General features: G+C 65.5%; 54 protein-coding genes and 3 pseudogenes (2 of these 57 only partly in view). 23 read left to right on the top strand and 34 right to left on the bottom strand.

Annotation, left to right across the window (positions count from 1 at the left end; genetic code table 11):
- The 6 genes in view from AYJ57_RS22880 to AYJ57_RS22855 are tightly spaced (at most 57 nt apart) and all read right to left on the bottom strand, a layout consistent with a single transcriptional unit that may run on beyond the window.
- Positions 1-1,712, bottom strand: the 5' portion of a protein-coding gene (locus tag AYJ57_RS22880; RefSeq protein WP_066111416.1) for a sensor histidine kinase. The gene continues 232 nt to the left of window position 1, outside the view; 1,712 of the gene's 1,944 nt are visible here — the first part of the coding sequence; the start codon lies at positions 1,710-1,712; its stop codon lies beyond the left edge, outside the window.
- Between the two features lie 57 nt (positions 1,713-1,769).
- Complete coding sequence (locus AYJ57_RS22875; protein WP_066111413.1) at positions 1,770-2,270, bottom strand: DUF6505 family protein; 501 nt, start codon at positions 2,268-2,270, stop codon at positions 1,770-1,772.
- Positions 2,271-2,280: 10 nt separating this feature from the next.
- Positions 2,281-2,991, bottom strand: a complete 711-nt coding sequence (locus tag AYJ57_RS22870; protein ID WP_066111411.1) for a biotin/lipoate--protein ligase family protein — start codon at positions 2,989-2,991, stop codon at positions 2,281-2,283.
- Complete coding sequence (apbC, locus tag AYJ57_RS22865) at positions 2,988-4,052, bottom strand: iron-sulfur cluster carrier protein ApbC (protein ID WP_066111409.1); 1,065 nt, start codon at positions 4,050-4,052, stop codon at positions 2,988-2,990. Before apbC ends, AYJ57_RS22870 begins: the two co-directional genes overlap by 4 nt.
- A gap of 3 nt (positions 4,053-4,055) precedes the next feature.
- On the bottom strand, positions 4,056-4,247 hold the full coding sequence (locus tag AYJ57_RS22860; protein ID WP_066111407.1) for a DUF6494 family protein: 192 nt from the start codon (positions 4,245-4,247) through the stop codon (positions 4,056-4,058).
- A 23-nt stretch (positions 4,248-4,270) separates the two neighbouring features.
- Positions 4,271-6,214 (bottom strand): 4Fe-4S binding protein, encoded by a 1,944-nt coding sequence (locus tag AYJ57_RS22855; protein WP_066111405.1) that lies wholly within the window; start codon positions 6,212-6,214, stop codon positions 4,271-4,273.
- A 372-nt stretch (positions 6,215-6,586) separates the two neighbouring features.
- On the opposite strand from AYJ57_RS22855, the gene AYJ57_RS22850 reads away from it, so the two are divergent.
- The 11 genes from AYJ57_RS22850 to AYJ57_RS22805 all read left to right on the top strand — a co-directional run bounded on the left by AYJ57_RS22850 (position 6,587) and on the right by AYJ57_RS22805 (position 17,824).
- The gene (locus AYJ57_RS22850) at positions 6,587-7,120 is read left to right on the top strand and encodes a DUF3305 domain-containing protein (RefSeq protein ID WP_066111508.1); all 534 of its coding nucleotides are present in this window, start codon (positions 6,587-6,589) and stop codon (positions 7,118-7,120) included.
- Positions 7,117-7,791, top strand: a complete 675-nt coding sequence (locus AYJ57_RS22845; RefSeq protein WP_066111403.1) for a DUF3306 domain-containing protein — start codon at positions 7,117-7,119, stop codon at positions 7,789-7,791. The genes AYJ57_RS22850 and AYJ57_RS22845 overlap by 4 nt, the downstream gene beginning before the upstream one ends.
- A 20-nt stretch (positions 7,792-7,811) precedes the next feature.
- Positions 7,812-8,417 carry a TorD/DmsD family molecular chaperone gene (locus AYJ57_RS22840; RefSeq protein WP_083191486.1) on the top strand — a complete coding sequence of 202 codons (606 nt, stop codon included), beginning with the start codon at positions 7,812-7,814 and terminating at the stop codon, positions 8,415-8,417.
- A 50-nt stretch (positions 8,418-8,467) separates the two neighbouring features.
- A complete protein-coding gene (locus tag AYJ57_RS22835; RefSeq protein WP_066111398.1) occupies positions 8,468-8,662 on the top strand; it encodes a twin-arginine translocation signal domain-containing protein in 195 nt (64 codons plus the stop codon).
- Between the two features lie 122 nt (positions 8,663-8,784).
- Entirely contained in the window at positions 8,785-11,763 is a 2,979-nt protein-coding gene (locus AYJ57_RS22830; RefSeq protein ID WP_066111396.1) for a formate dehydrogenase subunit alpha, read from the top strand.
- Between the two features lie 12 nt (positions 11,764-11,775).
- The gene (gene fdh3B, locus AYJ57_RS22825; RefSeq protein ID WP_066111394.1) at positions 11,776-12,369 is read left to right on the top strand and encodes a formate dehydrogenase FDH3 subunit beta; all 594 of its coding nucleotides are present in this window, start codon (positions 11,776-11,778) and stop codon (positions 12,367-12,369) included.
- Positions 12,370-12,477: 108 nt separating this feature from the next.
- A complete protein-coding gene (locus AYJ57_RS22820) occupies positions 12,478-13,701 on the top strand; it encodes a formate dehydrogenase subunit gamma (protein WP_066111392.1) in 1,224 nt (407 codons plus the stop codon).
- Positions 13,702-13,705: 4 nt separating this feature from the next.
- Positions 13,706-15,007 carry a c-type cytochrome gene (locus AYJ57_RS22815; RefSeq protein WP_066111390.1) on the top strand — a complete coding sequence of 434 codons (1,302 nt, stop codon included), beginning with the start codon at positions 13,706-13,708 and terminating at the stop codon, positions 15,005-15,007.
- Between the two features lie 6 nt (positions 15,008-15,013).
- The gene (locus tag AYJ57_RS26585; protein ID WP_257784706.1) at positions 15,014-15,145 is read left to right on the top strand and encodes a hypothetical protein; all 132 of its coding nucleotides are present in this window, start codon (positions 15,014-15,016) and stop codon (positions 15,143-15,145) included.
- Between the two features lie 7 nt (positions 15,146-15,152).
- Positions 15,153-16,529: a sigma-54-dependent transcriptional regulator gene (locus tag AYJ57_RS22810; RefSeq protein WP_066111388.1), complete on the top strand. Its 1,377-nt coding sequence runs from the start codon at positions 15,153-15,155 to the stop codon at positions 16,527-16,529.
- Positions 16,530-16,558: 29 nt separating this feature from the next.
- The gene (locus tag AYJ57_RS22805; protein WP_083191484.1) at positions 16,559-17,824 is read left to right on the top strand and encodes a lytic murein transglycosylase; all 1,266 of its coding nucleotides are present in this window, start codon (positions 16,559-16,561) and stop codon (positions 17,822-17,824) included.
- Here the strand turns inward: AYJ57_RS22805 and AYJ57_RS22800 are convergent.
- The 5 genes from AYJ57_RS22800 to pobA all read right to left on the bottom strand — a co-directional run bounded on the left by AYJ57_RS22800 (position 17,821) and on the right by pobA (position 22,455).
- Positions 17,821-18,708 carry a helix-turn-helix transcriptional regulator gene (locus AYJ57_RS22800; protein ID WP_066111386.1) on the bottom strand — a complete coding sequence of 296 codons (888 nt, stop codon included), beginning with the start codon at positions 18,706-18,708 and terminating at the stop codon, positions 17,821-17,823. The two genes, AYJ57_RS22805 and AYJ57_RS22800, sit on opposite strands and share 4 nt — an antisense overlap.
- Positions 18,709-18,755: 47 nt before the next feature.
- Entirely contained in the window at positions 18,756-19,577 is an 822-nt protein-coding gene (locus AYJ57_RS22795; RefSeq protein WP_066111384.1) for a substrate-binding domain-containing protein, read from the bottom strand.
- A 54-nt stretch (positions 19,578-19,631) separates the two neighbouring features.
- Positions 19,632-20,399, bottom strand: a complete 768-nt coding sequence (locus tag AYJ57_RS22790) for an ATP-binding cassette domain-containing protein (protein ID WP_066111382.1) — start codon at positions 20,397-20,399, stop codon at positions 19,632-19,634.
- A gap of 8 nt (positions 20,400-20,407) precedes the next feature.
- Positions 20,408-21,115 (bottom strand): ABC transporter permease, encoded by a 708-nt coding sequence (locus AYJ57_RS22785; RefSeq protein ID WP_066111380.1) that lies wholly within the window; start codon positions 21,113-21,115, stop codon positions 20,408-20,410.
- A gap of 170 nt (positions 21,116-21,285) precedes the next feature.
- The gene (gene pobA / locus AYJ57_RS22780) at positions 21,286-22,455 is read right to left on the bottom strand and encodes a 4-hydroxybenzoate 3-monooxygenase (protein ID WP_066111378.1); all 1,170 of its coding nucleotides are present in this window, start codon (positions 22,453-22,455) and stop codon (positions 21,286-21,288) included.
- Positions 22,456-22,545: 90 nt separating this feature from the next.
- Here pobA and AYJ57_RS22775 point away from each other — a divergent pair, with 90 nt between their 5' ends.
- The 9 genes from AYJ57_RS22775 (at position 22,546) to AYJ57_RS22735 (ending at position 31,736) form a co-directional block, all read left to right on the top strand.
- The gene (locus AYJ57_RS22775; protein WP_066111376.1) at positions 22,546-23,391 is read left to right on the top strand and encodes a helix-turn-helix domain-containing protein; all 846 of its coding nucleotides are present in this window, start codon (positions 22,546-22,548) and stop codon (positions 23,389-23,391) included.
- Positions 23,392-23,647: 256 nt separating this feature from the next.
- The gene (locus AYJ57_RS22770; RefSeq protein ID WP_066111374.1) at positions 23,648-24,631 is read left to right on the top strand and encodes a type I glyceraldehyde-3-phosphate dehydrogenase; all 984 of its coding nucleotides are present in this window, start codon (positions 23,648-23,650) and stop codon (positions 24,629-24,631) included.
- Positions 24,632-24,728: 97 nt separating this feature from the next.
- Positions 24,729-25,082, top strand: coding sequence for a hydroxyisourate hydrolase (uraH, locus tag AYJ57_RS22765; RefSeq protein ID WP_066111372.1), 354 nt, complete (start codon positions 24,729-24,731; stop codon positions 25,080-25,082).
- A gap of 168 nt (positions 25,083-25,250) precedes the next feature.
- A complete protein-coding gene (locus tag AYJ57_RS22760) occupies positions 25,251-26,339 on the top strand; it encodes an ABC transporter ATP-binding protein (protein ID WP_066111370.1) in 1,089 nt (362 codons plus the stop codon).
- Between the two features lie 25 nt (positions 26,340-26,364).
- The gene (locus tag AYJ57_RS22755; RefSeq protein WP_066111368.1) at positions 26,365-27,333 is read left to right on the top strand and encodes an ABC transporter substrate-binding protein; all 969 of its coding nucleotides are present in this window, start codon (positions 26,365-26,367) and stop codon (positions 27,331-27,333) included.
- Positions 27,334-27,397: 64 nt separating this feature from the next.
- Complete coding sequence (locus AYJ57_RS22750; RefSeq protein WP_066111366.1) at positions 27,398-29,074, top strand: ABC transporter permease; 1,677 nt, start codon at positions 27,398-27,400, stop codon at positions 29,072-29,074.
- Positions 29,062-30,087, top strand: coding sequence for an MBL fold metallo-hydrolase (locus AYJ57_RS22745; protein ID WP_066111364.1), 1,026 nt, complete (start codon positions 29,062-29,064; stop codon positions 30,085-30,087). The genes AYJ57_RS22750 and AYJ57_RS22745 overlap by 13 nt, the downstream gene beginning before the upstream one ends.
- A gap of 3 nt (positions 30,088-30,090) precedes the next feature.
- Positions 30,091-30,672, top strand: a complete 582-nt coding sequence (locus tag AYJ57_RS22740; RefSeq protein WP_066111362.1) for a protein phosphatase — start codon at positions 30,091-30,093, stop codon at positions 30,670-30,672.
- Positions 30,669-31,736, top strand: coding sequence for a LacI family DNA-binding transcriptional regulator (locus AYJ57_RS22735; RefSeq protein WP_066111361.1), 1,068 nt, complete (start codon positions 30,669-30,671; stop codon positions 31,734-31,736). Before AYJ57_RS22740 ends, AYJ57_RS22735 begins: the two co-directional genes overlap by 4 nt.
- Here the strand turns inward: AYJ57_RS22735 and AYJ57_RS22730 are convergent.
- The 16 genes from AYJ57_RS22730 to flgB form a co-directional block, all read right to left on the bottom strand.
- Entirely contained in the window at positions 31,703-32,809 is a 1,107-nt protein-coding gene (locus tag AYJ57_RS22730; RefSeq protein ID WP_237220280.1) for a c-type cytochrome, read from the bottom strand. The two genes, AYJ57_RS22735 and AYJ57_RS22730, sit on opposite strands and share 34 nt — an antisense overlap.
- Positions 32,806-33,384 carry a cytochrome c oxidase assembly protein gene (locus tag AYJ57_RS22725; RefSeq protein ID WP_066111359.1) on the bottom strand — a complete coding sequence of 193 codons (579 nt, stop codon included), beginning with the start codon at positions 33,382-33,384 and terminating at the stop codon, positions 32,806-32,808. The genes AYJ57_RS22730 and AYJ57_RS22725 overlap by 4 nt, the downstream gene beginning before the upstream one ends.
- Positions 33,378-33,815, bottom strand: coding sequence for a hypothetical protein (locus AYJ57_RS22720; protein ID WP_066111357.1), 438 nt, complete (start codon positions 33,813-33,815; stop codon positions 33,378-33,380). The genes AYJ57_RS22725 and AYJ57_RS22720 overlap by 7 nt, the downstream gene beginning before the upstream one ends.
- Complete coding sequence (ctaD, locus tag AYJ57_RS22715; protein WP_066111356.1) at positions 33,815-36,370, bottom strand: cytochrome c oxidase subunit I; 2,556 nt, start codon at positions 36,368-36,370, stop codon at positions 33,815-33,817. The genes AYJ57_RS22720 and ctaD overlap by 1 nt, the downstream gene beginning before the upstream one ends.
- Before the next feature lie 7 nt (positions 36,371-36,377).
- Positions 36,378-37,337, bottom strand: a complete 960-nt coding sequence (coxB, locus tag AYJ57_RS22710) for a cytochrome c oxidase subunit II (protein ID WP_066111354.1) — start codon at positions 37,335-37,337, stop codon at positions 36,378-36,380.
- Between the two features lie 107 nt (positions 37,338-37,444).
- Entirely contained in the window at positions 37,445-37,846 is a 402-nt protein-coding gene (locus tag AYJ57_RS22705; RefSeq protein ID WP_066111352.1) for a PIN domain-containing protein, read from the bottom strand.
- 1 nt (position 37,847) lies between these two features.
- Positions 37,848-38,075, bottom strand: a complete 228-nt coding sequence (locus AYJ57_RS22700; protein WP_066111502.1) for an AbrB/MazE/SpoVT family DNA-binding domain-containing protein — start codon at positions 38,073-38,075, stop codon at positions 37,848-37,850.
- A 736-nt stretch (positions 38,076-38,811) separates the two neighbouring features.
- Positions 38,812-41,016 (bottom strand): NADP-dependent isocitrate dehydrogenase, encoded by a 2,205-nt coding sequence (locus AYJ57_RS22695; protein ID WP_066111350.1) that lies wholly within the window; start codon positions 41,014-41,016, stop codon positions 38,812-38,814.
- 202 nt (positions 41,017-41,218) lie between these two features.
- The gene (gene flhB / locus AYJ57_RS22690; RefSeq protein ID WP_066111349.1) at positions 41,219-42,343 is read right to left on the bottom strand and encodes a flagellar biosynthesis protein FlhB; all 1,125 of its coding nucleotides are present in this window, start codon (positions 42,341-42,343) and stop codon (positions 41,219-41,221) included.
- Positions 42,344-42,356: 13 nt separating this feature from the next.
- The gene (locus AYJ57_RS22685; protein WP_066111347.1) at positions 42,357-43,112 is read right to left on the bottom strand and encodes a flagellar biosynthetic protein FliR; all 756 of its coding nucleotides are present in this window, start codon (positions 43,110-43,112) and stop codon (positions 42,357-42,359) included.
- Complete coding sequence (flhA, locus tag AYJ57_RS22680) at positions 43,113-45,215, bottom strand: flagellar biosynthesis protein FlhA (RefSeq protein WP_066111345.1); 2,103 nt, start codon at positions 45,213-45,215, stop codon at positions 43,113-43,115.
- Entirely contained in the window at positions 45,215-46,027 is an 813-nt protein-coding gene (locus tag AYJ57_RS22675) for a lytic transglycosylase domain-containing protein (protein WP_083191483.1), read from the bottom strand. Before AYJ57_RS22675 ends, flhA begins: the two co-directional genes overlap by 1 nt.
- Entirely contained in the window at positions 46,027-46,296 is a 270-nt protein-coding gene (locus AYJ57_RS22670) for a flagellar biosynthetic protein FliQ (protein ID WP_066111343.1), read from the bottom strand. The genes AYJ57_RS22675 and AYJ57_RS22670 overlap by 1 nt, the downstream gene beginning before the upstream one ends.
- A gap of 18 nt (positions 46,297-46,314) precedes the next feature.
- On the bottom strand, positions 46,315-46,644 hold the full coding sequence (locus AYJ57_RS22665) for a flagellar hook-basal body complex protein FliE (protein ID WP_066111341.1): 330 nt from the start codon (positions 46,642-46,644) through the stop codon (positions 46,315-46,317).
- Between the two features lie 11 nt (positions 46,645-46,655).
- Positions 46,656-47,066, bottom strand: a complete 411-nt coding sequence (flgC, locus tag AYJ57_RS22660; RefSeq protein ID WP_066111339.1) for a flagellar basal body rod protein FlgC — start codon at positions 47,064-47,066, stop codon at positions 46,656-46,658.
- A gap of 11 nt (positions 47,067-47,077) precedes the next feature.
- Entirely contained in the window at positions 47,078-47,479 is a 402-nt protein-coding gene (flgB, locus tag AYJ57_RS22655) for a flagellar basal body rod protein FlgB (RefSeq protein ID WP_066111337.1), read from the bottom strand.
- 67 nt (positions 47,480-47,546) lie between these two features.
- Here flgB and fliI point away from each other — a divergent pair, with 67 nt between their 5' ends.
- Entirely contained in the window at positions 47,547-48,887 is a 1,341-nt protein-coding gene (fliI, locus tag AYJ57_RS22650; RefSeq protein ID WP_066111335.1) for a flagellar protein export ATPase FliI, read from the top strand.
- A 9-nt stretch (positions 48,888-48,896) separates the two neighbouring features.
- On the opposite strand, the gene AYJ57_RS22645 is transcribed toward fliI, so the two are convergent.
- The 4 genes and pseudogenes from AYJ57_RS22645 to AYJ57_RS22630 all read right to left on the bottom strand — a co-directional run.
- Positions 48,897-49,802 carry a glycosyltransferase family 2 protein gene (locus tag AYJ57_RS22645; protein ID WP_066111333.1) on the bottom strand — a complete coding sequence of 302 codons (906 nt, stop codon included), beginning with the start codon at positions 49,800-49,802 and terminating at the stop codon, positions 48,897-48,899.
- A gap of 67 nt (positions 49,803-49,869) precedes the next feature.
- On the bottom strand, positions 49,870-50,544 hold the full coding sequence (locus AYJ57_RS22640; protein WP_335740021.1) for a sugar transferase: 675 nt from the start codon (positions 50,542-50,544) through the stop codon (positions 49,870-49,872).
- A 592-nt stretch (positions 50,545-51,136) separates the two neighbouring features.
- A complete protein-coding gene (istB, locus tag AYJ57_RS22635; RefSeq protein ID WP_066111331.1) occupies positions 51,137-51,901 on the bottom strand; it encodes an IS21-like element helper ATPase IstB in 765 nt (254 codons plus the stop codon).
- Positions 51,898-52,212: pseudogene (locus AYJ57_RS22630) on the bottom strand (IS21 family transposase); the annotation flags it as partial. The pseudogene AYJ57_RS22630 and the gene istB, both read right to left, overlap by 4 nt.
- A 42-nt stretch (positions 52,213-52,254) precedes the next feature.
- Between AYJ57_RS22630 and AYJ57_RS22620 the strand changes: the two are divergent.
- Both AYJ57_RS22620 and AYJ57_RS25725 read left to right on the top strand, forming a co-directional pair.
- Positions 52,255-53,381 (top strand): IS3 family transposase gene (locus AYJ57_RS22620; RefSeq protein ID WP_157374376.1). Its coding sequence is split into 2 segments (ribosomal slippage): positions 52,255-52,519 and positions 52,519-53,381, totalling 1,128 coding nucleotides; the frame shifts between segments, so codons are not numbered across the junction.
- Positions 53,382-53,410: 29 nt separating this feature from the next.
- Positions 53,411-53,871 (top strand): annotated as a pseudogene (locus AYJ57_RS25725) (DDE-type integrase/transposase/recombinase); the annotation flags it as partial.
- A 68-nt stretch (positions 53,872-53,939) separates the two neighbouring features.
- On the opposite strand, the gene AYJ57_RS25720 reads toward AYJ57_RS25725, so the two are convergent.
- The 3 genes and pseudogenes from AYJ57_RS25720 to AYJ57_RS22615 all read right to left on the bottom strand — a co-directional run.
- Positions 53,940-54,713, bottom strand: a complete 774-nt coding sequence (locus AYJ57_RS25720; protein WP_083191482.1) for a sulfotransferase family protein — start codon at positions 54,711-54,713, stop codon at positions 53,940-53,942.
- Between the two features lie 85 nt (positions 54,714-54,798).
- A pseudogene (locus AYJ57_RS26430) lies at positions 54,799-55,102 on the bottom strand (transposase).
- Positions 55,103-55,193: 91 nt separating this feature from the next.
- On the bottom strand, positions 55,194-55,544 hold the 3' portion of the coding sequence (locus tag AYJ57_RS22615; protein ID WP_083191480.1) for a GumC family protein. It continues 1,872 nt past the right edge of the window; 351 of the gene's 2,223 nt are visible here — the last part of the coding sequence; its start codon lies off the right edge, out of view; it ends in the stop codon at positions 55,194-55,196.

Raw genomic sequence — 55,544 nt, 5'->3', positions numbered from 1 at the left:
CGCATCTCTTCGCGTAGGGCCAGCGAGAGCTGCCCTTCGCTGCCCATGGCCTGCGCGGCGTTGAGGATGAGGTTGATCACCACCTGCTGCATCTCGCCCGCATCGATGGCCACCAGCGGCAGCGAGGGCAGATCGCTTGCCACTTCGATCGCGCCCTTGCCAAGCGCGTGATCCGCCAGCAGCAGCGAGTCCTCGACCACCGGGCGCAGGTCCACGCCCTCGCCGCAGTCCGAGAATTCACTGGGTCGGGCGAACTTCAGCAGCTTGCCGACGATGGCCTGCATGCGCATCACCTGCCGCTCGATCAGCGTCAGCTCGGTCTCGACCGGCGCGGCGGCCTCTGCAAGCTCCATGCGGATCACCTCGACGTTGCCCTGGATCACCGCCATAGGATTGTTGATCTCATGGGCGACGCCCGCGGTGATCTCGCCGATGGAGGCCAGTTTCTCGCTCATCACCAGCTGACGATAGGTGTCTTCGAGCTTGGCATTGGCGTCGCGCAATTCGGCGGTGCGGCGGTCGACCCGGTCTTCCAGTTCCTCGGCCCATGCGCGCAGCTTGAGGTCGCGGTCCTGCACCTGATCCAGAAGCCCGTCGAGATGCGCCGCCACCTGCCCGATCTCGTCGCGGCCCACTGGCCCGATGCGCGCCGCGAGGTTGCCGCGTGCCACCCTGCGCATGGTGGCGGTCATCTTTTCGAGCGGCGCGAAAATGCCCTTGGCCATCCATAGAAACACCGGCGCCGATAGCAGCAGCACCCCGGCAAAGGCGGCCATCATCCACAGATAAGCCTTGCGCTTCGCCTCGGCGAAGGGCGCCTCAAGGAAGCCGACGTAGAGCATCCCCACCCGGTTCCCGAAGCTGTCGCTGAGCGGCAGATAGCCCGAGATGTACCAATCGTTGACCACGAAGGCGCGCGCCAGCCACGTCTGCCCCTCGTCCAGCACCGCGTTGCGCACCACCGCCGAGACCCGCGTGCCAAGCGCGCGCACGTCCTCGAAGAGGCGCACGTTGGTCGAGATGCGCACATCGTCGAGGAACAGCGTCGCGGTGCCCTGCCGCGTGCCGCCGGTCAGCGGATTGCGGTAGACCAGCGCGTTGATCGCGTCGATGAAGCCAAGGTTGCTGTTGAGCAAAATGCCCCCCACCAGCACCCCCTCGTGCCCCGGCAGGCGCACCGGGCTGGCCGAATGCACCACCATGCCCCGATCCTCGACCAGCCGGTCGGTGGGCACGGCGGCCTCGGTCTCGATCAGATCGATGCGGGCGCGTGCGTCGAGGTTGCGCGGCAGCGCGGCCAGGTCCTCGGGCGGGAAAATGTCGATGGCGGTGCGGCTGCGGCCCCGCTGCGCCTCGGCGATCACCGGCCAGCGCGCGGAGGCCTGTGCCACCGCGCCCATTGGCAAATAGTAGAGGAAATCGAGCCGCAGTTCCGCGCGTTTGGCCAGCAGGAACTCGCGGTTCGGGCCGCCGTCTTCGAAAGCCTCGGCGAAGGCGACGGACCCCGCCACGCCGCCAAGCTCCTCGCCGGTGCGGGTCATCAGCTGCGACAGATACTGCTCGGCGATGCGCAGGTCGCTCTGCACGTTGGCGGCCAGCAGATCGTCGTAATCGCCCGTCCAGCGGGTCATGCCGAGCAGCAAGAGCAACGGCATGAGAACCACCAGCGGCGCAAGCGCAAGGATCAGCAGGCGCAGACGGACGGAAATCATCGGGCGGGTCAGAGGTCTCATGCTGGCGCCGAGCCTAGCACGGGCGCGCGGGCGCGGTCAGTGCTGATGCGGCTCATGCGGATCGTCGAGCGATCCGTGGATGGCGAATTGCTCCAGTCCCGCATCGCTGGCCTCGATCACCCGGTAGCTCTCGCGCACTCCGGAGTCGGTCAACTCGCGCGCCACGGTGAGCAGCGTGTTGGGCGCGTGGTCGTCGCAGAGCTCGATCATCTGCGCCAGTTCCTCGGCGGCCACGGGGCGCGCGGCCTCGGCCGAAGGCGCGCCGTAGTAGGTGACGAAATGCTCGGCCAGACGGTCGGTCAGCACCTCAAGCTCGCCCGGCTCCAGCGCGGTGACGGCCACGAAGGTCACGCGGCCAAAGGTCTCGAGCCCGAGCCAGCCGTTGGAAAAGGCCTGCCGGGCCTTGCCGGTGAGGTCGCCCTCGGTCCAGTTGGAGAACTCGAACCCGCCCGACAGGCACCATTCGCCGGTGCGCGCAGGGCTGGCGAAGACGCGGCTGTCGCTCTCGTCGAAATGGATGGCGCGGGCGAGTTTCATGCGAAAACCTTCATGGTGCGGGTTCGAGAAGCGTGGTGAGCGGGATCACATGGGTCGTCTCGGCGTCGCGCAGCAGCATGCCGAAATCCTCGTCGACGCCAAGGAAGGTGCCGGAAAGCCCGTTTTGCGTGACCTCCTCGCCCATGTCCTGCGCCAGTGCGCGCCATTCGGAATGCAGCGCGCGGTTGCCCTCGTCTTCCCAGCGGTTGACCCAATTGAGCGTATGCCGTGCCCACGCCTCAAGCAGCGCGGGCGGCTGCACTTCGGCGCAGCCCTCGGCGTAAAGCGAGGTCTGGTCGGGCGTGTCGCCGGGGCGATCGCTGGCGGGGATCAGCGGCAGGGTGAAGCCGATGACCAGCCAGTCGGGCACCTGCGCGGGGTCTTGCGTGGCGGCCATGCAGCGGAAGCGCCCGCAGGAGGCGCCATTGACGCGGATGCCGCCGTGCCAATCCAGATGCACCGCAACCTCGGGCGGGGCCATCACGCCAAGCGCGTTCTGGAACCCCACACCGCAGAGCGGCAGCATCGCCATGGCCTGCGCCAGCGGCACCTCGGGGGCGAAGACCAGCGCCCCCTGCAGCGCGTCCGCGCCGAGCCGATAGGCGACCAGCCCGGCATCGCAGCCCAGAAGGGCGCGTTGGCAGGCATGGTCGAAGGCATCGGTGGTGACCTCCTCGCCCCACAGCAGGGGCGGGAAGGCCAGATCCTCGGCGGTGCTCATGCCACCCCCTGCGCCACCAGCGCCGCGGCGATGTCGTGGAACGACTTGGCCTGCGCGCTGTCGGGTTGGCTGACCACCACCGGCGCGCCGCCATCCGAGGCAAGGCGGATCTGCAGATCGAGCGGCACCTCGGCAAGCAGCGGCACACCGAGTTTCGCCGCCTCTGCCGCGACACCGCCATGGCCGAAGACATGCTCTTCGTGGCCGCAGTTCGAGCAGATGTGCGTGCTCATGTTCTCGACCATGCCAAGGATTGGCACGTTGAGCTGCTTGAACATGTCGATGCCCTTGCGCGCATCGAGCAGCGCCACGTCCTGCGGCGTGCTGACGACGATGGCGCCGTCGACCTTGGCCTTCTGGCTGAGGGTCATCTGCACGTCGCCGGTGCCCGGCGGCAGGTCCACGAGCAGCACGTCGAGCGCGCCCCATTGCACCTGCATCAGCATCTGCTGCAGCGCGCCCATGAGCATCGGCCCGCGCCAGACCACCGCCTGATCCTCGTTGGTCATCAGGCCGATCGACATCATGGTCACACCGTGATTGCGCAGCGGCAGGATGGTCTTGCCGTCGGGCGAAGCGGGACGGCCCGAGACGCCCAGCATCCGCGGCTGGCTCGGCCCGTAGACATCCGCATCCAGCAGGCCGACGCGGCGGCCCTGCTGCGCCAGCGCGCAGGCGAGGTTCGACGAGACGGTGGATTTGCCCACGCCGCCCTTGCCCGAAGCGATGGCGATGATGTGGTTGATGCCCGGCACCGGCTGCGGACCCTGCGGCTCGGCCTTGCGCATCTTCAGATCCGGCGGCGCCTTCTCGGTATGGCCGGTCATCACGATGGCCACCGCCGAGACACCCTCGGTGGCGCGCAGCGCGCTTTCCGCCTGCTCCTTGATCTTGGTGTAGGCGGTGCTCTGGCTGGGCGGGATTTCCATGACGAAACGCACCGCGCCCGCCTCGTCCACGTTCAGCGCGCGCACGACGCCGCTCGACATGATGTCACCGCCCGCAACCGGATCGGCAATGCTCTTCAGGACGGTCTGAACCGTCTCTCTGCTGGCTGACAAGTCTTACTCCTGTCCCTTGATCTCGCCCGTGACCTCATGGGTCAGGCCAAGCTCTTCAATCGTCACCACGGCCTTCACCGCGTAGCTTTTGCCGGCGGTCGCGTTCTCGCGCATGGCCTCTTCGATGGCCTGCTGCGAGGTGACGCCCACCTGCTTGAGGAACTTGCGCATGGACATGTTGAAATCGTCGCTCATCGGGGTCTCCCTTGGGTCGCGGCTCAATGGTCGCGCCGCTTGCTGAGATAATCGTCGGTCGTCCGCGGCCGCGGGCGTTCCCCGGCGGCGAAAGGGTTGTCCTGCGCATGATACTGCGCATTCACCCGGCAGTCGTCACACATCTGGATCATCCGCAGCTTGTCCCCGCTGAACATGGCATGGGACTGAAGCTTTTCGGTGATCCGGTCAATGGTCGACTTCACGCCGAAGAGCGAGCCGCACTCGATGCAGGCAAAGGGCTCTTCCTCGTTGATCACCCGCTGTTCCAGCGCCTCGTCGCCCAGTTGCAGGCGCGGCTCGAGGGTGATCGCATCCTCGGGGCAGATGTTGGCGCAGAGGCCGCACTGCAGGCAGGCGTCTTCCTGAAAGCGCAGCTGCGGCAGGTCGGGATTGTCGCCAAGCGCGCCCGAGGGGCAGAGCGAGACGCAAGACAGGCACAGCGTGCAGGCGTCCTGATCGACCAGCACCGCGCCATAGGGCGCGCCTTCGGGCAGCGGCAGGGTCTCGGCGCCGGGATGCAGGGCGCGGGCGGCCTGCCGGGTGATCTGGCGGCGGGTGCCCATGGGGCGCACCGGCGTGGCGACGGGCGCGGGCGCCTGCTCGGCATAGAGCGCTTCGGACATGGCGTCGGGGTCGGGCGTTTGCAGCAGCGTGACCTTGCCGCCGCCGCTGATCGCATCGGAAAGCGCCACCTGCGCCGACTGCGCGGGGATATCGGCACCCGGCCCCGGCAGCACGGTCACCGAGGCGAAACCGGCGGCCAGCGCGGCCACCGTCTCGGCATGGCCGAAGGCGCCGATGGCGCGAATTTCCATCGGGATCACGTCGGCGGGCAGGCCATCGCCGTGGCGTGCCGACAGGCGGATCATCTCGGCGCCATGCGCATCGTGCACCAGCAGGCGCGGCGCATGGCCGCCCGCCTCGAGATAGGTCTTCGCCAGCGTCTGCACCCGGCGGAAGGTGAGGTCCACCGGTGGCGCGTCGTAGCTGATCGCACCCGACGGACAGGCCGAGGAACAGGCGCCGCAGCCGGCGCAGATCATTGGGTCGATCGTCACATGCTCGCCATCGGGCGAGATCGCGCCGGTGGGGCAGAGGTCGAGGCAGTTGGTACAGCCGGTCTGACCCGCCCGCGAATGGGCGCAGAGCAGCGGCTCGGTGCGCACGTAGAGCGGCTTTTCGAAAGTGCCGACCAGATGCGAGGCGGCCATGACCGCCACCGCCACCGCCTGCGGGCGGCCCGGATCGGCGCGCAGATAGCCCTCGCGCTTTTCATGCGCCGGAAACAGCGGCGGCTCGCGGCGCAGGTCGAGGATCACGTCGCATTCCGAAATGCCGCCGTCGCGCGGCTCGGTCAGCGTGAAGGCACGGCCCTCGGGCTCGATCTGGCGCAGCGCGTCGATGGTCACGCGGAACTGCCCCAGCGCGCCCTGCGCCTTGCGCAGCTTGCCGGTCACGACGTCATAGGCGCGGGTGTCGGGAAGCTCGTCGGCCTCGTCCAGCAGCACGGTCACACCAAGATGCGGCGCCAGTTGTTCGGCGGCCTCAATCGCCACATCAAAAGACCCCAAGATGAGGCACAATCCCTCAGAGATTACATCAAGGGTCTTCTCGGGGGCGGCAGGCAGCATGGCCTCGGCGGCGAGGGCGGACATTTTGGCCACTTTGGAGCCTTGGTCTGCGCTCCACCCGGCGCGGTCGCGCAGATCCAAAAGCGGCGCAGGCTCGACCCCCAGTTCCTCGGCCAGTGCCTCGAAGGTGCGGCTCTCCTGCGTGCAGCACAGGACAACATTCCCCTGCGTCAATCCCTTTGCGGCGCGGTCCGCCTGGGTGGTGCAGAGCGCTTTGCAGGGCGCGGTGACCTCGAATCCCGTCGCCTTGGAGAGGGCCTCGGCATCGATGGACTGACTGCCCATACAATCACATGTTATCAAGGTCTTGGTCATAGTTTCCTTCCTGGCAGACGGCGCATCTTTAGGGCTTTCGTCGCTCGGTGAGACCGCTAGCTAGACCCGATTCGCCTGTGCCCACAACTCAATTCCTCGGGCGGAAAGCCGCCGATCCCGCAGCGCGCCCTAGGCTGGGGGCCAGGGTGATTCGCATGCTGCGCCGCGGCACTTTTCCAGAGCAAAAAACTCGGGATGGACATTTCGTCCCTGCCTCATTTTTGCCCATTGCCCGACTACCCAAAATGTCCAGTCGAGGCCGCAGAATACCGCGGTGCACCAATTGGCCCTTTCACCATGAGGTCTACATGTTTCAATGAGCGCGGGAGGAAGGATATCACTGTGACCGGTCATCCGAGCAACGATCAATTCATGTCCATCGGCGTGGTTCTGCGCCGCACCCCCGGCGTCACCCGCTGGGCGAAATGGGCTTGGCGCGCCGTCGCGGTGCTGCCGGGCGCGGGCCCGGCGGACTGGCGAGAGCTGCGCCGTGAGGGGGATGTGGTCGAATATCACGCCGGAACGCTGGCGCTGGAACTCTACCGCGCCGAGACCGAAGCCTATCTGCACGGCATCACCGCCCGCGAGCCGAGCGTCTATGTGATCATGCGCCCCACGCTGGGCGAGCACCCGTTCGAAATCGTGCTGGTCACCGCCTCGCCCTACGAGGCGCAGGACTATTCCGACAGCGGCGAGGACATCGTTGAAAAGGTGCCCATGCCCGCCGGGCTGCTCGCTTGGGTCGGCGATTTCGTCGAGCGTTATCATGAAGAAGAAGAGTTCGTGAAACGTCGCAGGGATCGTGCAAAGGTGGACGGCAAACAGGACGGCATCGGCGATCCGCGCATCTCGACCAGCGCGGATGTCTACGCCTCGCCCGCCCTGAAGCGAGGGAGGCTGCAGTGAAAGATTTCTGGTCCCGCCGCAAGGCCGCCGTCGAGGCCGAGACCCGCGCCGAGGAAAAGGCGCAGGATGATGCCCGCCGCGCGGAAACCGAGGCACAGCTTGCCGAGCGCAGCGACGAGGAGCTCTTGGCCGAGGCCGGCCTGCCGCTGCCCGAAGAGATCACCGATGGCGAGATGGTGCGCAAGTTCCTGCAATCGCAGCTGCCCAAGCGCCTGAAGAACCGCGCGCTGCGCACGCTGTGGCGCTCGAACCCGGTGCTGGCCTGCCTCGACGGGCTGAACGACTACGATGGCGACTTCACCGCCGTGACGCCCGCTGCCGACTTCAAGACCACCTATCAGGTGGGCAAGGGGCTGCTGGCGCACCTCGAATACGTTGGCCAGAAGGACGACGATGAGGCCGCTCCTGCCGAGGCCGCGGAAGACCCGCAGTCTGTGGCCGACGCAGGTTTGGCTGATGCGGGCCTGACTGATGAGGGCCCCACCGATGCCGGAACCGCCTCGATCCGCGCGCCCGAAACGCTCGGACCGACGGTAGAGGCGCAACCGGTGATCCCGCCGCTACAGCCCGCCGAGCCGCAGGCGGTGCAGACCGCCCAGATTGACCCCGAGCCCGAGGAAAGCCCCCTGCCCGCCAACGCGCGGCGCATGCGCTTTTCCTTCGAGGCCTGATGATGACGGACACCCCTAAAATGACCGCTGCCCCCGACATCCGCATCGCCGAAGAAGACCGTCTTCGCGCCGATCTTTACAACTTCCTTGGCCTGATCCTTGCGCGGCCTGCCGATCAGGGGTTGATCGACCAGACCGCCGGGCTGACCGGAGACGAGAGCCCGATCGGCGAGGCGGTGACCACGCTGGCCAAGGTCGCGCGCCTGTCGAAACCGAAAGCGGTGGAGAGCGAGTACAACCGCCTCTTCATCGGGCTCGGGCGCGGCGAATTGCTGCCCTATGCGTCCTACTATCTGACGGGCTTTCTGAACGAGAAGCCGCTGGCGCTGCTGCGGCAGGACATGACCGCACGCGGCCTCGCGCGCGCCGAGAATGTCTTTGAGCCCGAGGACAATATCGCAAGCCTGATGGAAATGATGGGCGCGATGATCGTCGGTCGCTTCGGCACGCCGGCGACGCTGGGCCAGCAGAAGAGCTTTTTCAACAAGCACATCGGCCCCTGGGCCGGGCATTTCTTTTCGGATCTCGAAGGTGCCAAGAACTCCGTTTTCTACGCCCCTGTTGGCCGTCTTGGCCGGGCGTTCATGGAGCTTGAGGCAGAAGCCTTCCGGATGAGCGCGGAGTGATCCGCATAGGGGCGGGCAACCGCCGCAACCCAGAGAGAGGAGGTCTCTCAATGAAGAGGAAAGACGAGCAGGCGAGCAGCCGCCGCGATTTCCTGAAGCTGGCTTCGACCGCCGCGCCGCTTGCGGCCGTCGCCGTGGCCACCACCAACGGGACCGAGGCCGAGGCCGCCGAGCCCGATCTGCAGTCGAACAAGCTGCAGGATACCGCGCACACCCGCGCCTATTACGCCGCCGCCCGGTTCTGACCGGACGAGGCTTTCCCCGCCAAGGACGACTGGTTGCGTGACGCCCGACTGTCCAAGGCTCTGAGCATAACCAAGCAAGCGAGGCACCATGGGGGGCCGAGCACGCAAGGGGAGAGAGAAACATGTTGAGGAAAAAGACCAACGGGGTTGCGCGACGCCCCCAGCGGACAAGTATCCTTTCCGAGGCGGCCAATGCCTCGGTTGATCGCCGCGCCTTCCTGCGCGGCTCGGGTCTGGCCATCGGCGGTCTGGCGGCGGTTGCCGCGACCGGCGGCACCGTGACCCAAGCCACCGCCGCCACGGCGGCCGCGGGCGACGTGAAGACCGTCAAATCGGTCTGCACCCACTGCTCGGTCGGCTGTACGGTGATGGCAGAGGTGCAGGGCGGCGTCTGGATCGGGCAAGAGCCCGGCTGGGACAGCCCCTTCAACCTCGGCTCGCATTGCGCCAAAGGCGCCTCGGTGCGCGAGCACGCGCACGGCGAGCGGCGCCTGAAGTACCCGATGAAGAAGGTGGGCGGCGAATGGCAGCGCATCTCGTGGGAGCAGGCGATCAACGAGATCGGCGACCAGATGATGGACATCCGCGACAGCTCGGGTCCTGACTCGGTCTACTGGCTCGGCTCGGCCAAGCACAGCAACGAACAGGCCTATCTGTTCCGCAAGTTCGCCGCCTATTGGGGCACCAACAACGTCGATCACCAGGCACGTATCTGCCACTCGACGACGGTTGCCGGCGTTGCGAACACATGGGGCTACGGCGCCATGACCAACTCGTACAACGACATCCACAAGTCGCGTGCGATCTTCATCATCGGCGGCAACCCCGCCGAGGCGCACCCGGTTTCGCTGCAGCACGTGCTGAAGGCGAAAGAGCAGAACAACGCGCCGCTGATCGTCTGCGACCCGCGCTTCACCCGCACCGCCGCCCATGCGGACGAATACGTCCGCTTCCGTCCGGGGTCGGACGTGGCGCTGGTCTGGGGCCTGCTGTGGCACATCTTCGAGAACGGCTGGGAAGACAAAGACTTCATCCGCAGCCGCGTCTGGGGCATGGATGAGATCCGCACCGAGGTCGCCAATTGGACGCCCGACGAGGTCGAGCGTGTGACCGGCGTGCCGGGCAGCCAGCTCGAGCGCGTGGCGCGGACGCTGGCCAACAACCGTCCGGGCACCGTGATCTGGTGCATGGGTGGCACGCAGCACACCAACGGCAACAACAACACCCGTGCCTACTGCATCCTGCAGCTGGCGCTCGGGAACATGGGCACCGCCGGCGGCGGCACCAACATCTTCCGCGGCCACGACAACGTGCAGGGCGCAACCGACCTTGGCGTTCTGGCCGACACGCTGCCGGGCTACTACGGCCTGACCGCGGGCAGTTGGGCACACTGGGCGCGCGTCTGGGAAGAGGATCTGGACTGGCTGAAAGGCCGCTTTGCCACCATGCAGGGCAAGGACGGCAAGGATAAGGCCATGATGAACCTGACCGGCATCCCCGTCAGCCGCTGGATCGACGGTGTGCTCGAGGCGAAGGAAAACCTCGAACAGCCCGACAACACCCGCGCCATGGTGTTCTGGGGCCACGCTCCGAACTCGCAGACCCGCCTCAAGGAAATGAAGACGGCGATGGAGAAGCTCGACCTGCTGGTCGTGGTGGACCCCTATCCCACCGTCTCGGCGATCCTGCACGACCGGACCGACAACACCTATCTGCTGCCGGCCGCGACGCAGTTCGAGACCTACGGCTCGGTCACCGCGTCGAACCGCTCGATCCAGTGGCGTGACAAGGTTGTGGATCCGCTCTTCGAGAGCCTTCCGGATCACATCATCCTGCACAAATTCGCCAGCAAGTTCGGCTTTGCGGACCGCATGTTCCGCAACATCCAAGTGAACGGTGAAGAGCCGCTGATCGAGGATCTGACGCGCGAGTTCAACAAGGGTATGTGGACCGTGGGCTATACCGGCCAGTCGCCGGAACGTCTCAAGATGCACATGGCCAACCAGCACACCTTCGACCGCACCACGCTGCGCGCGCTGGGTGGTCCGGCTGACGGCGACTATTACGGCATGCCGTGGCCGTGCTGGGGCACGCCAGAGATGAACCACCCGGGCTCTGCCAACCTCTACGACATCTCGATGCCGGTGGCCGAGGGCGGTCTGCCCTTCCGTGCCCGCTACGGCGTGGAGCGCAACGGCGAGAACCTTCTTGCCGAGGGCTCTTACACTGTCGGTTCCGAGATCGAGGATGGCTATCCCGAGTTCACCATGCAGATGCTGATCGATCTCGGCTGGGACAGCGATCTGACGCCCTACGAGCGGAAGATGATCGAATTCGTCGCAGGCTACATCGACGAGCGCCCCGAGACGGACACGGACCTTGGCGAGCAATCGCAGACCGGGCCCTACCCGTCGGACGCAGCCGAGAAGATCGGCGGCGTGAACTGGAAGACCGACCTTTCGGGCGGCATCCAGCGCGTGGCGATCAAACATGGCTGCGCGCCCTACGGCAACGCCAAGGCACGCTGCGTGGTCTGGACCTTCCCGGATCCGGTCCCGGTGCACCGCGAGCCGCTCTACACCAACCGGCGCGATCTGGTGGAAGACTACCCGACCTACGACGACAAGACTTTCTGGCGGGTGCCGACCATGTACGCCTCGATCCAGAAGAACGACTTCTCGAAGGACTATCCGATCATCCTCACCTCCGGCCGTCTGGTCGAATACGAGGGTGGCGGCGACGAGACCCGGTCCAACCCGTGGCTCGCCGAGCTTCAGCAGAACATGTTCGTCGAGATCAACCCGCGCGACGCCAACAACCTTGGTGTGCGTGACGGGGCGGACGTCTGGGTCGAAGGCCCGGAGGGCGGCAAGGTCAAAGTGATGGCCATGGTCACCCCGCGGGTGGGCGAAGGCGTTGCCTTCATGCCCTTCCACTTCGGCGGCTATTTCGAGGGTGAAGACCTGCGCTCGAAGTATCCCGACGGGGCGGACCCGATCGTGCTGGGCGAGTCGACCAACACCGCGCAGACCTATGGCTATGACTCCGTCACACAGATGCAGGAGACCAAAGCCACTCTCTGCAAGATCATGCCGGCGTAAGGAGAGCGATACATGGCACGAGCTAAATTCCTCTGCGATGCCGAACGCTGCATCGAGTGTAACGCCTGCGTCACCGCGTGTAAGAACGAACACGAGGTGCCGTGGGGCATCAACCGCCGACGGGTGGTGACCATTCAGGACGGCCAGCCGGGCGAACGCTCGATCTCGGTCGCCTGTATGCACTGCTCGGACGCGCCCTGTATGGCCGTCTGCCCGGTGGACTGCTTCTACCAGACCGAAGAAGGTGTGGTGCTGCACTCCAAGGACCTGTGCATCGGCTGCGGCTACTGCTTCTACGCGTGCCCCTTCGGCGCGCCGCAGTACCCGCAGGCGGGCAACTTCGGGTCGCGCGGCAAGATGGACAAGTGCACCTTCTGCAACGGCGGCCCGGAAGAGAACAATTCCGCAGCCGAGTTCCAGAAGTACGGGCGCAACCGGATCGCCGAGGGCAAACTGCCCATCTGCGCCGAGATGTGCTCGACCAAGGCCCTGCTGGCCGGTGACGGCGACGAAGTGTCGTCGATCTACCGCGAGCGCGTGGTGGCCCGTGGCTTCGGCTCGGGCGCCTGGGGCTGGGGCACCGCCTACGACGAAAAGGCCAACTGAGCCATCCCGGCAGGCCCGCGGGCCTGCCGCCACTTCAAGTCCCGCGCGGGGCGGCGATGGCCGCCGTTCCGCGCGGTTCTGGCGTGAACCTACATCCGGGAGATGACCATGCTGCGCCAATTGCTGGCCCTTTTCGCACTGGTCCTGATGGTCGCCGCCCCGTTGGGCGCCGCGGCTCAGGACGCTGTTTTGCTGCCACCCGAGCCCGACCGTTCCGCCACAGGCGGGGCGCAGACGCTCGAGGACATCATGCGCCGGCAAGCGGGCATCGAGATCGATGACAGCTTCCGCCGCGACAACATCGGCGGCGACGCCAACAACGTGCCGGGCATGGGTCCGCTCGGCGGCGCCTCGGACCCCGATCTGTGGCGCGCCCTGCGCTACAATGAGGCCGACGTGCGCGCCTCGACCCTCAATCCCAACGGCAAGGTGCTGATCCAAGACGGCGGCATGTGGTGGCTCGACTTCCGGGAAGGCCCGCTGCGGACCTATGGCGGCTGGCTGCTGCTCGGCACAATCGCCATCCTTGCGGTGTTCTTCCTGCTGCGTGGCCGGGTGAAGATCGACGGCGGCAAGACCGGCAAGACCGTGCAGCGTTTCAAGTGGATCGAACGCTTTGCGCATTGGACGCTGGCGGGCTCGTTCCTGCTGCTGGGGTTCACCGGGCTGTTCACCCTTTTCGGGCGCAAGTATCTGATCCCGCTCATGGGGCATGATTTCAACTCGGTGCTGCTGCATTACTCCAAGCTGATCCACAACAACGTCAGCTGGGCCTTCATGCTGGCGCTGATCATGGTTTTCGTCATGTGGATCTGGCACAACCTGCCCGACCGCACCGACATCACCTGGTTCGCGCAGGCCGGTGGCATCATCGGCAACAAGCACCCGCCCGCCAAGAAGTTCAACGCCGGTCAGAAGATCATCTTCTGGAGCGTCATCCTGCTCGGCGCCTCGGTGTCGGTCTCGGGCCTGTCGCTGCTCTTCCCCTTCGATCTGCCGCTCTTTGACAAGACCTTCGCGATCCTCAACGACTGGGGCGTTCCGGGATGGATCGGCATGGAGAGCTTCCCGGTGGCCCTCGCCCCGCAGGAAGAGATGCAGTTCGCGCAGCTTTGGCACGCCATCGTCGCCTTCCTGCTGATGGCGGTCATTATCGGCCACATCTACATCGGCACGATCGGCATGGAAGGCGCCTATGACGCCATGGGCTCCGGTCAGGTCGATGAGAACTGGGCGCATCAACACCACTCGATCTGGTACGACAAGGTGAAGGAACGCGAAGCCGCCGAGGCCCGCAAAGCCGCCGGCAATTCGGCCACTCCGGCGGAGTGAGCCCATGGGCCGGCTGGCCTTCGCCTTTGTGCTGACGCTCTGTGCCGCCCCGCTGGCGGCGCAGGGCGAAAGCGTTCCCGAGTTCAGCACCTTAAAGGGTCACGGTGGGCCGATCATGGCGATTGCCGTCTCTCCCGAGGGGCAATTGGCAACCGGCAGTTTCGACAATTCCGTCGGGCTCTGGGAGGACGGCGTTCCGAGCTGGCTCGAAGGGCATGAGGCGGCGGTGACAGCGCTGACCTATGGCCCCGGCGGCACACTGGTCTCGGGCGGCGATGATTTCGCCGTGCGGGTCTGGGGCGAGACGCCGCGTGTGCTGGGCCATCATCAGGGCAAGGTCGCGGCGCTTGCGGTCTCGCCCGATGGGCAAACGCTCGCCAGCGGCAGCTGGGACGGCACGATCCGCCTCTGGCCTCTGACCGGCGGCGAGGGCAGCGCCCTGCCCGCGCCGGGCGCCGGGGTCAACGCGCTTGCCTTTGGCCCGGACGGAACGCTCTACGCCGGAACCATGAGCGGCGCGCTGCTACGCTACGCCCAGGAGGGCGGCGCCCCTGTGCCGATGGTGCAGCACGGCTTTGGCATCAACCGTATCACCCTCGGCCCCGACTGGATCGCCTATGGCGCGGTGGATGGCGGCACGCGTGTGCTGGACCTCGAGACCGGCGCGCAGATCGCCGATCTCACGCTCGAGCGGCGGCCCATCCTGTCGATGGCCCACCACCCCGCCACGCATCAGTTGGCGGTGGGCGACGGCGAAGGCTTCATCATGATCGTCGACACGCAGAGCTGGCAGATCACCCGCGACTTCCGCGCCACCCGTCAAGGGCCGGTCTGGGCGCTGGCCTTCTCGACCGATGGCACGGTGATCCACGCTGGCGGGCTCGACGATGTTGCCTATGCGTGGCCGGTCGAGATGCTTGATGCATTCGAGCCCGGCATCTCCGGCGCGCGCAGCTTCCTGCGCGATGCCGAGACCATGCCCAATGGCGAGCGGCAGTTCATGCGCAAATGTTCGATCTGCCACGCCACAACCCCCGGCCCCTCGCGCAAGGCAGGGCCGACGCTGCACGGTGTCTTTGGCCGACCCGCGGGCACGGTGCCGGGCTACATCTACTCCGACACGCTGAACGGCGCGGGCATCATCTGGGACGAGACCACGATCGACGCGCTGTTCGATCAGGGGCCGGATCACTACATTCCCGGCTCCAAAATGCCCATGCAGGTGATCGCGGGCAGCGATGACCGCGCCGACCTGATAGACTATCTCAAACGGGCCACCACAGAGCAGCCCACCAAAGGAAAGTGACCACTTATGAAAGCCATGTTCACCGGCTTTGCCGCCATCATCGTTATCGGCATCGTGGCCTATTTCGGCCTGCACGAGATCGGCTTCTCTTCGGCTGAGGTCTATTCCACCTCCAACGCCCGGCTCGACGACCACTGAGCCGCGCATGACGCCGAAGGACGCCTCCGCCGACGACTACGGCCCGACGCTGGCCGGTGCCTCGATCCTCGTGGTCGATGACGAGCCGGGCATGCGCAATTTTCTGGTCAAGATGCTGGGGCCGCGCGTGCAGCGGGTGGAAGAGGCGGCCTCGGCGCAGGAGGCGACGCAAAAGCTCGACGCGGCGCATTTCGATCTGGTGATCCTCGACAACGTCATGCCCAAGACGACCGGGCTCGACTGGCTGGCAGAGCAGCAGCGCAAGGGCTTTTTCGGGGACACCATCCTGATCACCGCCTATGCCGATCTTGATACGGCGATCACCGCGCTGCGCGCCGGGGTCAGCGATTTTGTCCTGAAGCCGTTTCGCGCCAATCAAATCCTTGGCGCCGTGGCGCGCACGCTCGACCGCAAGTACCTGCGCCGCGACAACACGCTGCTGCGACGTGAACTGCGCACCGGCCATTTCCAAGGCAAGCTGATCGGCAAATCCGAGGTGATGGTCGCGGTGCGGGCGCTGCTTGCCAAGCTGGCTCCGCTGCCCACCCCGGTGCTCTTCACCGGCGCAAGTGGCACCGGCAAGGAACTGGCCGCGCGGCATCTGCACCAGCTTTCGGATCGCGCCGAGAAACCCTTTGTGCCGGTCAACTGCGCCGCCATCGCCCCCGACCGCATGGTGCAGGAGCTCTTTGGCAGCCTCGAAGGCGGCGAGCGGTTGAAGCCGGGGCTGCTGCTGCTGGCGGATGGCGGCACGCTCTTCCTCGATGAGGTGGCGCAGATGCCCGAGCCGCTTCAGGCGGCACTTTTGCGCGTGCTCGAGGATCAGCGGATCCGCCCCGCCGGGGCCGAGCGGGAACTGCCGCTGAACCTGCGCTTTCTCTTCGCCACCAATGCCGATCTGCCGCAGATGGTGGCGCAGGGCAAATTCCGCGCCGACCTCTATCACCGGATCAACGTGCTGACGGTGGAGATGCCGCCGCTCTCGGATCGGTCGGATGACATCCTCGAACTGGCGGCGCTCTTCACCAAGCAGTTCAGTCAGGCGCTGGGGATGCCCGGCCTCACCCTCGACGAGCAAACGCTGCTCAAGCTGCGGCGCTACGACTGGCCGGGCAACGTGCGCGAGCTGCGCAACCTCGTGGAACGCTCGGTGATCCTTGGCGGCTTTCCCGAGGAATTCGCGGGCGCGGGCAGCGTCACCGGCGCGCAGGCGATCGAGGATCTCGACCTCGTGGTGCAGCGCCACATCCTGCATATGCTCGACCTCTGCGACGGCAACCGGGCCGAGGCGGCGCGCCGCTTGGGCGTGTCGCGCAAGACCATCGACCGCAAGATGGCGCAATGGGGCGAAGAGAGCGTTTCACCGCCGCCGCCCCTGCGCTAGGCTCGGGGAAAACCCGGCGGAGCAGACCCATGCGCAAAACAGTCAAATCCCGAAGCTTCGGGCCCCTCTGGGCGGGCGCCCTGTGCTGTCTTTTGCTGGCAGCCTCCCCCGCCGCAGCGCTCGACCGGGCGGCGGTGGAGCGGCAGTTTCGCGGCTGGCTGGAGCAGACGGTTTGGCCGCAGGCGGCGCGCAAGGGCGTGTCGCGCGGCACCTTTGAGGCGGCCTTTGCGGGGGTTGCGCTCAACTGGGATTTGCCCGATCTGGTGCCCCCGGGAACCCAGCCGCAGACCCCCAAACAGCAGCGGCAGGCCGAGTTCGGCCAGCCTGCGAAATACTTCAGCCGCGGCTCTATCGACGGTGCCACCAGCGTCGGGCGGCAGATGGCAAAGCGCCACGCTTCGGCCCTTGCCGCGACCGAGAGGGCAACCGGCGTGCCCGGGCGCATCATCCTCGGCATCTGGGGGCGCGAAAGCGGCTATGGCCGCGTCTCGATCCCGCATAGCGCCTTTGAAGTGCTGGGCACCAAGGGCTTCATGTCCACGCGTGCCGAGTATTTCACCGATGAGCTGATCGCCGCGCTGCAAATCGCCGAGGCCGGGCATGCGCCTGCCGGGGAGATGAAAAGCTCTTGGGCCGGGGCGCTCGGGCAGCCGCAGTTCATGCCGTCGAATTTCCTGAAATATGCCGCCGACGGCAATGGCGACGGCCATGCCGACATCTGGCGTTCGGAGGCGGACACCATCGCCTCGATCGGCACCTATCTTGCCAAACACGGCTGGCAGAGCGGGCGGGATTGGGGCTTTGAGGTGCGCGTGCCTGCCGCGGTGTCCTGCACGCTCGAAGGCCCGGATCAGGGCAAGCGCATCTCGGACTGGGAGAAGCTGGGCATCACCCGCGTCTCGGGCCGCCCCTTCCCCGAGCATGAACGGCGCGGCGTGGGATTTCTGCTGATGCCCGCCGGGCGGCATGGCCCCGCCTTCATCGTCACGCCCAATTTCTACGTGCTGAAGGACTACAATATGAGCGACCTTTACGCGCTCTTCGTCGGGCACGTGGGGGACCGCATCCAATATGGCGTCGGTGATTTCAGCGCCTCATGGGGCTCGGTCGGCGGGCTCTACCGCTCGGATGTGGCCGCCATGCAGCGCGCGCTGGAGCGGATGGGCCAAGACGTGGGCGGCGCCGACGGGCTTCCGGGGTTCAAGACGCGGCGCTCGATCGGGCGCTGGCAAGAGGCGCAGGGCCGCCCCGCCACGTGCTTCCCCGAGGCCGCGATGAAATCGGCGCTGCGCTAGGCGTTCCAGACCACCTCGCCGAAGCGCGACAGATCATAGCCACCAAGGTTTTCGGCGCGGCTGCGGAAGGGCCCCGAGCGGCAGAAATCCAGAAGGCTCTGCAGCGCCGGTTCGAAATAGGCGCGGCGGTCGATCAGCAGGTCGAAGCGCTCCTCGATGAGCGGCACGAAGCGCAGCCCGTAGCTGCGCGCCACCGACTCGAGCCCGAAGGTCACATCCGCCTCGCCGCGCCGCACGCTCTGTACCGCCTCATCCTCGGTGCGCTCGGTGGGGGTGAACGTGAGGCTGCCCAGATCGACCCCCGCCTCCTGCGCCAGTTCGCGCAGCAGCACGGCGGTGCCCGAGCCCTCCTGCCGGGGCGCGACGCGCAGCCCGGGCAGACCGGCCAGCCCCTGCGGTGCCGGGCCGTCTTCGCGCAGCACCAGCCCGCGGCGGCGCGCGGCAAAAGCGATCAGCACCACATCCTGCCCCTCTGCAGCAGCACGGGCAGCGGCGAGGTTCCAACTGCCATCAGGCGCGCGCACATGCAGACCGCTGGCCACACCCTCGCGCGCGGCAAAGCGGGTCAGCCCGTCCTGCGAGCCGTCAAAGAACGTCGCAAGCCCGCAGCGGGACTGGCGGATCGCCCAATCAAGCAAGGGATCGTGGCTGCCCAGAAAGACACCGGGCCGCGCCGCCTGCGGCATCATGAACCCACCGCTCTGCGCGCCTTCGATCCAGGCGCGGATCTCGGCGGCGGGGAACAGCAGCTTTCCGGTGGCGCGCGAACAGGGCACCTCGCCCGAGGCGGCAAGATCGTAGACCTTGCGCTCTTTCAGGCGCAGCAGATCGGCCAGTTCGCGGACGGTGAGATATTCGTGAGGCGGGATCTGCAGGTCGGTCATCTGGGTCTGTCTTGGTGGGGGCGGCAGCACGCCGCCCCCGGACCCTATCAGTTCTTCGGCGCGTTGGGGAAGAACAGCTGCTGACCGTCGACTTTATAGTCGGCGATCACCTTCTGACCTTCGTCCGAGATCAGCCAGTCCGCGAAGTCCTGCGCCGCGTCGATTTTCACCGAGGGGCATTTTTCCGGGTTCACCGGGATCACGCCGTACTGGTTGAAGAGATTCTCGTCGCCTTCGACCTCAACCGCGTAATCCTGCTTGTTCTGGAAGCTGATCCAAGTGGCGCGGTCGGTCATCACATAGGCGCCCATGCCGATGCCTGCGTTCAGCGTCGCGCCCATGCCAGAGCCGGTCTCGCGATACCACTCGCCCGAGGCTTCGGTGGGGTCGATGCCCGCGGCCTTCCACAGCGCGACCTCTTTCTTATGGGTGCCGCTGTCATCGCCGCGCGAGGCAAAGAGCGCGCCCGCCTCGGAGATCTTGGTCAGCGCCGCCTCGACATCGTCCATGCCGTTCACGCCCGCCGGGTCGCTCTCGGGGCCGACTATGACAAAGTCGTTGTACATGAGATCCGTGCGCTCGGTGCCAAAGCCCGCCGCGACGAATTTCTCTTCCGACGGTTTGGCGTGCACCAGCAACAGGTCGCCATCGCAATTCTCGGCGTTCTTGATCGCCTGTCCGGTGCCCACGGCCACGACGTTGACGGTGATGCCGCTCTCGCCGGTGTAGATCGGCAGCAGGTAGTCATAGAGCCCCGAGTTGGCGGTCGAGGTGGTGGACTGCACGATGATCGACTGCTCCTGCGCAAGCGCGCCGCCGGCGAGGCCGAGGGTGAGCGCGGTGGAGGCGATCAGTTTGGCAAATTTCATCTGTGGCTTCCTTTTGCCTTGGTCATCAAAAAACTGGTGAAGGTCCGGCGGCGGTCAGAGAACGATCCGCCCGGCCAGATAATCCCGCGCCACTTGGCTTTGCGGCTCGGGAAAGAACTCGGCGGCGCGGCTGTGCTCGGCAACCCGCCCGCGGTGCAGGAAAACGACATCATCGGCCATGCGGCGCGCCTGCCCGATGTCATGGGTGACAAAGATGATGCGGGTGCCGTGGGCACGCGCCTCGGACACGATGCGCTCGATCACCAGCACCGAGGCAGGATCGAGGCTGGCGGTGGGCTCATCAAGGAACAGCACCTCGGGATCGGTGGCCAGCGCGCGCGCCAGCGCCAGCCGCTGCGCCTCGCCGCCCGAGAGCAGCCGTGCGGGCTGGCGCGCCTTGTGCAGCAGCCCTACGCCCTCAAGCAGCCGGTCCCGGCGGCGGCGGTCGCCGCCCCGCGCCTTGAGGACGAAATCCATATTGGCGGCGACCGAGCGGCGCAGCAGAACCGGCTTTTGGAACACCAGCGCCTGCCGCCCCGTGGCCTCGGCCGCGGGCGTTCCGTTCCAGCTGATCTCGCCGGTGCTGGGGGCCAGAAGACCATGCAGCGCCTTGAGCATCAGGCTTTTGCCCGCCCCATTCGGCCCCATGATCACCGTGCAGCCCCCCGGCGCAAGCGACAGCTCGACGCCATCCAGAAGCGGCGCCCCGTCCACCTCGAGCCGCAGACCTTGCACGCGCAGCGGCAAAAGCGGCGCGGGATGGCCAACGCTGCCTCTGGCGCGGGACAAGGGCGGCACGGCGGTGATCTGCAGGTCAGACATTGATCCCCTCACGCATAGGCCTGCCGCGCGGCGGTCATCCGTAGCGTCTGCACCCCGGCGTTCACCCCCAATGCCAGCACCAGCAGGATGATCCCCAGCGCCAGCGCGAGCGGCAGATCGCCCTTCGAGGTTTCCAGCGCGATGGCAGTGGTCATCACCCGGGTCAGATGGTCGATATTGCCTCCGACGATGATCACCGCCCCGACCTCGGCGACGGCGCGACCAAAGCCCGCGAGCCCAACGGTCAGCAATGCGTAGCGCCCGTCCCAGAGCAGCGTGGTGATGCTCTGCCAGCGGCTGAGGCAGAGCGAGCGGAACTGCTCGGCGTATTCGCTGTGCAGATCCTCCAGTTGCTGCCGAGAGAGGGCGGCGACGATGGGCACGATGAGGATGGTCTGCGCCGCGATCATCGCGCCGGGCGTATAGAGCAGCCCCAGAAACCCCAGCGGGCCGGAGCGGGAGAGGTAGAGATACACCAGCAGGCCAACGACCACCGGCGGCAGCCCCATCAGCGCATTCATCACCACCAGCACCGCGCCACGCCCACGGAACCGGCTCACCGCCACCAGCGCCCCGATGGGCAGCCCGATGGCGCAGGCCAGCAGTGTCGCGCTGAGACTGACCTGCAGCGACAGACCGACGATCTCATAGAGATCGGCCTCGCCGGACAGCACCAGCGAGAGCGCCAGACGGAAGGCCTCCCCGATATCTTGCAAAATTTACTCTCCCTGCGGAAATTTTGCGTCATAGTGACTATGCACCCTCTCGCGCAGGACGCAAGCTCAGTCAATAGTTTGAATGAAATAAGGCCCGCTCCGAAGAGCGTGCCTTGATTGCAGAGGGACTGCAAAATTTCCCGAGAGCCCGGAACGCCCGGAAAGCTGCCCTAGAACGGCAGCCCCACGTAGTTCTCTGCAAGGTCCTTGCGGGCGGTCTCTGAGTCCGACAGGTGCAGCAGTGTGGCCCGGCGCATCTCTTCGGCAAAGCTGTCCTCGCCCTCGAAACGGTGCAGCATTGTGGTCATCTGCCAGCTGAAGCGCATCGCCTTCCAGATACGCGTCAGCGCGCGCTCGGAATAGCCGTCGATGCCGCTCTCCTTGCCCTGCTTCACCGCCTCGATCAGCGCTTCGTGCAGGTAGTAGACATCAGACACCGCAAGGTTCAGCCCCTTCGCGCCGGTCGGCGGCACGATATGCGCGGCATCGCCCACAAGGAACAGCCGCCCCCAGCGCAGCGGCTCGGAGACAAAGCTGCGCAGCGGTGCGATGGATTTCTCGATCGACGGGCCGGTGATCAGCTTGGCCGCCGCCTCGGACGGGATGCGGCGCTTGAACTCGGTCCAGAAACGCTCGTCCGACCAGTCCTCGACCTTGTCCGACAGCGGCACCTGCACGTAGTAGCGCACGAGGTTCTCGTTGCGCATCGAGGCCAGCGCAAAGCCATGCGGCGAGTTGGCGTAGATCAGTTCGTCATGCACCGGCGGGGTGCGCGAGAGGATCCCAAGCCAGCCGAAGGGATAGACCCGCTCGAACTCGCGGCGTTTTGCCTCGGGGATGGTCTTACGGCTGACACCGTGGAAGCCGTCGCAGCCCGCCACATAGGCGCAGGCAACACGGTGGCGCTGACCGTCCAGCGTATATTCCACCGCCGCTTCGGAGGCCTCGAGGTCGTGGATCGTGACATCCTCGACCCCGTGGATCACCTGCGTGCCCATGGTGTCCTGCGCATCGTAAAGATCATGGGTCACCTCGGTCTGGCCGTAGATCATGACCTGCTTGCCGGTGAGCGCCTTGAAGTCGATGTGCACCATCAGTTCGGCGTCGGTGAGATAGGTGCCGTCGTGCGGGATGCCCTCGGCATCCATGCGCGCGCCCACGCCCGCCTCGCGCAGCAGTTCCACCGTGCCCCATTCAAGAATACCCGCCCGGATGCGCGACAGCACATGCTCGCGGCTCGAACGTTCCAGCACCACGGTCGCGACTCCGGCGCGGTTCAGAAGCTGCGACAGCAGCAGGCCCGACGGCCCGCCGCCGATGATCACGACGTCGGTTTTCATGCATATTCCTCCCATCTTTCGCCGCCACCCTAGGCCCGGAGGGGGCTCGCGCGAATAGACGGTCCGCGCAAAGGCTGGTACTATTCGTGCATGACCCTGCGTGCGCAAATTCCTCAGTTCGACCTTTTCGGAGAGACCGGCGGCTTCCCCGACACCGTGCATTGCGAGCGGATATGGGACCGGGCGCGGCTGCACGACTGGGTGATTTCACCGCACAGGCATGCTGAGATCACGCAGGTTTTCTTTATGCGCAAGGGCCACGCCGAGGTGCAGATCGACGGGCAGACGCAGCGCCTCGATGACGGGCAGTTCCTGCTCATCCCGGTACGGATCGTGCATGGTTTCGAATTTACCCGCCTGAGCGAAGGGCTGGTTTTATCCTTCCCGGCGCCGGTGCTGGCGGCGATGCGCCCGACCTCGCCCGCGCTTTCAGCGCAACTGTCGCGGCCGGTGATCGGCGAGGCCTCGGCGCGGTTCGAACGTCTGGCGGGCGACCTGCTTGCGGCATTCTCCGAGCCCGGCCCGTTCCGTGCCAACCTTCTGGTGGCGCTGGCCCATGCGATCCTTGCCGAGATCGGCACGCTTGCCCCGCCCGAGGAGGAAAGCGCGACCGGCAGCGCAAAGATGCAGGCGCTGGACCGGCTGATCGCGCAGCATATGGCGACGGGCTGGCGGGCGGGCGACTATGCCTCCGCGCTGTCGATCACGCCAGGCCATCTCACCCGCCTGTGCCACGCCGCCACCGGCCTCAGCGCCTCGCGCTACATCGAGGGCAAGGTAATGACCGAAGCGAGCCGGATGCTCGCCTTCACCCAGATCCCCGTGGCCGAGATTGGTTACCGTCTGGGGTTCTCTGATCCGGCCTATTTCTCGCGCCGCTTCCGCGCCCTGCGCGGCCAGAGCCCCAGCGACTACCGCGCGCGCTTTGTGGGGTAAGAAGGGCGAGCGCTGGCCCGTGGGGTGGCGCAACAGCCTCCGGAATTTGCGCTTTATCCCGACCAAATCCGGGCAACTTCTGAGCAGCGCGCGGCGATCTGCAAGCGCCAGCCCGCCGGGACGGGCCAGCGCTCGCCCGGCGGCTTCGCCTTGAGTCCGGGCGGACCTGCGCTGCACCCCAGCATCCCCTCCCCCGCTTGACCCCGGGGCGCAAAGGCGTATCGCTTGCGCCGTTCAAGTTCCGTGGAGGCACCCGATGACCCGCATCATGATCAACGGCTTTGGCCGCATTGGCCGCACCCTGCTGCGCCAGTTGCTCACCGATCCGGCTCATGCCGACCTCGACCTTGTGGCGATCAACGACATCGCCGCGCCCGAGATGTGCGCCTATCTCTTCCGCTACGACAGCGTCTTCGGCCCCTACCCCGGCACCGTCACCGAAGAGCCCGGCGCGCTGGTCATCGACGGCAGGCGCATCCCCTTTCACACCACCCGCGATCTGCGCGAGCTCGACCTGAGCCATGTGGATGTGGTGCTCGAATGCACCGGCGCCGCCTCGAACCGCCCCCATGCCGAGGCCGGGCTGATGGCAGGCGCGCGCAAGGTGCTGCTGTCGGGCCCTTCGGAGGCGGCGGATGTCACCTGCGTGCTTGGCGCGAACGAGGATGAGATCGGCGACGCAAGGATCGTCTCCAACGCGTCATGCACCACCAATGCCATCGCGCCGATGCTGAAGGCGCTCGACGCAAGCTTCGGCATCGCCCGCGCGCATGTAACCACCATCCATTGCTATACCGGCAGCCAGCCGACGGTGGACGCGCCCGGTGCCAGCTTTGAGCGCAGCCGCGCCGCCGCCGTCTCCATGGTGCCCACCAGCACCAGCGCCGCAAAACAGGTGATCAAAGTGCTGCCCGGCCTCGACGGGCGGCTGAGCGTGACGGCAGTGCGGGTGCCCTGCATCTCGGTCTCGGCGGTGGATGCGGTGCTGCAACTGCGCGACATGCCCGCCGACGCCAATGCCGCGCTGTCGCAGCTTTTCACCGGCTCGCCCCTCGTCGGGCTGACTGCCGATCCCTGCGTGTCCACCGACCTGCGGGCGCGCCCGGAATCGCTTGTGCTGTCGACGCGCGAGACCCGTGTGGTCGACGGCGGCCAGCTGCGGCTCTTCGGCTGGTACGACAACGAATGGGGCTTCTCGGCGCGGATGCTCGACATGACCCGGCGTCTCGCGCGTGCCTGATCTTCAAATCCGGTTTGAAACACTCTTGGCGGCGCAGGACTTTACCCCCCGCCCGCTTGTGCCACTATGGCCCGCGATCACCTGACGGAGAGCCCTGATGACCGGATACCTGACCACCCATGTCCTCGACACCGCGCGCGGCTGCCCCGCGCAGGGGCTGAAGATCGAGCTCTACCGGATCGAGGGCGAGACCCGCAGCCATCTCAAGACGCTGGTCACCAATGACGACGGGCGCACCGACGAACAGATCCTGCCCGCCGCCGAGTTTGCCACCGGCACTTATGAGCTGGTGTTCCACGCGGGCGCCTATCTCGACGCCTGCGGCACGCCCCTAGAGGAGCCGCGGTTTCTGGATGTGGTGCCGCTGCGCTTTGGCATGTCGGAGGCGGCGCATTACCACGTGCCGCTGCTGCTCTCACCCTTCGGCTATTCCACCTACCGCGGCAGCTGAGCGCCTACATTTGATCTGACCCGAACGGCGCCCCTCGCGGGCGCCGTTTTTGTTTGCGTGGCAGATTTCACCGATCTGTCATGCACATGTCGCCCCGCTGTCGCAGCCTGACGCCAGAGATCGCCCCGACGCTGCACAGCTGTGCAGCCCGGCACCACGGGGCAGACCATGAGCGACATCCAGATCTCAGGGATAGACAAAAGTTACGGCGCGACACAGGTGCTGCGGCAGGTCTCGCTGAGCATCGAGGCCGGGGAGTTCGTGGCCGTCCTTGGCCCCTCCGGCTGCGGCAAGACCACGCTGCTGCGCTGCCTTGCGGGATTTGAGCGGCTGAACGGTGGCCGCATCGCGGTCGGAGGCGAGACCGTCTCTGCGCCCGGCCACCACCTCGCGCCAGAGCATCGCGGCATCGGCGTGGTGTTCCAGAACTACGCGCTCTGGCCGCATATGAGCGTGGCGCAGAACGTGGCCTACGGGCTGAAGATCGCGGGCATTCCCAAACCCGAGAGGAATTCCCGCGTCGCCAAAGTGCTCGATCTGGTCGAATTGGGGCCGCTTGCGCACCGCCGCCCCGCCGACCTTTCCGGCGGCCAGCGTCAGCGCGTCGCCCTTGCCCGCTGCCTCGCGATGGAGAGCCGGGTGGTGCTGCTCGACGAGCCGCTGGCCAACCTCGACGTCCACCTGCGCGGCGCGCTGGAAGAGGAATTCGCCGCCTTCCACGCCCGCTCCGGGGCCACGATGTTCTACATCACCCACGATCAGGCCGAGGCTCTGGCGCTCGCCGACCGCGTGGCGGTGATGGACAAGGGCCGGATCCTGCAATTCGACCGGCCAGAGGCGCTGTTCAGCCAGCCGGTCTCGGAAACCGTTGCGGGGTTCATCGGAGAGGGCCGCGTGCTCGAGGCCGAAGACATCCGCCCGCTCGGGGCGGGGCGGGCCGCCGCCTCGCTGCTGGGGCTGCCGGTCACGCTGCGCTGCGCCCCCGGCGAGACCTCCCGGCGCCGTGCCAAGGTCTCGTTCCACCCCGGCGATCTGCAGCTGAGCGAAAGCCGCGACGCGATCGCCGGCAATGTCACCCGCGCCACCTACCGCGGTGCCTATCTGCGCGCCGAGGTCATGGCGGGTCCCGCCGGGGATATCCCGCTTTCCGTGAACATCGCCGCTCCTGCCGCGCTGACCCGCGGCCAGCGGATCTCTCTCGCCCTGCGCGACGGCTGGGTCATTCCCGATCCCGCCGCCTCCTCTCACCACGTCTGAACACGCAACCACAGGGACACCGAACATGCGTCTTCTCAGCCTCTCCCTCGCCGCATCGCTGCTCTCCAGCGCCGCCTACGCAGAAACCACGCTAACGCTCTACACCAGCCAGCCGCCGGAACAGGCGCAGCAGACCGTGGACGCCTTCGAGGCCGCCCACCCCGACATCAAAGTCGAATGGACCCGCAACGGCACCTCGGCGCTGATGAACGTCGTCCGCGCCGAGATCGAGGCGGACAATGTGCAGCCCGACGTTCTGCTCGTGGCCGATGTGATCAACCTTGGCGAGCTGAAGGCCGGCGGTCACCTCCTGGCCTATGAGGACGCCCCCGTGGCCGAATACGATCCCGCCACCTATGACGCCGACATGACCTATTTCGGCACCAAGGCGATGACCACCGGCATCGCCTACAACACCGAGATCGCCGAGCCGGTCAGCCACTGGATGGACCTGATCACCGAGGAAAACCGCGGCATGATCGGCGTGCCCTCGCCGCTCTATTCTGGCGCCGCGCTGAACCACCTGCACGCGCTGCTGAACGTCGAAGGCGTCGGCTGGGAGTTCTACGAGGGCCTCAACGATCTGGATATCGTCCCCGAGGGCGGCAATGGCCCGGCCACCAAGGCCGTCGCCTCGGGCATGGCGAAATACGCGATCATCGTCGATGCCAACGCGCTGCGCGCCAAAGCGAGCGGCTCGCCGGTGGATTACATCGTCCCCGAGGACGGCGTGAGCTTCATCACCGAGCCCGCCGCCATCATGGCAGGCACCGAGCACCCGGAAGAGGCCAAGCTCTTCATCGACTTCCTGCTCAGCGAAGAGGGCCAGAAGCTGGTGGCCGAGCAGGGTTCGCTGCCGATCCTGCCGGGCGTCGAAGGCCCCGAGGGCTTCCCCAAACTCGAGGACATGAAACTGCTCGGCTACAACGTCGAAGCCGCGCTCGAGACCAACGAGGCCGTGCGCGCGCGCTTTGCCGAGATCTTCGGGCTCTAATCGCGTGACGCACTTCCAAGACCAACCGGCGCGCCCCCCTCGGGCGCGCCGACTGCTCGGGGCGATGGGCAGCGAGCGCGCGCTGATGCTGGCGCTGGTGCTCTTTGTCGGCCTGCTGTCGATCGCGCCTCTGGCCCGCCTGATCCACGCCGCGCTGTTTCCGCAGGGCAGTTTCGACACCGCCCGCATCGCCGACGTCCTTGGCGGACGCCAAGTCCTGGAGGCGACGCTCAACACCCTCTGGATCGCCGCCGCCGCAACCCTGCTGGCGACGGTGGTGGGCACGCTGGCGGCGCTGCTCACCTCGCTGACCGACATGCGCCGCCGCACGCTTTGGGTCTTTGGCTTTGTGCTGCCGCTGATGATCCCGCCGCAGGTCACCGCGCTGGCTTGGGTGCAGGCCTTCTCGCCCGCCAGCCCGATCCTCGGACCGCTCGGCCTTGCGCTGCCGCCTGGCGCGCGCCATCCGCTTTATTCCATGGGCGGGATCATCTTCCTGCTCGGGCTCTATAATGCGCCGCTGGTTTTCCTCTCGGTCCGTGCCTCGCTGCAACGGCTGCCCGCCGCGCTGGTCGAGGCCGCCCATGCCAATGGCGCAGGCGCCGGGCAGGTCACTCGCGACATCATCCTGCCGCTGGCCCGTGGCGGCATCTTCGCCGGGGCCGCGCTGGCCTTCGTCTCGTCGATAGGCAATTTCGGCATTCAGGCGATGCTTGGCATCCCCGCACGCGTTTCCACGCTGATCACCCTCATCTACCGGCGGCTGAACTCCTACGGCCCCTCGGCGCTCAACGACATGGCGCTTCTGGCGCTCTTGCTGGCGGGTCTGACGGTGCTTGGGATGCTGCTCACCGCATGGCTTGGACGGCGCGGAGATCAGCGCGTCGACAGCGCGCAGCGCCCACCCCGCATGAGCCTTGGACGCTGGCGCCTGCCAGTGACCGGGCTGGCGTGGCTCTATCTTGTGGTCTGCTTGTTGCTGCCGCTCTCGGCGCTTTTTGGCACCGCGCTGGTGCGCGGCTACGGCCAGCCGCTGACGCCCGAGACCATCACCTTCGAGAATTTCGCCAACGCGCTTTTCCATCACGAGGGCATTCGCGGTGCCTTCGTCACCTCGCTTTGGCTGACGCTTCTGACCGTGGCGATCCTCATCCCTGCTGCGGTCGCCCTCGGATATGCGCTGAGCTGGCGCCGCGGCTGGCTGGCAAAGCTGTTGCGGCTCACCTCCGAGCTTGCCTACGCGCTGCCCGGCATCATCATCGGCGTGGCGATGATCCTCTTCTTCCTGCGCCCCCTGCCCTTCATCGGCACCGGGCTCTACGGCACGGTCTGGGTCATCCTTGCCGCCTATCTGTCCAACTTCCTCGCGCTCGCACTGCGGCCCATCCTCGGCGGCTACGCGCAGATCGACCGCGGCCTTGACGAGGCGGCGCAGCTGGCAGGCGCCGGGGTCTTTGCCCGGCTGCGCGACATCGTACTGCCCTCGCTTGCCCCCTCGGCCATGGCCGCCGCGATCCTCGTCTTCATGACCGCGGTCAACGAGATTCAGGTTTCCGTGCTGCTGGTCAGTTCGCGCGCCACCACGATCGGCCCGATGATCATCTTTCTGGAAGAGGCCGGTTCCTCGACCCTCGCCGCCGCCGTCGGCTGCCTGATGGTGCTGATGGTGCTGGCCCTGATGGGGCTGTCGCTGCTCTTTGGTCGTCGCCTGCCGGACGGGGTGCTGCCATGGCGCGACTGACTGTGCTGAGCGGCATGGGCCGCAAGAGCGCCGCCGCCTTCCTGTTGCAGACCGAGGGGCGGCGCCTGCTGCTCGACATGGGCGGCGGCCTCGAGGCGGGGGAGCATCTGGACCTCTCGCGCGCCGGGCGGGTGGATGCGGTGCTGCTAAGCCACGCGCATGTGGATCACGTCGGCGCGCTGGACCGGCTGGCCGAGATCGGCAGCCCGCCGGTCTTTGCCACCGCCGAGACGCTGCGCCAGTTGCCCGCCTGCCTGCGGCCCGCGCGGGTCGAGCCTCTGCCCGAGCACGGCACGGCGGATGTGCTGGGTCTGCGGCTGGACACCGGACGCTCGGGGCATGCGCCCGGCGGTATCTGGATGCGCGTCCCGACGCTGCGCGGCGGCTTTCTCTACACCGGCGATTTCAGCACCGAAGCGGCGCTTCTACGCTGCGATCCCTTCCCGCGCAGCGCGACCGTGCTCGCCGACGCCTCCTATGGCGACCGCGAAGAGAGCCTTGCCGCGCAGATCGAAACGCTTGCCGAGGCGGCGCGCGGCGGCGCGGTGCTGCCCTGCCCAGCGGATGGGCGCGGCCCCGACATGGTGGCGGCGCTGACCGCCGCGGGGCTGGAGGTTCGGGCCTGCGCGCAGATCGCTGCAGAGACCGAACGCCTCACCGGCAGCCGCCCGCCCGTGGCCACCGCCGAAACCGCGCGGGCCGCGCACATCATCGTCGCCGACGGACCCAATGCCGAGCATGGGCTTCCCGGAGACTTGCGCATGCGCCCGGGTTTTCGCTTCATCTTTTCCGGCCACGTCCCGCGCAGCAGCCCGGCCCACGCAATGATCGCCGATGGGCGGGCGCGCTGGATGGGCTGGAACGTGCATCCGCGCCTGTGCGACCTGATCGAGCTTGCCACCAAGACCCGCGCCGAGCGTGTGCTGCCAGCCTTCGTCGATCTTGCCACCGCCCCCCGCCTGACCGCCGCGCTTGGCCCGCGCCTGCGGCATTGCACCAGTCTCGAGGTCTGAGCCATGAGCCGCCACCATCTGCCCACCGCCGTGCCCGAAGCCGAAGCCGCCGAGGACAACCGCCCGCTGCTTTGGCGTGTTGAGGACGATATCGGCCCCGGCCTCGACGCGCTCTGGCTGGGCAATCTGCCCGCCGCCGAGGATGGTGCCGCGCTGCAGCCTGCTCGGATCAGCGCCAGCCTCAACCTCGCGATGAACATCTTTCCCGGACCGCTGCAGCGCCCCGACGGGCTGCATCTGCGCCGCTACCAGATCGGGCTGCTCGACGGGCCGGGGAATGCGCCCGAAACGCTTGCCGCAGCGGTGTCGCTGATCGACGGGCTGGCGGCGGTCTACACCCAAGGCAAGCCGCACTACCCTGCCCACGCGAAAGGCGGCCTCTTGGTGCATTGCCGCGGCGGGCGCTCGCGCTCGGTCACCGTTCTGGCGCTCTGGCTGCACCTGCGGCGGCCCGGCGCCTATCCAACCTTTGACGATGCGCTTTGCCGTCTGCGCAAGCTGCGCGGCCTCAATGCCACATACCCTCTGCCGCCGATGCTTGCATTGGCGCAGGAGGTGCTGAACCGGGGCCTCTGCGCGCGATGAAACCGCCGCGCCCGCCGCTCGGCCCGCCGAAGGGCCGCTTCGTCTCCGCCGCCGATGTGGCACGGCTCGCCGGGGTCTCGCGCTCGGCGGTGTCGCGCGCCTTCACCCCGGGCGCGCAGGTCTCGGAACAGGCCCGCGCCCGCATCACCGAGGCGGCGGAGGAACTCGGCTATCGGGTCAACCGCCTTGCCCGGACCCTGCACCAAGAGCGGTCCGATCTCGTCGGGGTGGTCGGCGGCAATTTCTCGAACCCCTATATCTCGGCGCAGCTCGACGCGCTGTCCAAGGCGCTGCACGCAAGGCGGCTGCAATGCCTGCTGATGAACAGCGCGGGCGGGATCGCCGACGATCTCAAGCGGCTGCTCGACTACCGGGTGCGGACGGTGGTGCTGCTCTCGGGCGCGGCGCCCGATGCGCTGATCCGGCTTTGCGCGCAGAACGGCGCGCGCATGGTGCTGATCAACCGCCCGCGTCCGCCCGAAGGGGCGCGGGCCGACCTCATTCTCGCCGACAGCGCGCGCGGCGGGCGGCTCGCGGCACAGCGGCTGGCGGAGGCGGGCTGCCGCAAGGTGGCCGTGGTCATCTCAGGCTCGCGCACTTCGGCCAAGCTGGAACGGGCCGAGGCCTTCTGCTCGGAGATGGCGTTGCGCGGCATTCCGGTGACCCGCTGGGCCGATGGACCCAACAGCTACGACACCGGGGTCGAGGCGGCGCGCGTGCTGCTGCGACGGCCCAGTATCAACGGCATCGACGGCATCTTCGGCGTAACTGATGAGATCGCGCTGGGGGTGCTGAACACGGCACGTTTTGAGCTGGGGCTGCGGGTGCCTCAGGACCTTTCGGTGATCGGCTTCGACGACGCGCCGATCTCGGCGTGGTCCTCGCATGGGCTCACCACGGTCAGCCAGTCGCTGGAGGATCTGACCCGCGCCACGATGGAGGCCATCGCCTTGCCAGCAGAGGCCGAGCCCATGCTCTATGAGGTTCCGGTGCGGCTGATCGAACGCGCTTCGGTGCGGCCCGCCGAGGATCAGTTTGCCGGATCGGGGCCAAGCGTCGCGTAATAGGCGGCGAGATCGGCGATATCCTCATCCGACAGGTTCTTCGCTGCGGCCTGCATGAGATGCGCGCGCGGCGTCTCGGGCACCGGCCCGTCGCGGTAGAGATGCAGCCAGTTCACCAGCCAATAGCCGTCCTGCCCGGCAATGCGCGGGGTCTCGGCATGTTTCGGCGTGAGCCCGTCTTCGCCGCCCTCGTGGCACGACGCGCAGCTGGCGATGTCCTCATGCTCGTCGCCGCTTTGCGCCAGGTCCTGCCCGCGCGCCGCATCCCCAAAGGGCAGCGCGGTCCCCTGCCACGCGCCGCTCATACCGGCGTAGCGTTCGGCGATGCCTGCGCGGGTCTCGGCGCTCAGCGGTGCGGCCAAGGGCTCCATGAAACCACTCTGCCGGTGACCCTCGGCATAGGCGGCCAGCACCACCGTCAGCCAGTCCTGCGACTGTCCGGCCAGCTTCGGCGCGGTGCCGTCGCGGCCCAGCCCGTCCTCGCCGTGGCAGCGCGCGCAGGCCAGATCCTGCGGGATCGCGCCGGGCAGCCCGCCGAAGCGCACGCCCTCGCTCTCATAGCCACCAGCGCGGCCAAAGGCGGCCTCTTCATAGGCGGAACGGTCGAACCCGTCATACTGCGACAGGAAGGCCGCCAGCGCCCAAGGCTCATCGTCGCGCCCCTCGCCCGGCCAGCTTGGCATGCCGGTGTATTTGAAGCCGTGGCGGGCGATCCACCAGAACTCCTTTGGCTCGAAATCTTCGGAGGTCAGCATCGGCGGCTCGGGGCGCATGCCCTGCACCACCGGGTTGCGCGCAATGCCCGGCGCGCCGTGGCAGGTCTGGCAGCCGGTGGCGAAATGACCCGCGCCGAGGCGGATCAGCGCCGGATCGTCAAGATCGACGTGCTGGGGCACCTCCACCCGGTTCGCCCGCACCCGCACCGCGTTGCGCAGATACTGGTGCAGGGTCTCGCCAACCCCCGGCAGATGCGGCACCGAGGCCGCGATATTATAGGGCGCGAACCAGAAGAACCCGGCCCCGCCCACGGCCAGTGCCGCGACACCGCCGATAATCCAGCGCTTCAGCTTCATGCCTGCGCCTCCTTCAGTTCGAGTGCCTGCCCCAGCCTGCGCAGCGCCGCGACGAGGTAGATCGCGCCCCCAGCCCCGGCCATCAGCGCGCCCGCCACCTGCTGCTCTTGCAGCGCCGAAAGACCGAGGTGCCCGGCGCAGATATCCCCGTAGAGCGTGCGCGGCGCGAGGCCGATCAGCGCGCCCAGCAAGGTCATATGCATGGTCGTCGCCAGCAGCACCACCGCGCCGCCAAACCCACCGGCGGCGCGCACCGTGGCCCAGAGCATCATCCCGGCGACCAGAAAGCTTCCCTGCTCGAGGACAAAGCCCGTCAGGCTCAGCCGCGCCCAAAGGTGCATCGCGGGCAGGTGCCAGACCCAGACCACCAGCATCTCTGCCACCGCACCCAGCACCAGCGCCATCGCCCCCGAGGGCAGCCGCAGCGTTGGGGCCCAGAGCGCGGGCACCACCGCCGTCACGCCGAGGTGCAGCACCATGTGCAGCACCATCGAGCCCGCCGCCAGCCCCGGCAGCGGCCCCAGCCAGAGCACCGCGAGAAGCGCCAGCGCCACTATGCGGCGCGGGCTCAGCATTGGCCCAGCACCATGCCGGGGATCACGGTGAAAAGGATCGCCACCGCCGACAGCACGCAGAGCAGCAGCGCCACATGGCCGACGAACCGGTCGCGCGCGCGCTCGGAGCTTTGGGTGATCTCTTCGAAAATCACGAAGACCCCGCCGTAGCGGCGGATCGCCAGCACCGCCAATCCAATGATCGCCGCGATGCAGAGCGCCCCCAGCCCGGCGATGATCCAGCGCGGCTCGGTCAGCGTGGTGCCGCGCCCCAGTTTGGCGCACCAGATCGCCGCGACCCAATAGCTCAGCAGAAAATGCGCCGCCCAGATTGAGGGCGCGGCGACGAGGATCCAGACCGAGCCTTGGTCGATGACGCGCGGGGCGTCACCGGGTGGGACGGTCTTTTTCTCAGATGTTTTCTGTGGCGCTTTCTCTGGCGTCTGGGCCATCACGCGACCCCCATCAGCATCGGAAAGAGCGCCAGTAGTGCAAAGATCACCACTGCCGTCAGCGCGAGGAAATGGGTGAAGAGCGTCAGGTTCACGCTGTCGGCGCGGTAGCGCGGCGTGCAGCGCCCGCGCCAAATGCGCGCCGCCACGTAAAGCCGCATCACCGCATCGAGCAGCAGGTGCAGCCCCATCCACAGGATCAGTACCCAGACAGTTGCGTCGAAGGATGCCGCGGTAGGGTCCAGCCCGGCGCTCCACGCCGCCCAGCACCACGCGCCGATCCCCAGCGCGCCAAGCGGCACACCGGCGACCAAAAGCCCCATCGCCTGACCCTGCGCGCCAGCCGACAGACGCTCACGCGCAAAAAGCGCCGTCACCCAACCCGCCAGCAACAGCGCAAGGCCGATGATGAGCCAGCCGAAACCCGGCAGTTTCGCCGCCTCGGGCAGGAAGTCAGGCAGCGCGGTCCAATAGAAGAAGTAGCTGAACACCAGCCCCATGAAGGCGGTCATGTCGCCGGTCATGGTGATGAACACCGCCCACCAGCCGGGCGAGCTGTTGCCCTGCGCATAGGTCGGCAGCACAAGGCCCCTGCCCGCCGCTTTTTCAGGCTTTTCAGGGATTTCCGAGGTGCCGGTCCAGAGCCACCAGAGCGTGAAGCCGACAAAGCCCGCGCCGAAGATCAGCGTCAGCGCCCAGAGGTGGAACGTGGCAAGGATGAACACCGCGCCAAGGCAGACGGCGGCCCCGATGGTCAGATAGCTCGGCCCGCCGACCCGCTGCACATAGAGCGGGCGCGCGTCGAGGATGTCGGTGATGATCAGCTCGCGTTTGCCCTCTTCGGCGTCGGGCAGGAACCACTCGCCCCGGTCCATCTCGCCCAGCAGGTCCTTTTGTTCCCAAAGCGGATAGCGGGTGTGGATATAGGGGATCGACCGCACGCCCCACGGCTTGTCGGGCACTTCGGCGCCCCACTCCATCGTGCCGGCATTCCACAGGTTGCGCTCGACCAGCGGCGCCTTGCCGCGCGGCCAGAGCACGTTCACCGCCAGCACCACGAAGCCCGCGGCGAAGATGAACGCACCCAGCGTCGAGACCATGTTCAGCACCGCCCAGCCGTCGGTCACATCATAGGTCCAGACCCGGCGCGGCATGCCCATCACCCCGGTCCAATGCATCGGCAGGAAGGCAAGGTTGAAACCACCGAACATCAGCCAGAAGCTCCAGCGCCCCAGCCTGTCGGACATCTTCTTTTGCGTGACGAACGGGTACCAGTAGTGCACCCCGGCAAAGAGCGGGAAGAGCATGCCGCCGATCAGCGTGTAATGCAGGTGCGCCACGACGAAGTAGCTGTCATGCGCCTGCCAGTCGAAGGGCACCAGCGCCACCATCACGCCGGTCAGCCCGCCAAAGACGAAGATCGCCATCGCCCCCCCGGCAAACAGCATCGGCACCGAGCGGCGCACCTTGCTGACCAGCATGGTGGCGATAAAGCAGAAGATCTGGATGCCCGTCGGCACCGCCACCGCCTCGGAGGCCGCCGAGAAGAAACTCAGCGAGATCTCCGGCAGGCCGGTGGTGAACATGTGGTGCACCCACAGACCGAACGACAGGAAGGCCACACCCACCGCCGACAGCACGATCCACGAATGGCCGACCATGGGCCGCCCGGCGAAGGTCGGCAGGATGGTCGCGATGAGCGCGATGGAGGGCAGGAAGATGATATAGACCTCGGGGTGGCCGAAGATCCAGAAAAGGTGCTGCCACAGCAGCGGATCGCCGCCCCGGTCGGGATCGAAGAAGGCCCAGTTGAACGCCCGCTCCATCTCCAGCAGCAGATCGCCAGCGATCAGCGGCGGGAAGGCGAATAGGATCATCCCCGCCACCACCAGCACGTACCAGCAGTAGAGCGGAATGAGGTTCAGCCGCATCCCCGGCGGGCGCGACTTCAGCACGCCGACGATCAACTCGACGGCGGCGGCGATGGACGACACCTCGATGAACGACAGCCCGAGCAGCCAGATGTCGGCCCCTAGGCCGCTGTAATCGGGGTTGGACGACAGCGGCGCATACATGAACCAGCCGCCATCCGGCGCGACGCCAAAGAACACCGAGCCGCAGACGAAGACCCCGCCGATCAGGAAGCACCAGTATCCAAAGGCCGAGAGCCGTGGGAACGGCAGGTCGCGCGCGCCAAGGATCTCGGGCAGGATCAGGATCGCCACCGCCTCGAAGATCGGCACCGCGAAAAGGAACATCATCGCCGTGCCGTGCAGGGTGAACAGCTGGTTGTAGAGGCTCTGCGACAGAAGATCGTTGTTCGGCACCGCCAGTTGCGCCCGGATCAGCAGCGCCAGAAACCCGGCGAAGGTGAAAAACGCGAAGGACGTCAGCAGGTACCATTTGCCCACCGACGAGTTGTTCACCGCCGAGACGCGCCGCCAACCGGTGGGCGTCTCCCAGACCTTCATCAGCCGCGCGCGCTGCGCCTCATCGCGCGCCTTGTCGTAGGGCTCGGCAGGGGGCAGCTTGGAGAGGTCGATCTCTTCGGTCATGCGCGGCTCATTCCAAACTCATCAGGAAGGTCACGAGCGCGTCGAGCCGCTCGCCTTGCAGGCCCGGATAGGCGGGCATGTCGATATCGGGCTTCATCTCGTGGGTGTCGGTGATCCAGCGCGCCATATTGTCCGGGCTCATGGCGTAGATGCCCGCACCCAGCTTGTCGCGCGAGGCCAGATGGGTGAAATCCGGCCCCACCGGGCCCTGCGCCTCGGTGCCGCGAATGGCATGGCAGGCGCCGCAGCCCTCTTCGTCGAAAATGGCAAAGCCCGGATCGCCCTCGGCCACCTGCGCGGGCTGCGCCTCTTGCGCGAGCCATGCGTCAAACGCTTCGGGCTCCATGACGATGGCATCGAAGCGCATCAGCGCATGGGCACCGCCGCAGAACTCGGCGCAGAGCCCGCCCCAGTTGCCCAGCTTTTGCGGGGTCAGCGCCAGCGTCGTCTCGCGTCCGGGGATCATGTCCATCTTGCCCCCCAGCGCGGGCACCCAGAACGAATGGATCACATCGTCGGCGGTGAGGCGGAACAGGGCCGGTTCGCCAAGCGGCAGGCGGATCTCATTGGCGGTGGTCACCGGGCCTTCGGGGGTGTCATAGATCACCCGCCACCACCAGCGCTCGCCATCCACGCGCACTGTCAGCGCGCCATCATCGGCGGTGATGTCCTTGAGGATCAGCAGGCCCCAGATCAGCAGCCCGCCCACGACCACCACCGGCAGCGCCACGCCGCCCCAGATGATGAACCTTCGGGCCTGTTGCTCACGTTCGGGCTTGGCCTCGGCGCGGTGGGCGTAGGTGGCCGCGCCGATCACCAGCGTCCAGATCACCGCCGCACCGGCCAGCACGACCCAGAACAGGGTTTCGACGGATTGCGCTTCTTCTCCCGCCGAAGCGAGCCAGTTGTGACGCCCGCCGCATCCGGCAAGCAGCAGAGGAATGCTCAGGAAGATCCCGCGTTTCAATCCGTACCTGTCCCTTGCACCGACCGCTTATCAAGACGGCAACGGCAGGAGGTCGCGAAAAGTTCCCAAATTTGTGAGGTTTGGGTGAAAACGCCGTGAGCGCGGCTTTAGCCGGGACGAAAGGGATTGACGATGCGCAGGCGCCCTTCGACCAGCAGCCCATCGTGCATGTCCTCTGACCACAGCGTCTCGCAGCCCGCCTCGAGCGCCGCCGCCACGATCATGGAATCGTAGACCGAGAACCCGTAGCGCGTGCCAAGCGCGCGACCGATGTCATGGGTGCCTTCGGTCAATGGGCGGGTCTCGCAGAGCGCTCGGATCGCGCCGAGGAACTCCCCGGCCTCCTCATGGCTCATCTTGGCCTTCCGGCGGCAATTGACCAGCGCCTCGTTCAGCACCTGCACGCTGATCACCCCGCCCTGAGCAAGCAGCGTCTCGGCGCGATCCGCCTTCGGCCCCTCGCCCAGCAGGTAGAGGATCACATTGGTGTCGAAAAAGCTCTGCGCCATCTCAGCGCGCGTTGGCCTCGTCGCGGCTCAGCCGGGCGGCATCGGGCAATCGCCCGCGGAACCGGCGGAGGCCTTGGAGGATCTCCTCGGGCCGTTCCGCCCGGCTCACCGCAAGGCCGCGCGCATCGGGGTGCAGGTCGATCCGGTCACCCTCTTTCAAGCCAAGCTCGCGTACGAGATCAGCAGGCAGGCGCACGGCGAGGGAGTTGCCCCATTTCGAAACTTGCATGATCGCCTCCACACGGATGATCTACATCCTTGAATGTATATCCGGCGGGGCATCGGTTCAACCTTCCGCAGGAGGCGCGGGCCGCAAAAAATAGACACCCGGGGAAAACCCCGGGCGCCACTCTTACTTAAAGACTAAATGGAACGTTTGGCTGTAATCGCCTTTCCTAGACCCGAACGTCAGACGCCGCCCTTAAAATGCGGGCGTGGCACTACCACCAGAAGCAGAAAATCTTCGATTTGATTGGTCGTGGCAGCGACCCCAGGCACATTCAGAGTAGCTAAAAATCGCCATTTCGTGAGCAAATTTTTGCCCCAAGTGGCGAATTTCACACAAGCCGCTGTCTTGCCTCATCTTTTCCACAGTCTGTGGACATCGGCTTTACAACCACTGCGAGAACGACTCGAACTGCGACAATACGCCCCCACGAAAGCAAGCGAGAATCGCCTGCTTTTCCGCGCCGACTCGATAAAGGGCTTGGGTTAATATGTTGTAAAGACAGATATTAATCTGCCGATGGTGGAAAACACACCATATGATGTGGCGGCAGTTCTAGGCGCCACACTTGGCGGTAGGATGCTTTGATGAGCGGGCCGCGTTTTTGCCCTCAAATCCCGAAAGCCGGGCCATCGGCCCCGATGCGCCCCTGCACCGCGCGATGCCCAGACTATGTCCGGACATGGAAACGCCCCCGGCCCATCGGACCGGGGGCGCCTTCATTTCGTCAGCATCGATCTCAGCCGAGGATGCCGTTCAGCGTCGCCGAGGGGCGCATCACAGCAGCGGTCTTCTCGGCATCACCGTGGTAGTAGCCACCCAGATCGGCAGGCTTGCCCTGCACTGCGGCCAGCTCGCCAGTGATCGCCGCTTCGCCTTCGGCCAGCGCCTTGGCGATGGGTGCGAAATGCGCCGCCAGCTCGGCATCGTCCGATTGCGCTGCCAGAGCTTCGGCCCAGTAGCGCGCGAACCAGTAGTGGCTGTCGCGGTTGTCCGGCTCACCCACTTTGCGCGACGGGCTGCGGTCATTGTCGAGAATGCCCTGCGTCGCAGCCTCGACCGCATCCCCCAGAACACGCGCCTTGGCGTTGTCCTTCTGATCGGCAAGGAACTTGAAGCTCTCGCCAAGGGCACAGAATTCACCCAGCGAGTCCCAGCGCAGGTGGTTTTCTTCCATCAGCTGCTGCACGTGCTTCGGCGCCGAACCGCCAGCACCGGTCTCGAAGAGGCCGCCGCCGTTCATCAGCTTCACGATCGACAGCATCTTGGCCGAGGTGGCCAGCTCGAGGATCGGGAAGAGGTCGGTCAGGTAATCACGCAGCACGTTGCCGGTGATCGCGATGGTGTTCTCGCCCTTGGTGATGGTCTCGAGCGAGGCGATGGTGGCTTCGCGCGGGGCCATGATCTCGAACTTGTCGGCAACGCCCTTGGCTTCGAGGATCGGCTTCACATACTCGATCAGCTGCGCATCATGGGCGCGGCTCGCGTCGAGCCAGAAGATCGAGCGGTAGCCGGTCGCCTTCTGACGCTCGATGGCAAGGTTCACCCAGTCTTCGATCGGCGCCTTGCGGGCCGAAGCCGAACGCCAGATGTCCCCTGCGGCCACGTCATGCGAATGCAGCACGGTGCCATCGTCGAGGATCATCTTGACGGTGCCCGCCTCGGGGATCTCGAAAGTGGTCGGGTGCGAGCCGTATTCTTCCGCCTTCTGCGCCATCAGGCCAAGGTTCTGCACGGTGCCTGCGGTGGCCGGGTTCAGCTTGCCGTTGGCTTTGAAGAACTCGATCGCCGCGTCATAGACCGGCGCGTAGGAGTTGTCGGGGATCACGCAGTTGGTGTCACCCTCATTGCCGTCCGGACCCCAGCCCTTGCCGCCGGCGCGGATGAGCGCGGGCATCGAGGCGTCGATGATCACGTCGGACGGCACGTGCAGGTTGGTGATGCCCTTGTCGGAGTTCACCATGTACATCGGCGGACGCGCGGCGCGCACTTCGTCGATGGCCGCCACGATCTCGGCGTTGTCCTTCACGCGCTCCAGCAGGTCGCCGAGGCCCGAGTTCGGATTGACGCCAAGCGCCTTCATCTCGTCGCCGTATTTCTCGAACACGGGCTTGAGCCATGCTTTCACCGCGTGGCCAAAGATGATCGGGTCCGAGACCTTCATCATCGTCGCCTTCATGTGCAGCGAGAAGAGCGTGCCCTCGTCCTTGGTCTTCTTGATCTCGTCCTCGAGGAAGGCATCAAGCTTGGCGGCGCTCATGTAGGTGGCGTCGACCACGGTGCCTGCCGGGTAGGAGACGCCCTCTTTCAGGACGGTCTCGCCCGCAGCGGTTTCCAGCACGATCTTCGCGGTCGCGGCTTTGTTGAGGGTCGCCGACACTTCGTTCGAGAAGAAGTCGCCGCCCGACATCGAAGCGACGCGGGTCTTGCTGGAGGAGGTCCATTCGCCCATGCGGTGCGGGTTGTTCTGCGCGAATTTCTTCACGGCGGCGGCGGCGCGGCGGTCCGAGTTGCCCTCGCGCAGCACCGGGTTCACGGCCGAGCCCTTGATGCCGTCGTATTTGGCCTGAACCGCCTTCTCTTCGTCGGTGGTCGCCTCATAGGGGTAGTCGGGCAGCGCGTAGCCCTGCGCCTGCAGTTCCTTCACCGCGGCCACCAGCTGCGGCACCGAGGCCGAGATGTTCGGCAGCTTGATGACGTTCGCTTCGGGGGTCTTCACCCAGTCGCCGAGCCACGCCAGATCGTCCGACTGGCGCTGCGCGTCGGTCAGCGCCTCGGGGAAGGTCGCAAGGATGCGGCCCGCCAGCGAGATGTCTTTGGTGCCGATCGAGACGCCAGCGGCGGCGGCAAAGCTGCGGATGATCGGAAGCAGCGAGGCCGAGGCAAGCTCGGGCGCTTCATCGACCTTGGTGTAAACGATGTCAGGCGTGTTGTTCTCAGCCATAATGCAATGCCTTTCCTGGAGGTCTGGCTCCGTTTAGCCGTTCTGCATACAAAGGTCTACAGTCGCGGTGCCGCAGCATGGGGCAGGCGGCAGACGCCTTTGCCCTACCCCGGTTCTTGCAGGATTTCCACGCTGCGCAGGATGTTTGCGCGACCATCTGCCGGTGGCGCCCACGACGAGAGGAGGAACCCTGGCCGATGCGTCAGTCTTCTTCCCGAAGACTCGATCCTTCGGGCATCGGCCGCTTGATGTTGCGCTGCATGTCCATGACGTAGCCGATGATCGCGGCCACCGCTTCCCAGTGCTGCACGGGGATTGGCTTGTCGAGTTCGGCCACATCGTGCAGCGCGCGCGCCAACGGCTTGTTCTCGATGATCGGCACCTCTGACTCGCGCGCCAGCTGACGGATCCGCGCCGCCATGAGATCGGCCCCTTTGGCCACGCAGACCGGGGCCATGTCGACGCCGCTCTCGTATTTCAGCGCCACCGCGTAATGGGTCGGGTTGGTCAGCACCACCGTGGCGCGCGGCACGGACTGCGCGATGCGCTGCTTGGCCCGCTCGCGGCGCAATTGCGCGCGCTTGCCACGGATCTGCGGATCGCCCTCGGTGTCCTTGGTCTCGTCCTTGATCTCCTGCAACGACATGCGCTGTTTGCGCCGGTGATCGAACCGCTTCCAGAACACATCCGCCACCGCGATCACCACCAGCAGCGCCAGCACCACAAGCAGCATCTGCGAGGCGGCCTGCCGCGCCAGTTCGGTCACCACGCCGGGCAGAATGCCCTGCGCCTGCCAAATCTCGCGCACCATCTTATAGGTGATCCAAAGCCCGATCGTCGCGACCACCAGCACCTTCACGATGCTCTTGAGGAACTCTACCATCGCGCTGGTCGAAAAGATTTTCTTAAATCCGCTGATGGGCGAGATTTTCGACAGTTTCGGCTTGATGCGCTCGGCGGCCACAACCACGTCGCCCTGCAGCACCGCCCCGGCCAGCGCCCCCAGAACCATCAGCGCCATCAGCGGCGCAAGCAGCACCCCGACGCCGCGCAGCACGCCCCAAGTGACGCCGCCCAGATCGCGGATGCCAGCCACGCCCTCGCCCACATGCACCTGACCGGCGGTCTCGAACACCCCGCGCAGAATGCCCGAGAGCGGAGCCGAAACACTGGGCAGAACAAAGGCCGTCACCGCAAAGAGCGACAGCACCCCGGTCACATTGCCAACCTCCTTGGAGCTGGGAACGTCGCCCTTCTCGCGCGCCTGTCGAAGCTTTCGCTCTGTCGGCTCTTCGGTCTTGCTGTCCTTATCCTCGTCTTCGGCCATCTCCAGCGCCCCCTCAGAACACCAGCAGGCCGAGCCATGCGGCAAACTCGTCGGCGAACTCGCGCAGCATCATCGGCGTCGCCATGACCAGCACTAAGAGCCCTGACACGATCAGCACCGAGCCCGCCACGAAGAACACCGGCAACGTCGGCATCATCCGCGCGGTCAGGCCCATGGCGAGGTTGAGCAGCAGCCCCATGACAAAGAACGGCGCGGCAATCGACAGCCCCATGTAAAAGCTCTGGCTCACCGCCTTGACCATCTGCTGCGCCAGATCGCCGGTCAGGATCTGCCCCGGCGGGAACACCTCATAGCTCATCACCATCGCGCCGATGATCATATGGTGCATATCGGTGGCGAAGATGACCGCCACAGCCGCCATCATCAGCGCCGAGGAGACGAGGTTGGCGCCCTCGAACGAGCCAAGGCTGGGCGAGAACGCGTTGGCGAGCCCCGAGATCATGCCGATCTGATAGCCCGCGAACTGCAGCCCGGTCAGCAGGATGCGCGCGGTGACCCCGATCCAGACGCCCAGCGTCAACTCGATCGCCATGGTCGCAAGGAAGGCGGCGGGGTTCTCGAAATCCACCGGTCCCAGTGGCGTCAGCGGGTAAAGCGCCAGCGACAGCACCAGCGCCATGGCCAGCCGGTGGCGGGCCGGAAACAGCGCCTCGCCGAAGCCGGGCACGAACATGATGATGCCGCCGATCCGAGCGAAGACCAGCGCCACACCGAGAAACTCGGCGGTGAGGAACGCCGAGAGGTTCATCTATTTGCCGATGGTGGCGACGGTGCGCAGCGCCGCCTTGCGGTGAATCTCATTGTGCGACAGCACCGTGGTCATCGGGCTGACCCGCTCCAGCATTGAACGCACGAAGCTGCGCACCTCGGGGCTGACCAGCAGCGCGGGCCACTCGTCGCGCTCGGCGAACTGCTGGATCTCGCGGCGGGCCTGCAGGACGAAATCCTGCACCCGCTGCGGCGACATGACGAAGTTGCGCTCGTCGCCGCTGACCCGCAGCGCCTCGAGGAATTCCTTCTCCCATGCCGGGCCCATGGTGATCACCGAGATAAAGCCCGAGCCATCCATCATCGACTTGCAGATCTGGTTGGCGAGGCGGCGGCGCACCTGCTCGATGATCTGCGTGACGCTGTTGGTGCTGCGCTTGGCGTCGGCGATGGCTTCGATGATCAGCGGGAGGTTTCGCGCCGAAACCCTCTCGGCGAGCAGCCCCTGCAGCACCTGCTGGATCAGCACCATCGGCGCGTTGCCGGGGATGTCCTTGGCCAGCTTCTGATACTCGCGGTCGAGCCCCTCGATCAGTTCCTGTGTGGCGCCATAGGTCATCAGTTCGGGCAGATGCTCCTTCACCACCTCGGTCAGATGGGTGATGATCACGCTTTCCGGATCGACCACCGTCAGCCCCATGCCCTCGGCGGTCTTGGCGGTCTGCGGATCGACCCACAGCGCCTCGAGGCCAAAGGTCGGGTCTTTGCCCTTCTCGCCCTTCAGGCCGCAGTTGCCGGGATTGACCACCATCATGCCCGCCGGACGCACCTCGCCGCGGGCCACTTCGACGCCCTGCACCATGATGCCATAGCTCTGCGAGGGCAGCATCGGCTCGTCCTTGATGCGCACGGTCGGCAGCACAAAGCCGAACTCGCGCGCGAAGAGGCCGCGCAGGCTCTTGATCTTGCCCGCCAGAGCCGCATCGGGGCTGGAGATCAGCGGCACCAGCGCCTGCCCCAGATCGAGCCGCAGACTGTCGAGCTTCAGGGTCTCTTTGATGTTGTCTTCGGCGGGTGCGGCCTCGGCCTTCTGCCGCGCCACCTCTTCGCGGGCGGCGGTCCTTGCGGCCTCTTCCGCGCCACGCTGCACCAGAATGCCAAGCCCAATCATCAGCCCCGCCAGCGCGGTGAAGACCAGCGCCGGAAAGCCGGGCAGCAGCCCGATGCCAAAAAGCAGCGCAGAGGCCATGAAAAGCGCCTTCGGGAACTTCGAGAGCTGACCCAGAACCGCCTCGTTCGCCGCGCCTTCGGTGCCGCCCTTGGTGACGATCAGACCCGCCGCCAGCGAGACCACCAGCGCCGGAACCTGCGTCACCAGCCCGTCACCGATGGTCAGCACCGTGTAGAAATTGGCCGCCTCCGAGAGCGACAGCCCGTGCTGCGCGACGCCGATCAAAATGCCGCCGATGACGTTGATGATGGTGATGATGATCCCCGCCACCGCATCGCCGCGCACAAACTTGGAAGCACCGTCCATCGCCCCGAAGAACCCGCTCTCGTCCTCCAGTTCCTTGCGGCGGCTGCGCGCCTGCTCTTCGTCGATCAGCCCGGCACCGAGGTCGGCGTCAATGGCCATCTGCTTGCCGGGCATCGAGTCCAGCGAGAAGCGGGCGGAGACTTCGGCGATCCGGGTCGAGCCCTTGGTGATCACCACGAAGTTGATCACCACGAGGATGGCAAAGACCACGATGCCGATGATGAAATTGCCGCCCACGATGAAGCGCGAGAAACCCTCGATCACCCCGCCCGCGGCGCTGGGGCCGGTGTGGCCTTCGGAGAGGATCAGCCGGGTCGAGGCGACGTTGAGCGACAGCCGCAGCATGGTGACGACCAGCAAAAGCGTTGGAAAAGAGTTGAATTCCAATGGCTTGGGAATCCAAAGCGCGACCATCAGGATCAGCACCGAGACCGACAGCGACACCGCGAGGCCGAAATCGAGGATCACCGGCGGCAGCGGCACGAAGAGCACCGCCAGCATCAGCGTCACGCCGATGGCGAAAGCCACGTCGCGGTTGGCCATGCCCTTGCCCAGCAGGTTGCTGCTCTTTTTCTGCGTGGCGGTGAAGGGATCGGTCAGGGCCATCAGAACATCTTTCGGAAGGCGGGAAGCACGGGCTGCATCACCTCGCGCCCGAAGAGCGAGCGTGCGCCCTCGGCGGCGGCGCCAGAGCGGGTGGTGATCGAGGAGGTCCAGAAATGCCCCTCGGGCAGCGGCTGCGTGGTGGCGACGGTCACCGGCGCGGCGAGGGGGCCGCCCTCTGCCGAGGCGAGCGCGCGGAAGATATCGAGCCGCTCATTGGCGATCTCGACGTTCTGGCGCAACCGCGAGAGGTAGAGGTCTTTATATTCGGGGGTGGCCGAATGATAGCGGCCCGCCGCCTCGATCCAGTCGCCGGTCTGCTCGTAGAGCGAGACCAGCAGCCGCGCCGCATAGTCGACGTTCTGCGCCGGATCGAAGCCCTGCTCGTAGGAGGCGAAGGCGTCGGGGTGCCAGCGCAGATTCACTTGCATGCAACCAAGGTCGATCGAGGTGACGCCCGCGCCACGGCGCGCACGCACCCAGCTGGCCGCCGTCTCGGGGCTGTCGAAATAGCGCCCGTCGCCATCGGCATTGGCGGTCCACGGCCAGATCGTCAGCTCGCCCTCATGCATCATCCCCGCCTCTTGCAGGCCGATGCCCAAAAGCAGGTTGCCGGGGATCTGGTGGCGCAACTGCGCGCGCAGGATCTCGCGGATGCAGACGCCGCTGGGATCAATGGCGCCGCGCAAAACCGGCGCGGGCGCGGCGGCGCGCTCTGTCGGGCGGTAGAAATCGCTCCAGTCGGCGCGGGCTCCCGGCGCCACAAGCAGCAGCACCAGCCCGGCCCCCAAAAGCACATCCACCAGACGGCGCATCACAGCCCCCCGCTGACGATGAGGTCGAACACCGTGTCCGAGAACTGTTTGACCATGGCGTACATGAAGGGGATCAGCACCAGCAGGCCCAGAAAGATCGACACGATCTTCGGCACGAAGGTCAGCGTCATTTCCTGCACTTGTGTCAGCGCCTGAAAGAAGGCGACCACGAGGCCGATGACCAGCGCGATCGCCATGATCGGGCCGGACGCGTAGAGCACGGTCAGGAACGCCTCCGACAGGATCGTGTGCGTATCGCTTTCTGTCACCGCGCCCCCACTGCCGGATCAGACCGGCATCCGCATGATTTCCTGATAGGCCTCGACCAGCTTGTCGCGCACCGAGACGGCGACCTTCACCGTCGATTCCAGCTCCAGCGTGGCCAGCACCACCTGTTGCGTGTCGGCCCCGCCGCGCAGCCCGGTCTGTGCCGTGGCCTCGGCCTCGCGCATGGTCTGCACGGTCTCGGCGCCGGCCTTTGCGACCATCTCGGAAAAGCTCGGCCCCTCATTCTGTTCGGGGACGATCGGGGGCGTCTTTTCGGCAACCATGTCGCGCGAGGCCCGGTAGGCCCCGCTGGCAGAGTTCAGCGAAAGGAGCGACGAGGGTTCCGCCATTCTTGGGAGTCCTATTTCAGCAGATCGAGAAGCTGGGTCCGCATGGTGCGCCCGGTTTCAAACATGTTGAGGTTGGCCTGATAGCTGCGCGAGGCTTCGCGCATGTTGGCCAGTTCGAGAATGGTCTTCACGTTCGACACCTTCACAAAGCCATCCTCGTTGGCCGAAGGGTGCGCGGGGTCGTAACGCAGTTCGAAATCGGCATCGTCGCGGGTGACGTCCGAGACGTTCACCATCGACGCGCCGCTTTCGCGGTCGACCATCTCTTCGAAGGAGATGACCTTGCGGCGGTAGGGATCGCCGCCCGGCTCGTTGGCGGTGGAACTGGCGTTGGCCACGTTTTCCGACACGACCTTCAGCCGCTCGCCCTGCGCACGCATGCCGCTGGCCGCGACGTTGAGAATGGATTTCAGCGGATCCATGACGGCCCCTCTCAGCGAATGCCCGTGACCGCGATGGTCAGCAGGCTGTTGCCCTTGCGGTAAAGCTCGGCCGCAAGCCGGTAATTGCCCGCCACTTCGGCGGCCTTGATGGTCTGCTGCTCGACCGACACGGTGTTGCCGTCGAGGCTGCCTTCCCACGCGGTCTCGTCACGCTCGATCCGCACGCCATCAGGCGCGGTGGTGGTGTTGCGGATGTGCTGGGAATCGGTGGTGTCGAGCCCGTTGAAGCTGCGCTGCCCTTCCAGAGCCTCGGCGAAGTCATTGACCTCACGCGCTTTGTAATTCGGCGTGTCGGCGTTGGCGATGTTTTCAGAAATCACAGTCTGCCGCGCCCCGAGCCACGTCATGCGGTCCGAAGCGAGCTGGAAAAAGGACATTCCACCAAGTTTCATGAAGAGTTCCCTTTTGGTTGAAACAAGGATAGCATGAATAAAACGAACTGATCAATGGATAGTAGCCATGCACACGGCGTTTTCGGAGCTATCAAGTCTTACACGGACCATTGAAAGGTCAAGCATTTCCGGGCAGGTGACCTCTGCGCTGGGGCTTGTCCTTACCGTGTCGGGGCTCGAACGCGCCGTCGGCATTGGCGCGCATTGCCTCGTGCAGGGCCGCGAAGGGCCGGTTTTGGCCGAGGTCGTGGGCATCGACTCGCAGGGCACGCGGCTTTTGCCCTTCGGCAGCTGGGACGGGGTGCGCACTGGCGATCCGGTGCAGGTCTCGCACAGTGCCGCCGAGATTCGCCCCGATGATGCATGGATCGGCCGGGTGGTGAACGCCCTCGGACAGCCGCTCGACGGCAAGGGCCGCCTGCCCGAGGGTGACGCCCCGCGCAAGATCCGCGCCGCCCCGCCCCCCGCCTTTGAGCGCCGCCGCGTTGGCGAGCGGCTCAACACCAAGGTCAAGGTGATGGACGTCTTCACCCCCCTGTGCCGCGGCCAGCGCATGGGGGTCTTTGCCGGATCCGGCGTCGGCAAATCGACGATGATGGCGATGCTGGCGCGCGGCGCGCAGGCGGATGTGATCGTTGTCGGCCTCGTCGGCGAGCGGGGCCGCGAGGTGCAGGACTTTCTGCAGGAGGATCTTGGCGAGGAAGGCATGGCGCGCTCGGTGGTCGTGGTCTCTACCGGTGACGAGCCGCCGCTGATGCGCCGTCAGGCCGCCTGGACTGCCACCGCCGTGGCCGAGCATTTCCGCGATCAGGGCAAGCAGGTGCTGCTGCTGCTCGACAGCGTGACCCGTTTCGCCATGGCGCAGCGCGAGATCGGCCTTGCCGGGGGCGAGCCGCCGACCTCCAAGGGCTACCCGCCCACCACTTTCGCGGAACTGCCGCGGATGATGGAGCGCGCGGGCCCGGGCTCGGGCAGCGCCGGGGACATCACCGCGCTTTATACGGTGCTGGTCGATGGCGGCGACATGGAAGACCCGATCGCCGACGCGGTGCGCGGCATCATGGACGGGCATATCGTGCTCGACCGCAAGATTGCCGAACAGGGCCGCTTCCCGGCGGTGAACCTGCTGCGCTCGATCTCGCGGATGCTGCCCGATTGCCACAACGAGGACGAATACGCGATCTACCGCACCGCCCGCCGCGCCGCCGCGCGCTATGCCGATATGGAAGAATTGATCCGCATCGGCGCGTATCGGCATGGCAGCGACGAAGAGGTCGACACCGCCATCGCCCTCGCCGAGCCGCTGGACGCGCTGCTCAGCCAGCGCAAACACGAGGCGATGGAAAGCTCAGAAACCTTCGCCCGCCTGCACGGCGCACTGAGCGACGCGGGAATCGTGGTGGGGTAGAGTTGCGCCCTAGTCGGCTCGCCGCAGATCAAGGATGCGTTCGGGCGCCGAGCGTCTCTTGAGCAGATCCGCAACCGCCATCCAGTTGCCCCTCACCCGTGCCTTGCGATCAATCCAAGGCTCGGGGCGAAACATCTTCACGTGGTTTGCCGCCATGTTCCGAAGGATGAGTTCAAGCCCGAACCTCTTGGGAATCGAGCCCTTTTTCATGAGATAGGCGACGTTGGCGACCTGACTGTACCCAAGCAGGTCACCGCTGGTCTCGCGACCTGATTTCGCCCCGAGATGCACGCCGACCAGCGCATCGGTCTTCAGCTTCTCGCCGGGCAGGCGGCTCGCAAAGTCCACATCCTCCTGCCAGCCATAGAGCGGCAGACGTTCATCGAAACGCACATCACCGATCAAAGCGGAGCGATAGGCCATGTTGCAACCGTAAAGGCCCACGAGATTGCGCTTCAAAGCACGTGGGGCGGCGGCATTCTTGATTTGCGTGGCCTCGAACCTTTCGACCAGCTGCGCCGCCTCGTCGAAAGGAATTCCGGCGCCATGGATACCATCGGCGATCAGATCACCTGTGATACCAGAGGCTTTCGGGAAGTCCGAAAATGCGCGCTCAATCCCGGCAATCGCATCTCGCGTCGGGAGGTAGTCATCATCGATAAAGAACACCGCGTCGCAGCGCCCTTGGACCGCGTCGAGACCTCGGTTGCGCTGGCGCGGCAGGCCTTTCTCAGAAAAGATCACTTCGACGGCTGGCTCTGCGGATTCGAGCACCTTCTGGGAGGGAAGGTCCTCGGGTCGCGTTACCACCAAGAGGATTTGGCTCGCTTTCTTGGTCTGACGGGAAATCCAGGGAATGGTCTGCTCAAGCGAGTCAGGACGTCCGACCGAGCAAACGACTACCGCAATTTTCATCCACCCACCGTGTTTGTTGCTAGTCTGAGTTAAGGTGCCCGTGAATTAACGAACGGGCCACACCGGCTTAACAGCCGGTGCGCTTAAGAACCGTGTTCACGGTACCAAGAAGAATGCGAAGATCCTGCCGAAGCGACATCCGCTCGAGATAGCTGGCGTCTAGCGATACGCGCTCGCTGTAGCTCAGGTCATTGCGACCCGAAATCTGCCACAGACCAGTGATGCCCGGGCGGAGTGCCAGGTAGACATCCTTCTGGGCGCCGTACCGGATCATCTCTGCTTGGGTAACCGGGCGCGGGCCAATCAGGCTCATCTCGCCCTTCAGCACGTTCCAGATCTGCGGAAGTTCGTCGAGAGAACTGCTTCGCAGAAAATTACCAAGCTTAGTGACCCGGGGGTCGTTGCGGAGCTTCTGGTCACGCTCCCATTCGGCCTTGGCATTGGGGTCGCTTGCCAGCAACTCCTGAAGACGCTGCTGCGCATCCGGAACCATGGTCCGGATCTTCCAGCATTTGAACATCTTCCCACTGCGTCCGACACGTTGGTGCCCAAAGAAGCCGGGACCGCCTTCGAGACGAACAAGGACATAAAGCACCAGAAGAACAGGGAGGATGGAAGGGAGGATCAAAAGGCCCAGAACGAGATCAAGTACCCGCTTCAAGAACCTTGCGTAGCCGAATGAAGACCCGCCGGCCTTCTCGGATATCAGCCCCTGGAGGGCCTCGGAGGAAGAGTGCATCATCGCAAAATCCTAAGAGTCAAATCGGTGGCGCCGCTAATCTAACGGCCGATCGTGTGCACCGGCCGGAGGAGGGGACTAGCCGACACTGAATTTCTCACCTGCCCGAAGGGTCGATTTATTTTTTACTTACTGAACTATTTAAATGCCGCGCCCGCAGGCAGCACTGCCTGCATCTCTCAGATTGTTAACGCGAGCCGAGTTTCTCGTTAAATCTTCATACTTTCTAAACCAGTACACCACATGCCGACCGTCAAGGCTACGTGACACGCCAGATATTTTCTGCAATGCAGAATAAACACGCGCCGTTCACCTTTGGCTGCGCAAAGTTTGCACAAGTTTTGAAGCGGACTGCCCGGTGCTCACTTGAAGTGAAGGATTCGCTCCGCCGACACTGCATCACTTGTAGACGTGTGCTTCCCGACACGCCCTCGGCCGTCCTTAGGGTTTCCGGGCTTGCATCTGGCTCACGGGTGTCAACGGCGGAGCAAAAACCGGCCACGGGGCGGCGCAAAAGCAGGCCACTTTCTTGCGCGCTTGAGCCCGCCGCTCGGGCTACGCCCTCCCGGCGGGCTCAAGCGCGCGTTGCGGTTTTCTATGGGGTCTGGCCGGCGTTTCGGGCCCGACTTTGCGCGAGCCTGTAGCTCTCGCCATTCATCTCGAGGATGTTGACGTGGTGGGTCAGGCGGTCGAGCAGAGCGCCGGTCAGCCGCTCTGTTCCGAAGGTCTCGGTCCATTCGTCGAACGGCAGGTTGCTGGTGATGAGCGTGGCGCCCCGCTCGTAGCGTTGCGAGATCATCTCGAAGAGTAGCTCGGCGCCGGTCTTTGACAGAGGCACGAAGCCCAGCTCATCGATGATGAGCAGTTTGACCGAGGCCAGCTGCTTCTGGAGCCGCAGGAGGCGGCGCTCGTCGCGGGCTTCCATCAACTCGTTGACCAGTGCCGCGGCCGTAGTGAAGCTGACCGACATTCCTTTCTGACAAGCGGCCAGTCCCAGCCCCAGAGCAACATGCGTCTTGCCCGTGCCACTCGGTCCGAGCGCAATGACGTTTTCGCGCCGCTCGATCCATTCGCAACGGGCGAGGTCCAGTACCTGCATCTTGTTGAGCTTCGGGATCGCCTTGAAGTCGAAGCTGTCCAGGCTCTTCTTGGCGGGGAACTTTGCAGCCTTGATCCGGCGTTCGATCATCCGTCCCTCGCGGTCGATCAGTTCCAGTTCGACCAGTCGGGCGAGGAACTGGACGTGGTCCAGGCCCTCGGCTGCACATTGGCGCGCCAGCTTCTCATGCTCCCGCAAGAAGGTCGGGAGCTTCAGCGTCTTCAGGTGATGAGCCAGCAAGATCTGCGGAGCACCGGTCATGCCGCATCTCCCGACAACAGGGACATGTAGCTCGCCGCCGAGGTGGTCCCCACGTTGGCCCGCGGCAGATAGGGATAGACGTCGAGATCAAGCTTCGGGGGGCGCCTCTCGACGTGGCACAGCACGAGGTGTTTGACAGCGTCGAAGCCGACCGCCCCCAGGTTCAGCGCTTTCTTCACCGCGGCATGCACGTCGGCGAGTTCGAAGGTCTCGAGAAGGCGCAACACCTGCACGTACTCGCGGCGGCCCATCTTCTGCATCCGCGCTTCCATGAGGTGAGCCAGCCCCTTTGAAGTGGTCCACCCACGAAGCCTGAAATCCGATAGGATTTCGGCGAACAGGAGGACTACGGAATGGCTGGAAAGCGTGAGAAGCCGGAAGACATTGTCACCAAGCTGCGTCAGGTCGAGGTGTTGCATGGCCAGGGCCTGTCGATGGCCGATGCGGTGCGGCAGATCGGGATATCGCAGCATACCTTTTACCGGTGGCGGAAGCAGTATGGTGGGATGAACCGGGCACAGTTGTCGCGGCTGAAGGAACTCGAGAAGGAGAACCTGAGGCTGCGGCGGGCGGTATCTGACCTGACGCTCGAGAAGCTGATCCTGACCGAGGCTGCCCAGGGAAACTTCTAAGCCCTTCGCGCCGCCGCGAATGCGTGGAGCATGTGCGCCAGACACTCGGCATCTCCGAACGCCGGGCCTGCCGGGTGCTCGGCCAACACCGCTCCACGCAGCGCAAGCCGCCCCAGGGCCGGGAAGACGAGGCGCGGCTGACCGCCGACGTCATCGAACTGGCCCGGGAATATGGCCGCTACGGTTACCGCCGGGTCGCCGTGCTGCTGCGGCGTGCCGGCTGGCAGGTGAACCATAAGCGGGTGGCGCGCATTTGGCGGCGCGAAGGGCTCAAGGTCCCACACAAGCAGAAGAAGCGCGGCAGGCTCTGGCTGAACGACGGCTCTTGCGTGCGGCTGAAGCCCGAGCACCCCAACCACGTCTGGTCCTACGACTTCGTGCAGGACCGGACCAGCGACGGCCGGGCTTACCGGACGCTCAACATCCTCGATGAATATACGCGGGAGGCGTTAATGATCCGTGTCGACAGGCGACTGAACTCCACCGATGTCCTGGACGCGCTGACGGACCTTTTCATCCAGCGCGGCCCGCCGCGGTTCATCCGGTCCGACAACGGCCCGGAGTTCATCGCGCAGAAGGTGCGCGACTGGATCGAGCTGGTGGGGGCGAAGACCGCCTACATCGAGCCGGGGTCACCCTGGGAGAACGGCTACTGCGAGAGCTTCAATGCGCGCTTCCGGGACGAGTTGCTGAATGGCGAGGTCTTCTACTCGTTGAGGGAGGCGCAAATCCTCATCGAACAATGGCGAAAGCACTACAACACCGCTCGGCCGCATAGCGCTCTTGGATATCGGACACCGGCACCGGAGACCTTCATCCCCATAGATCGAAGGCCGACCATGCATTAGCATTTAACCCGGACCACTCGATGGGGTCAGCTCACGTGCTGGACCTGTTCTCCCGACGCGTGGTGGGGTGGTCAATGAGAGCGGATCGCGATGCCACATTGGTCATGGACGCACTGATGATGGTCGTCTAGCGCCGCGGCAAGGCCGACGAGTTGCTTCATCATTCGGACCAAGGTTCGCAATACACGAGTGAGCAGTTCCAGCACCTGTTGCTCGACCATGAGATCACCTGCTCCTCACTCGGCAGCATGCTCCGCATGCGCCTGCCGGGCAGTGGATGAGCAGAGCTGGAAACGTCTGGGACAATTCGGCCATGGAGAGTTTCTTCTCTTCTCTCAAGACCGAATGGACCGCGCGCAAGATCTACCGCACACGTAGCGCCGCTCGGGCTGACGTCTTTAACTACATCGAATGCTTATACAACCCGAGACGCCGACATTCGAAGTTGGGCTATCTAAGTCCGGTGGCGCTCGAGGCCCGCGCTATGTAAACCTAACCCACTGTCCACGAAACCGGCAGCAGGACAAAAAGCCCTTTTCAGGTACCAGATGCCGAACGTTATGCATCCGAAGTCAAGTGCACGAAGCGCGCATAGGCTTCTTCGACCGCTATCTCCAACTCCGGAGCGATGTTCAACACTATCCTGTCAGCGCTCAGCATAGTTCCTTCTTGTGGCTCGATCCGCGTGTAGCGACCGCTTGTAGTCGGATCTCCTCCTCCACCTTTACGTGAGGCAGCGACGCTGACGTAGTGGTTCTCGAGCCGGGGATGAATCTCAAGACGCGCGGAGATCCGATTAAGCTGCGCCTGAGGATCGCTCAGGAGATCTAAATGTGTAAGCCCGATCCTGCGGTGAGCCGGAAACTTTTGCCAAAGAACCATCAACCTATTTAAGCGCTCGAGGTAATACTCCGCGGCATCTGTGTCTGTTTCGTATTCCCGATTACCTAGCCCGGCGAAAAGCTTGCGTATTGAGCGGATCGCAGGCTTCGGACTACGCGCGACGAAGATGGCTCGCGCGTCAAAAAATTCGGCTGGAGCATCCTCATCGTACCGGCTGTGAAGGATCTTGTCGAATAGATAAAGAGCACCGAGGCTTCTGCCACTGCGCAAAGTCTGATTAACCACAAGACGGCCGAGGGCGTCACGTCCGTCATAACGGATGTGTGCTTCTCCATAGCCACGGACTTCCGCGCGAGAACAAAGGATGTTCGACAGCGCGGTGGAGCCGCACCGCATATGTGCAAGGATGAGTATGCAGTTGCGATAGCGGCATTGAGGAAGAAATTTTGCCGCCCCTCGGCCGGAAATGGTCTTGAGATATTTCTTCATATTTTAATATTCCCAAATGCTTGACGTTTACTAGATATAAGGCATCCATGCCAGACACAGTTGGGACGAACTGCGGAAGAAAAATTCAAAATATGCGAAACATCTCGCAAATATTGGAAACTTCATCAGTTAACGAGAACCTTAAGAAGGATGCGGCGCGACTGACCACTAGGTCAAGGCGCGACGCTTTTTCGCGTTCGATCTTAGCGATCTTATGCTCGCTTTTAGAAAAAATTTTCCTGTTATGGCCTACTGCCGGTTTCGTGGGCACTTCCATGCCGCCACACTTCGAGCGCCACTTGTAGAATGTTCCATCGCTTATGCCGTGCTTACGGCAGAGCTCTTTGGCGCCTACGCTGGCTTGGTGCATCCTTCAGGATGCCAATGATCTGCTCTTCGCTGAAACGGCTTCGGCATCGTCTGTCTTCTTGTTAAAAGAACAGGCTAACCTCAAACCGCGGACTTTTCAGGGGGAGCAGCTCACTTGTAGGCGTAGCTTTCACCTATGCTGTCGACGTCTGCCATCGACAGAACCAGCCCGCTCGGCTCGATCCCCAGACTCTTGAGCGTTGCGAGGCCCTGAGTTACGGCGCTGCGCTTCGTCTTTTTCCAACGCACGAGGTACAGCAAATCATCCGCCACCATCGCGATAGACAAACCGTCCGATACCGCAAGCACCGGCGGGGCGTCGACGATCACCATATCATAGCTTTGTTTGAGCCGCTGGATGATCGCGGCGATCTGCCGCTCGGACAGGGAGTCAGCCCACATATCGCCACGCTGTCCGAGACCGAGCACGTGGAAGCGCAGGGAGTCAGGCTTGGCGATCAC

The sequence above is a fragment of the Salipiger sp. CCB-MM3 genome (assembly GCF_001687105.1).
In the GTDB taxonomy this organism is placed as follows: domain Bacteria; phylum Pseudomonadota; class Alphaproteobacteria; order Rhodobacterales; family Rhodobacteraceae; genus Salipiger.
The sequence above is the reverse complement of the archived record's forward strand: the minus strand, read 5'-3'. Positions and strand labels throughout refer to the sequence as shown.

What these genes read in the sequence shown, in the direction of transcription:
- AYJ57_RS22875 (WP_066111413.1), bottom strand. Translation starts at nt 2,270, where the DNA reads ATGAAACTCGCCCGCGCCATCCATTTCGACGAGAGCGACAGCCGCGTC.
- AYJ57_RS22870 (WP_066111411.1), bottom strand. Translation starts at nt 2,991, where the DNA reads ATGAGCACCGCCGAGGATCTGGCCTTCCCGCCCCTGCTGTGGGGCGAG.
- AYJ57_RS22860 (WP_066111407.1), bottom strand. Translation starts at nt 4,247, where the DNA reads ATGAGCGACGATTTCAACATGTCCATGCGCAAGTTCCTCAAGCAGGTG.
- AYJ57_RS22855 (WP_066111405.1), bottom strand. Translation starts at nt 6,214, where the DNA reads ATGACCAAGACCTTGATAACATGTGATTGTATGGGCAGTCAGTCCATC.
- AYJ57_RS22850 (WP_066111508.1), top strand. Translation starts at nt 6,587, where the DNA reads ATGTCCATCGGCGTGGTTCTGCGCCGCACCCCCGGCGTCACCCGCTGG.
- AYJ57_RS22840 (WP_083191486.1), top strand. Translation starts at nt 7,812, where the DNA reads ATGACCGCTGCCCCCGACATCCGCATCGCCGAAGAAGACCGTCTTCGC.
- AYJ57_RS22835 (WP_066111398.1), top strand. Translation starts at nt 8,468, where the DNA reads ATGAAGAGGAAAGACGAGCAGGCGAGCAGCCGCCGCGATTTCCTGAAG.
- AYJ57_RS22830 (WP_066111396.1), top strand. Translation starts at nt 8,785, where the DNA reads ATGTTGAGGAAAAAGACCAACGGGGTTGCGCGACGCCCCCAGCGGACA.
- fdh3B (WP_066111394.1), top strand. Translation starts at nt 11,776, where the DNA reads ATGGCACGAGCTAAATTCCTCTGCGATGCCGAACGCTGCATCGAGTGT.
- AYJ57_RS22820 (WP_066111392.1), top strand. Translation starts at nt 12,478, where the DNA reads ATGCTGCGCCAATTGCTGGCCCTTTTCGCACTGGTCCTGATGGTCGCC.
- AYJ57_RS22815 (WP_066111390.1), top strand. Translation starts at nt 13,706, where the DNA reads ATGGGCCGGCTGGCCTTCGCCTTTGTGCTGACGCTCTGTGCCGCCCCG.
- AYJ57_RS26585 (WP_257784706.1), top strand. Translation starts at nt 15,014, where the DNA reads ATGAAAGCCATGTTCACCGGCTTTGCCGCCATCATCGTTATCGGCATC.
- AYJ57_RS22810 (WP_066111388.1), top strand. Translation starts at nt 15,153, where the DNA reads ATGACGCCGAAGGACGCCTCCGCCGACGACTACGGCCCGACGCTGGCC.
- AYJ57_RS22805 (WP_083191484.1), top strand. Translation starts at nt 16,559, where the DNA reads ATGCGCAAAACAGTCAAATCCCGAAGCTTCGGGCCCCTCTGGGCGGGC.
- AYJ57_RS22800 (WP_066111386.1), bottom strand. Translation starts at nt 18,708, where the DNA reads ATGACCGACCTGCAGATCCCGCCTCACGAATATCTCACCGTCCGCGAA.
- AYJ57_RS22795 (WP_066111384.1), bottom strand. Translation starts at nt 19,577, where the DNA reads ATGAAATTTGCCAAACTGATCGCCTCCACCGCGCTCACCCTCGGCCTC.
- AYJ57_RS22790 (WP_066111382.1), bottom strand. Translation starts at nt 20,399, where the DNA reads ATGTCTGACCTGCAGATCACCGCCGTGCCGCCCTTGTCCCGCGCCAGA.
- pobA (WP_066111378.1), bottom strand. Translation starts at nt 22,455, where the DNA reads ATGAAAACCGACGTCGTGATCATCGGCGGCGGGCCGTCGGGCCTGCTG.
- AYJ57_RS22775 (WP_066111376.1), top strand. Translation starts at nt 22,546, where the DNA reads ATGACCCTGCGTGCGCAAATTCCTCAGTTCGACCTTTTCGGAGAGACC.
- AYJ57_RS22770 (WP_066111374.1), top strand. Translation starts at nt 23,648, where the DNA reads ATGACCCGCATCATGATCAACGGCTTTGGCCGCATTGGCCGCACCCTG.
- uraH (WP_066111372.1), top strand. Translation starts at nt 24,729, where the DNA reads ATGACCGGATACCTGACCACCCATGTCCTCGACACCGCGCGCGGCTGC.
- AYJ57_RS22760 (WP_066111370.1), top strand. Translation starts at nt 25,251, where the DNA reads ATGAGCGACATCCAGATCTCAGGGATAGACAAAAGTTACGGCGCGACA.
- AYJ57_RS22755 (WP_066111368.1), top strand. Translation starts at nt 26,365, where the DNA reads ATGCGTCTTCTCAGCCTCTCCCTCGCCGCATCGCTGCTCTCCAGCGCC.
- AYJ57_RS22750 (WP_066111366.1), top strand. Translation starts at nt 27,398, where the DNA reads ATGGGCAGCGAGCGCGCGCTGATGCTGGCGCTGGTGCTCTTTGTCGGC.
- AYJ57_RS22745 (WP_066111364.1), top strand. Translation starts at nt 29,062, where the DNA reads ATGGCGCGACTGACTGTGCTGAGCGGCATGGGCCGCAAGAGCGCCGCC.
- AYJ57_RS22740 (WP_066111362.1), top strand. Translation starts at nt 30,091, where the DNA reads ATGAGCCGCCACCATCTGCCCACCGCCGTGCCCGAAGCCGAAGCCGCC.
- AYJ57_RS22735 (WP_066111361.1), top strand. Translation starts at nt 30,669, where the DNA reads ATGAAACCGCCGCGCCCGCCGCTCGGCCCGCCGAAGGGCCGCTTCGTC.
- AYJ57_RS22730 (WP_237220280.1), bottom strand. Translation starts at nt 32,809, where the DNA reads ATGAAGCTGAAGCGCTGGATTATCGGCGGTGTCGCGGCACTGGCCGTG.
- AYJ57_RS22725 (WP_066111359.1), bottom strand. Translation starts at nt 33,384, where the DNA reads ATGCTGAGCCCGCGCCGCATAGTGGCGCTGGCGCTTCTCGCGGTGCTC.
- AYJ57_RS22720 (WP_066111357.1), bottom strand. Translation starts at nt 33,815, where the DNA reads ATGGCCCAGACGCCAGAGAAAGCGCCACAGAAAACATCTGAGAAAAAG.
- ctaD (WP_066111356.1), bottom strand. Translation starts at nt 36,370, where the DNA reads ATGACCGAAGAGATCGACCTCTCCAAGCTGCCCCCTGCCGAGCCCTAC.
- AYJ57_RS22705 (WP_066111352.1), bottom strand. Translation starts at nt 37,846, where the DNA reads ATGGCGCAGAGCTTTTTCGACACCAATGTGATCCTCTACCTGCTGGGC.
- AYJ57_RS22700 (WP_066111502.1), bottom strand. Translation starts at nt 38,075, where the DNA reads ATGCAAGTTTCGAAATGGGGCAACTCCCTCGCCGTGCGCCTGCCTGCT.
- AYJ57_RS22695 (WP_066111350.1), bottom strand. Translation starts at nt 41,016, where the DNA reads ATGGCTGAGAACAACACGCCTGACATCGTTTACACCAAGGTCGATGAA.
- flhB (WP_066111349.1), bottom strand. Translation starts at nt 42,343, where the DNA reads ATGGCCGAAGACGAGGATAAGGACAGCAAGACCGAAGAGCCGACAGAG.
- AYJ57_RS22685 (WP_066111347.1), bottom strand. Translation starts at nt 43,112, where the DNA reads ATGAACCTCTCGGCGTTCCTCACCGCCGAGTTTCTCGGTGTGGCGCTG.
- flhA (WP_066111345.1), bottom strand. Translation starts at nt 45,215, where the DNA reads ATGGCCCTGACCGATCCCTTCACCGCCACGCAGAAAAAGAGCAGCAAC.
- AYJ57_RS22675 (WP_083191483.1), bottom strand. Translation starts at nt 46,027, where the DNA reads ATGCGCCGTCTGGTGGATGTGCTTTTGGGGGCCGGGCTGGTGCTGCTG.
- AYJ57_RS22665 (WP_066111341.1), bottom strand. Translation starts at nt 46,644, where the DNA reads ATGGCGGAACCCTCGTCGCTCCTTTCGCTGAACTCTGCCAGCGGGGCC.
- flgC (WP_066111339.1), bottom strand. Translation starts at nt 47,066, where the DNA reads ATGGATCCGCTGAAATCCATTCTCAACGTCGCGGCCAGCGGCATGCGT.
- flgB (WP_066111337.1), bottom strand. Translation starts at nt 47,479, where the DNA reads ATGAAACTTGGTGGAATGTCCTTTTTCCAGCTCGCTTCGGACCGCATG.
- fliI (WP_066111335.1), top strand. Translation starts at nt 47,547, where the DNA reads ATGCACACGGCGTTTTCGGAGCTATCAAGTCTTACACGGACCATTGAA.
- AYJ57_RS22645 (WP_066111333.1), bottom strand. Translation starts at nt 49,802, where the DNA reads ATGAAAATTGCGGTAGTCGTTTGCTCGGTCGGACGTCCTGACTCGCTT.
- AYJ57_RS22640 (WP_335740021.1), bottom strand. Translation starts at nt 50,544, where the DNA reads ATGATGCACTCTTCCTCCGAGGCCCTCCAGGGGCTGATATCCGAGAAG.
- istB (WP_066111331.1), bottom strand. Translation starts at nt 51,901, where the DNA reads ATGACCGGTGCTCCGCAGATCTTGCTGGCTCATCACCTGAAGACGCTG.
- AYJ57_RS25720 (WP_083191482.1), bottom strand. Translation starts at nt 54,713, where the DNA reads ATGAAGAAATATCTCAAGACCATTTCCGGCCGAGGGGCGGCAAAATTT.